Source organism: Streptosporangium sp. LJ11 (assembly GCF_051918945.1).
GTDB lineage: Bacteria > Actinomycetota > Actinomycetes > Streptosporangiales > Streptosporangiaceae > Streptosporangium.
Genome location: NZ_JBPXMB010000025.1, coordinates 115,343 through 171,261 on the forward strand (window position 1 = coordinate 115,343; position 55,919 = coordinate 171,261).

56 protein-coding genes and 1 pseudogene are annotated in these 55,919 nt (G+C 70.6%); 41 read left to right on the forward strand and 16 right to left on the reverse strand.

The features are described from left to right. Positions 1–82 precede the first annotated feature (82 nt). From rho to ACTOQ3_RS32420, 22 genes are all read left to right on the forward strand, one after another. The gene (gene rho, locus ACTOQ3_RS32315) at positions 83–2,161 is read left to right on the forward strand and encodes a transcription termination factor Rho (RefSeq protein WP_440087235.1); all 2,079 of its coding nucleotides are present in this window, start codon (positions 83–85) and stop codon (positions 2,159–2,161) included. A gap of 280 nt (positions 2,162–2,441) precedes the next feature. Then, the gene (locus ACTOQ3_RS32320) at positions 2,442–3,761 is read left to right on the forward strand and encodes a sensor histidine kinase (RefSeq protein ID WP_440087236.1); all 1,320 of its coding nucleotides are present in this window, start codon (positions 2,442–2,444) and stop codon (positions 3,759–3,761) included. A gap of 13 nt (positions 3,762–3,774) precedes the next feature. After that, positions 3,775–4,419 (forward strand): response regulator transcription factor, encoded by a 645-nt coding sequence (locus ACTOQ3_RS32325; RefSeq protein WP_440087285.1) that lies wholly within the window; start codon positions 3,775–3,777, stop codon positions 4,417–4,419. Positions 4,420–4,706: 287 nt separating this feature from the next. Further along, the gene (gene rpmE / locus ACTOQ3_RS32330) at positions 4,707–4,925 is read left to right on the forward strand and encodes a 50S ribosomal protein L31 (protein WP_362679879.1); all 219 of its coding nucleotides are present in this window, start codon (positions 4,707–4,709) and stop codon (positions 4,923–4,925) included. Between the two features lie 103 nt (positions 4,926–5,028). Further along, positions 5,029–6,081 (forward strand): peptide chain release factor 1, encoded by a 1,053-nt coding sequence (prfA, locus tag ACTOQ3_RS32335; RefSeq protein WP_344744662.1) that lies wholly within the window; start codon positions 5,029–5,031, stop codon positions 6,079–6,081. Positions 6,082–6,105: 24 nt separating this feature from the next. Then, entirely contained in the window at positions 6,106–6,960 is an 855-nt protein-coding gene (prmC, locus tag ACTOQ3_RS32340; RefSeq protein WP_440087237.1) for a peptide chain release factor N(5)-glutamine methyltransferase, read from the forward strand. A 10-nt stretch (positions 6,961–6,970) separates the two neighbouring features. After that, positions 6,971–7,636: an L-threonylcarbamoyladenylate synthase gene (locus tag ACTOQ3_RS32345; protein WP_440087238.1), complete on the forward strand. Its 666-nt coding sequence runs from the start codon at positions 6,971–6,973 to the stop codon at positions 7,634–7,636. Between the two features lie 109 nt (positions 7,637–7,745). After that, positions 7,746–10,241 (forward strand): hypothetical protein, encoded by a 2,496-nt coding sequence (locus ACTOQ3_RS32350; RefSeq protein WP_440087239.1) that lies wholly within the window; start codon positions 7,746–7,748, stop codon positions 10,239–10,241. A gap of 129 nt (positions 10,242–10,370) precedes the next feature. Next, the gene (locus tag ACTOQ3_RS32355; RefSeq protein WP_362679889.1) at positions 10,371–10,751 is read left to right on the forward strand and encodes a hypothetical protein; all 381 of its coding nucleotides are present in this window, start codon (positions 10,371–10,373) and stop codon (positions 10,749–10,751) included. A gap of 125 nt (positions 10,752–10,876) precedes the next feature. Next, on the forward strand, positions 10,877–12,142 hold the full coding sequence (gene glyA, locus ACTOQ3_RS32360; protein WP_440087240.1) for a serine hydroxymethyltransferase: 1,266 nt from the start codon (positions 10,877–10,879) through the stop codon (positions 12,140–12,142). 57 nt (positions 12,143–12,199) lie between these two features. Next, positions 12,200–13,603, forward strand: a complete 1,404-nt coding sequence (locus ACTOQ3_RS32365) for a glycosyltransferase family 4 protein (protein ID WP_440087241.1) — start codon at positions 12,200–12,202, stop codon at positions 13,601–13,603. A 152-nt stretch (positions 13,604–13,755) separates the two neighbouring features. Next, positions 13,756–14,181 carry a hypothetical protein gene (locus ACTOQ3_RS32370; RefSeq protein WP_440071837.1) on the forward strand — a complete coding sequence of 142 codons (426 nt, stop codon included), beginning with the start codon at positions 13,756–13,758 and terminating at the stop codon, positions 14,179–14,181. Between the two features lie 78 nt (positions 14,182–14,259). Further along, positions 14,260–14,475: an AtpZ/AtpI family protein gene (locus ACTOQ3_RS32375; protein ID WP_362679901.1), complete on the forward strand. Its 216-nt coding sequence runs from the start codon at positions 14,260–14,262 to the stop codon at positions 14,473–14,475. A 67-nt stretch (positions 14,476–14,542) separates the two neighbouring features. Further along, positions 14,543–15,334 (forward strand): F0F1 ATP synthase subunit A, encoded by a 792-nt coding sequence (gene atpB / locus ACTOQ3_RS32380; RefSeq protein WP_440087242.1) that lies wholly within the window; start codon positions 14,543–14,545, stop codon positions 15,332–15,334. Between the two features lie 78 nt (positions 15,335–15,412). Beyond that, positions 15,413–15,640, forward strand: a complete 228-nt coding sequence (atpE, locus tag ACTOQ3_RS32385; RefSeq protein ID WP_030906562.1) for an ATP synthase F0 subunit C — start codon at positions 15,413–15,415, stop codon at positions 15,638–15,640. A gap of 34 nt (positions 15,641–15,674) precedes the next feature. After that, positions 15,675–16,223 (forward strand): F0F1 ATP synthase subunit B, encoded by a 549-nt coding sequence (locus ACTOQ3_RS32390; protein ID WP_440087243.1) that lies wholly within the window; start codon positions 15,675–15,677, stop codon positions 16,221–16,223. A gap of 46 nt (positions 16,224–16,269) precedes the next feature. Next, positions 16,270–17,079 carry a F0F1 ATP synthase subunit delta gene (locus ACTOQ3_RS32395; RefSeq protein WP_440087244.1) on the forward strand — a complete coding sequence of 270 codons (810 nt, stop codon included), beginning with the start codon at positions 16,270–16,272 and terminating at the stop codon, positions 17,077–17,079. Positions 17,080–17,102: 23 nt separating this feature from the next. Beyond that, positions 17,103–18,752: a F0F1 ATP synthase subunit alpha gene (gene atpA, locus ACTOQ3_RS32400; RefSeq protein ID WP_440071834.1), complete on the forward strand. Its 1,650-nt coding sequence runs from the start codon at positions 17,103–17,105 to the stop codon at positions 18,750–18,752. Between the two features lie 3 nt (positions 18,753–18,755). After that, complete coding sequence (locus tag ACTOQ3_RS32405) at positions 18,756–19,658, forward strand: F0F1 ATP synthase subunit gamma (RefSeq protein WP_440087245.1); 903 nt, start codon at positions 18,756–18,758, stop codon at positions 19,656–19,658. A gap of 1 nt (position 19,659) precedes the next feature. Next, positions 19,660–21,087, forward strand: coding sequence for a F0F1 ATP synthase subunit beta (atpD, locus tag ACTOQ3_RS32410; protein WP_350973502.1), 1,428 nt, complete (start codon positions 19,660–19,662; stop codon positions 21,085–21,087). Positions 21,088–21,155: 68 nt separating this feature from the next. Continuing rightward, on the forward strand, positions 21,156–21,563 hold the full coding sequence (locus tag ACTOQ3_RS32415) for a F0F1 ATP synthase subunit epsilon (protein WP_440087246.1): 408 nt from the start codon (positions 21,156–21,158) through the stop codon (positions 21,561–21,563). Between the two features lie 44 nt (positions 21,564–21,607). After that, positions 21,608–22,018: a DUF2550 domain-containing protein gene (locus ACTOQ3_RS32420; RefSeq protein ID WP_344744681.1), complete on the forward strand. Its 411-nt coding sequence runs from the start codon at positions 21,608–21,610 to the stop codon at positions 22,016–22,018. Positions 22,019–22,067: 49 nt separating this feature from the next. On the opposite strand, the gene ACTOQ3_RS32425 is transcribed toward ACTOQ3_RS32420, so the two are convergent. Further along, positions 22,068–22,658 carry a cob(I)yrinic acid a,c-diamide adenosyltransferase gene (locus tag ACTOQ3_RS32425; RefSeq protein ID WP_440087247.1) on the reverse strand — a complete coding sequence of 197 codons (591 nt, stop codon included), beginning with the start codon at positions 22,656–22,658 and terminating at the stop codon, positions 22,068–22,070. A gap of 65 nt (positions 22,659–22,723) precedes the next feature. On the opposite strand from ACTOQ3_RS32425, the gene ACTOQ3_RS32430 reads away from it, so the two are divergent. The 6 genes from ACTOQ3_RS32430 to ACTOQ3_RS32455 all read left to right on the forward strand — a co-directional run bounded on the left by ACTOQ3_RS32430 (position 22,724) and on the right by ACTOQ3_RS32455 (position 30,360). After that, a complete protein-coding gene (locus ACTOQ3_RS32430; RefSeq protein WP_440087248.1) occupies positions 22,724–25,900 on the forward strand; it encodes a S41 family peptidase in 3,177 nt (1,058 codons plus the stop codon). Between the two features lie 95 nt (positions 25,901–25,995). Next, complete coding sequence (locus ACTOQ3_RS32435; protein ID WP_440087249.1) at positions 25,996–27,138, forward strand: ABC transporter ATP-binding protein; 1,143 nt, start codon at positions 25,996–25,998, stop codon at positions 27,136–27,138. Between the two features lie 2 nt (positions 27,139–27,140). After that, complete coding sequence (locus ACTOQ3_RS32440) at positions 27,141–27,938, forward strand: ABC transporter permease (RefSeq protein WP_440087250.1); 798 nt, start codon at positions 27,141–27,143, stop codon at positions 27,936–27,938. Between the two features lie 118 nt (positions 27,939–28,056). Then, positions 28,057–29,187: a sensor histidine kinase gene (locus ACTOQ3_RS32445; RefSeq protein ID WP_440087251.1), complete on the forward strand. Its 1,131-nt coding sequence runs from the start codon at positions 28,057–28,059 to the stop codon at positions 29,185–29,187. A gap of 67 nt (positions 29,188–29,254) precedes the next feature. Continuing rightward, positions 29,255–29,848 carry a response regulator gene (locus ACTOQ3_RS32450; RefSeq protein ID WP_440087253.1) on the forward strand — a complete coding sequence of 198 codons (594 nt, stop codon included), beginning with the start codon at positions 29,255–29,257 and terminating at the stop codon, positions 29,846–29,848. Positions 29,849–30,042: 194 nt separating this feature from the next. Then, positions 30,043–30,360, forward strand: a complete 318-nt coding sequence (locus tag ACTOQ3_RS32455; protein WP_362679943.1) for an STAS domain-containing protein — start codon at positions 30,043–30,045, stop codon at positions 30,358–30,360. A 91-nt stretch (positions 30,361–30,451) separates the two neighbouring features. Here ACTOQ3_RS32455 and ACTOQ3_RS32460 read toward each other — a convergent pair whose 3' ends face one another. Both ACTOQ3_RS32460 and ACTOQ3_RS32465 read right to left on the reverse strand, forming a co-directional pair. Next, a complete protein-coding gene (locus ACTOQ3_RS32460) occupies positions 30,452–31,033 on the reverse strand; it encodes a TetR/AcrR family transcriptional regulator (RefSeq protein ID WP_440087254.1) in 582 nt (193 codons plus the stop codon). A gap of 334 nt (positions 31,034–31,367) precedes the next feature. Continuing rightward, positions 31,368–32,174, reverse strand: a complete 807-nt coding sequence (locus tag ACTOQ3_RS32465) for a lysostaphin resistance A-like protein (protein WP_440087255.1) — start codon at positions 32,172–32,174, stop codon at positions 31,368–31,370. A gap of 124 nt (positions 32,175–32,298) precedes the next feature. Between ACTOQ3_RS32465 and ACTOQ3_RS32470 the strand changes: the two genes are divergently transcribed. Together ACTOQ3_RS32470 and ACTOQ3_RS32475 are read left to right on the forward strand one after the other, a co-directional pair. Further along, entirely contained in the window at positions 32,299–33,450 is a 1,152-nt protein-coding gene (locus ACTOQ3_RS32470) for a sensor histidine kinase (protein ID WP_440087257.1), read from the forward strand. Positions 33,451–33,488: 38 nt separating this feature from the next. Further along, the gene (locus ACTOQ3_RS32475; RefSeq protein WP_440087286.1) at positions 33,489–34,112 is read left to right on the forward strand and encodes a response regulator; all 624 of its coding nucleotides are present in this window, start codon (positions 33,489–33,491) and stop codon (positions 34,110–34,112) included. Between the two features lie 42 nt (positions 34,113–34,154). On the opposite strand, the gene ACTOQ3_RS32480 is transcribed toward ACTOQ3_RS32475, so the two are convergent. From ACTOQ3_RS32480 to ACTOQ3_RS32495, 4 genes are read right to left on the reverse strand one after another with little or no spacing between them, the layout of a single operon-like run. Then, on the reverse strand, positions 34,155–34,778 hold the full coding sequence (locus ACTOQ3_RS32480) for a response regulator (protein WP_440087258.1): 624 nt from the start codon (positions 34,776–34,778) through the stop codon (positions 34,155–34,157). 3 nt (positions 34,779–34,781) lie between these two features. Further along, positions 34,782–36,137, reverse strand: coding sequence for a sensor histidine kinase (locus tag ACTOQ3_RS32485; protein ID WP_440087259.1), 1,356 nt, complete (start codon positions 36,135–36,137; stop codon positions 34,782–34,784). Next, positions 36,095–36,937 carry an ABC transporter permease gene (locus ACTOQ3_RS32490; protein ID WP_440087260.1) on the reverse strand — a complete coding sequence of 281 codons (843 nt, stop codon included), beginning with the start codon at positions 36,935–36,937 and terminating at the stop codon, positions 36,095–36,097. The genes ACTOQ3_RS32485 and ACTOQ3_RS32490 overlap by 43 nt, the downstream gene beginning before the upstream one ends. A gap of 47 nt (positions 36,938–36,984) precedes the next feature. Further along, entirely contained in the window at positions 36,985–37,827 is an 843-nt protein-coding gene (locus ACTOQ3_RS32495; protein ID WP_440087261.1) for an ABC transporter ATP-binding protein, read from the reverse strand. 350 nt (positions 37,828–38,177) lie between these two features. Here ACTOQ3_RS32495 and ACTOQ3_RS32500 point away from each other — a divergent pair, with 350 nt between their 5' ends. Further along, positions 38,178–38,576, forward strand: a complete 399-nt coding sequence (locus tag ACTOQ3_RS32500) for a glutaredoxin domain-containing protein (protein ID WP_440087262.1) — start codon at positions 38,178–38,180, stop codon at positions 38,574–38,576. Positions 38,577–38,678: 102 nt separating this feature from the next. Here the strand turns inward: ACTOQ3_RS32500 and nucS are convergent, their stop codons facing one another. The 5 genes from nucS to ACTOQ3_RS32525 form a co-directional block, all read right to left on the reverse strand. After that, the gene (gene nucS, locus ACTOQ3_RS32505) at positions 38,679–39,338 is read right to left on the reverse strand and encodes an endonuclease NucS (protein WP_440087263.1); all 660 of its coding nucleotides are present in this window, start codon (positions 39,336–39,338) and stop codon (positions 38,679–38,681) included. A 144-nt stretch (positions 39,339–39,482) separates the two neighbouring features. Further along, positions 39,483–40,637 (reverse strand): ABC transporter permease, encoded by a 1,155-nt coding sequence (locus ACTOQ3_RS32510; protein ID WP_440087264.1) that lies wholly within the window; start codon positions 40,635–40,637, stop codon positions 39,483–39,485. Continuing rightward, complete coding sequence (locus ACTOQ3_RS32515) at positions 40,634–41,512, reverse strand: ABC transporter ATP-binding protein (protein WP_440087265.1); 879 nt, start codon at positions 41,510–41,512, stop codon at positions 40,634–40,636. Before ACTOQ3_RS32515 ends, ACTOQ3_RS32510 begins: the two co-directional genes overlap by 4 nt. Continuing rightward, positions 41,509–41,949, reverse strand: a complete 441-nt coding sequence (locus ACTOQ3_RS32520; protein WP_440087266.1) for a winged helix-turn-helix domain-containing protein — start codon at positions 41,947–41,949, stop codon at positions 41,509–41,511. The genes ACTOQ3_RS32515 and ACTOQ3_RS32520 overlap by 4 nt, the downstream gene beginning before the upstream one ends. 2 nt (positions 41,950–41,951) lie before the next feature. Continuing rightward, the gene (locus ACTOQ3_RS32525) at positions 41,952–42,392 is read right to left on the reverse strand and encodes a hypothetical protein (protein ID WP_440087267.1); all 441 of its coding nucleotides are present in this window, start codon (positions 42,390–42,392) and stop codon (positions 41,952–41,954) included. 287 nt (positions 42,393–42,679) lie between these two features. Here ACTOQ3_RS32525 and ACTOQ3_RS32530 point away from each other — a divergent pair, with 287 nt between their 5' ends. From ACTOQ3_RS32530 to ACTOQ3_RS32540, 3 genes are all read left to right on the forward strand, one after another. Beyond that, positions 42,680–43,000, forward strand: coding sequence for an ATP/GTP-binding protein (locus ACTOQ3_RS32530; RefSeq protein WP_440071814.1), 321 nt, complete (start codon positions 42,680–42,682; stop codon positions 42,998–43,000). A 76-nt stretch (positions 43,001–43,076) separates the two neighbouring features. Continuing rightward, positions 43,077–43,790, forward strand: a complete 714-nt coding sequence (locus ACTOQ3_RS32535; RefSeq protein ID WP_440087269.1) for an alpha/beta hydrolase — start codon at positions 43,077–43,079, stop codon at positions 43,788–43,790. Positions 43,791–43,938: 148 nt separating this feature from the next. Then, positions 43,939–44,730, forward strand: a complete 792-nt coding sequence (locus ACTOQ3_RS32540; RefSeq protein WP_440087270.1) for an alpha/beta fold hydrolase — start codon at positions 43,939–43,941, stop codon at positions 44,728–44,730. A gap of 164 nt (positions 44,731–44,894) precedes the next feature. Here ACTOQ3_RS32540 and ACTOQ3_RS32545 read toward each other — a convergent pair whose 3' ends face one another. Both ACTOQ3_RS32545 and mce read right to left on the reverse strand, forming a co-directional pair. Continuing rightward, positions 44,895–46,178, reverse strand: a complete 1,284-nt coding sequence (locus ACTOQ3_RS32545) for a DivIVA domain-containing protein (RefSeq protein WP_440087271.1) — start codon at positions 46,176–46,178, stop codon at positions 44,895–44,897. 157 nt (positions 46,179–46,335) lie between these two features. Further along, positions 46,336–46,797, reverse strand: coding sequence for a methylmalonyl-CoA epimerase (gene mce, locus ACTOQ3_RS32550; protein ID WP_440087272.1), 462 nt, complete (start codon positions 46,795–46,797; stop codon positions 46,336–46,338). A gap of 83 nt (positions 46,798–46,880) precedes the next feature. Between mce and ACTOQ3_RS32555 the strand changes: the two genes are divergently transcribed. Together ACTOQ3_RS32555 and meaB are read left to right on the forward strand one after the other, a co-directional pair. Next, on the forward strand, positions 46,881–48,068 hold the full coding sequence (locus ACTOQ3_RS32555) for an acetyl-CoA C-acetyltransferase (RefSeq protein ID WP_440087273.1): 1,188 nt from the start codon (positions 46,881–46,883) through the stop codon (positions 48,066–48,068). Continuing rightward, the gene (gene meaB / locus ACTOQ3_RS32560) at positions 48,065–49,009 is read left to right on the forward strand and encodes a methylmalonyl Co-A mutase-associated GTPase MeaB (RefSeq protein WP_440087274.1); all 945 of its coding nucleotides are present in this window, start codon (positions 48,065–48,067) and stop codon (positions 49,007–49,009) included. Before ACTOQ3_RS32555 ends, meaB begins: the two co-directional genes overlap by 4 nt. 55 nt (positions 49,010–49,064) lie before the next feature. Here the strand turns inward: meaB and ACTOQ3_RS32565 are convergent, their stop codons facing one another. Next, positions 49,065–49,742 carry a DUF4230 domain-containing protein gene (locus tag ACTOQ3_RS32565; RefSeq protein ID WP_440087275.1) on the reverse strand — a complete coding sequence of 226 codons (678 nt, stop codon included), beginning with the start codon at positions 49,740–49,742 and terminating at the stop codon, positions 49,065–49,067. Positions 49,743–49,797: 55 nt separating this feature from the next. After that, positions 49,798–51,213: a hypothetical protein gene (locus ACTOQ3_RS32570; protein ID WP_440087276.1), complete on the reverse strand. Its 1,416-nt coding sequence runs from the start codon at positions 51,211–51,213 to the stop codon at positions 49,798–49,800. 291 nt (positions 51,214–51,504) lie between these two features. Here ACTOQ3_RS32570 and ACTOQ3_RS32575 point away from each other — a divergent pair, with 291 nt between their 5' ends. The 5 genes and pseudogenes from ACTOQ3_RS32575 to ACTOQ3_RS32595 all read left to right on the forward strand — a co-directional run. After that, positions 51,505–52,038, forward strand: a complete 534-nt coding sequence (locus tag ACTOQ3_RS32575; protein WP_440087277.1) for a MarR family winged helix-turn-helix transcriptional regulator — start codon at positions 51,505–51,507, stop codon at positions 52,036–52,038. A 237-nt stretch (positions 52,039–52,275) separates the two neighbouring features. Beyond that, the gene (locus ACTOQ3_RS32580; protein WP_440087278.1) at positions 52,276–53,943 is read left to right on the forward strand and encodes an acyl-CoA mutase large subunit family protein; all 1,668 of its coding nucleotides are present in this window, start codon (positions 52,276–52,278) and stop codon (positions 53,941–53,943) included. A 46-nt stretch (positions 53,944–53,989) separates the two neighbouring features. Next, on the forward strand, positions 53,990–54,931 hold the full coding sequence (locus ACTOQ3_RS32585; protein WP_440087279.1) for a tetratricopeptide repeat protein: 942 nt from the start codon (positions 53,990–53,992) through the stop codon (positions 54,929–54,931). A gap of 135 nt (positions 54,932–55,066) precedes the next feature. Continuing rightward, positions 55,067–55,192 (forward strand): annotated as a pseudogene (locus tag ACTOQ3_RS32590) (IS607 family transposase); the annotation flags it as partial. Between the two features lie 290 nt (positions 55,193–55,482). Next, positions 55,483–55,919 (forward strand): helix-turn-helix domain-containing protein (locus ACTOQ3_RS32595; protein ID WP_440087280.1); only part of this gene is annotated, 437 nt, incomplete at its 3' end.

Here is a 55,919-nt window from a genome sequence, read left to right on the forward strand (position 1 = left end):
CGGTCTGTCCCACCGGGTCGATCGCACCACCGGGACGATTGGCTGATCATGGCCACGCCCGACCCCTGGGAAGGACCCATTAGTGAGCGACACCACCGAACTCCTCTCCGACGTCACCGGCACGGCGCCGGCGTCCGGCGACACCCCCACCCGCCCCGCGGCCAAGCCGCGCCGTCGCTCCGGCACAGGCCTTTCCGCCATGGTGCTGCCTGAGCTGCAGGCCATGGCTTCCGGCCTCGGCATCAGCGGGACCGGGCGGATGCGCAAGAGCCAGCTGATCGCGGCCATCCAGGAGAAGCAGGGCGTCTCCACCGAGAGCGCCCAGGCTCCCGCCGCCGTCAAGGAGACTCCTGCCGTGGCCGCCCCGGCCGTCGTGGCCGAGCCGGTCGCCGAGCGTCCGGCGCGCACCCGCAGGGAACGTTCCCGCCCCGTCGTGGCCGCCGAGCCCGTCGTGGAGCAGGCGCCCCCCGCCCCCGAGCCCGTGGCCGCCGTCGTCGCGCCCGAGCCCGTCGTGGAGCAGCAGACCATCGACACCGCCCCGGCCGAGGGCCGTGGCGAGCGCGGCGAGAGCCGTCGCGAGCGCGGCGAGCGCCGTGGCCGCAACAGCGAGCGCGGCGAGCGGGGCAACGATCGCCGTGAGCGCGGCGACAACCGCCCCGACAACCGCAACGACGGCCGCGCCGACCAGCGCGCCGCCGACGCCGGCCAGAACCGCGGGGAGCGGCTCAACGACCGCGGCGACCGGCTCAACGACCGCGGTGAGCGCGGCGAGCGGTCCAACGACCGCGGCGAGCGTCTCAACGACCGCGGCGACCGCACCAACGACCGCGGTGACAGGGGCGAGCGCGGTGACAGGGGCGAGCGCGGCGACCGCGGCCCGCAGAACCGGGGCCCGCAGGACCGCAACGACCAGCACGGCGTGGGCGACGACGACGACCGCCGTGGCCGTCGCGGCCGGTTCCGCGAGCGCAACCGCCGCGGCCGCGAGCGCTTCGACAGCAACGAGCCCGTGGTGGGCGACGACGACGTCCTGATCCCGATCGCCGGAATCCTGGACATCCTCGACAACTACGCGTTCGTCAGGACCAGCGGTTACCTGCCGGGCTCCAACGACGTCTACGTCTCGCTGGCCCAGATCCGCCGCAACGGCCTGCGCAAGGGTGACGTCGTCACCGGCGCCGTCCGCCAGCCCCGCGACGGTGAGCGCCGCGAGAAGTTCAACGCGCTCGTCCGCCTCGACACGGTCAACGGCATGGACCCGGAGCAGGCGCGGCAGCGGCCCGACTTCAACAAGCTCGTCCCCCTCTACCCGCAGGAGCGCCTGCGCCTGGAGACCGAGCCGAACATCCTGACCACCAGGATCATCGACATGGTGGCCCCGATCGGCAAGGGCCAGCGCGGTCTCATCGTCTCCCCGCCCAAGGCGGGCAAGACGATGGTCCTCCAGTCGATCGCCAACGCGATCACCCGCAACAACCCCGAGTGCCACCTGATGGTCGTCCTGGTGGACGAGCGTCCGGAAGAGGTCACCGACATGCAGCGGTCGGTGAAGGGCGAGGTCATCCACTCGACCTTCGACCGCCCGGCCGAGGACCACACCACGGTCGCCGAGCTCGCCATCGAGCGTGCCAAGCGCCTGGTGGAGCTCGGCCACGACGTGGTCGTGCTGCTCGACTCGATCACCCGGCTGGGCCGCGCCTACAACCTGGCGGCCCCGGCCTCCGGCCGCATCCTGTCCGGTGGTGTCGACTCCACCGCGCTCTACCCGCCGAAGCGTTTCTTCGGCGCCGCCCGCAACATCGAGAACGGCGGCTCGCTGACGATCCTCGCCACCGCGCTGGTCGAGACCGGCTCCAAGATGGACGAGGTCATCTTCGAGGAGTTCAAGGGCACGGGCAACCTGGAGCTCAAGCTCAACCGGCAGCTCGCCGACAAGCGGATCTTCCCCGCGGTGGACGTCGACGCGTCCGGCACCCGTAAGGAAGAGATCCTCATGGGCAAGGACGAGCTCCAGATCACCTGGAAGCTCCGCCGCGTGCTGCACGCCCTGGACATGCAGCAGGCCCTCGAGCTTCTCCTGGAGAAGATGAGGGAGACCAAGTCCAACGCGGAGTTCCTGCTCCAGGTGCAGAAGACGACGGTCAGCTCCGAGCGCGACTGATCACCCGCCGTACGTCGAACGCCCCGGCCCCTCCGGCCGGGGCGTTCGCGTTTCCAAAGCCCTTGTGCGACCCCGTACTTCGGGATATCCCTACTTCAGGACGCTTTTTCCCGCGCGGCTCCCGGGTCCGCGCCCGCGATGACCGCGGCGCGTGGACGGCACGCGAGGAGGGGGGCGGTCACGCGAAGGCGGGCGGCGCGAGGAGACGCCAGACGCGCGAGGGACGGCGGGACGCGACAAGGACGGCGTACGACGGGCTGACCGGGGACAGGGGAGGCGCATGACGGCCGAGACGCTGGCGAGCACGACCGCGGTCAGGACGCCGCTCAGGCGGCGCGTGCCGCTCGGTCCGAACGGCCCCCTGGGCATGCTCGTCGACCCGATGACCTGGCGGGCCGTTCCCTACCTGCTGGTCAGCATGTTCTACGGCCTCGCCTGCTTCGCGTTCCTCGCGTCCGTGATCCCGGCCTCCCTGGTGATGGTGCTCGTGTGGGTCGGACTGCCGCTGCTCGCCCTGACCATGCTGGCCTGGCGAGGCGCCGCGATACTGGAGCGCCGGTTCCTGCGGCTGGCCTTCGGCGTCGACATCCCCAGCCCGTACCGGCCCTCCGAGGGCGACAACCTGTTCCTGCGCTGGAAGGACATGTTCGTCGACCCCGCGACCTGGAAGGACCTGCTCTATCTCCTCCTGCTGCTGCCGATCGGGATCGCGGAGTTCACCGTCACGGCGGTCCTGTGGATCCTCGGACTGAGCCTGACGATCGCGCCACTGCCCCTGCTGCTGGCCGGGCAGCCGATGACGCCCATCGACGAGTTGCCGATCGACAGCGTGCCGAGGGCGCTGCTGTGCACGCTGATCGGGGTCGGCTTCCTGCTCGCGGCCCTCTACGCAACCCGTGGCATGGCCTGGCTGCACGGCCTGCTCGGCGTCGCCCTGCTGGGGACGAGCGAGAAGAACCGGCTGGCCGCCCGTGCCGCCCACCTGCGGGCCAGCCGGGCCCGCGGGGTGGACGCGGCCGAGGCCGAGCGGCGCCGGATCGAGCGGGACCTGCACGACGGCGCCCAGCAGCGGCTGCTGTCCGTGGCCATGGACCTGGGCCGGGCCCAGGCCAAACTGGACTCCGACCCCGACGCGGCCAGGGAGCTCCTGGCCCAGGCGCACCGGGGTACCAAGGCCGCCATCGCCGAGTTGCGCGACCTCGCCAGGGGCATCTACCCGGCGATCCTCACCGACAGGGGGCTGAGCGCGGCCCTGTCGTCGCTCGCCGCCCGCGCGCCCGTACGGGTGGACCTGTCGGTGGAGGTCTCCCACCGGCCCCCGCCCGCGGTGGAGAGCATCGCGTACTTCGTCGTGGCCGAGTGCCTGAGCAACCTCGCCAAGCACTCCGAGGCCACCGAGGCGTTCATCCGGGTGAGCCGCCAGGAGCAGCGGGTGATCGTCGAGGTCTACGACAACGGGGTCGGCGCCGCCGTGCCGCGGCCGGGCAGCGGCCTCGCCGGACTGGCCGACCGGGCCGCGACCATCGACGGCACCCTGACCGTCGACAGCCCGCTGGGCGGCCCCACGATGATCAGGGCGGAGTTGCCCTGCGAATGGTGAGAACGTGAGACCCATGCGGGTGGTGATCGCCGAGGACTCGGTGCTGTTGCGCGAGGGACTGGCCAGGCTGCTGGCCGACGGGGGCATCGAGACCGTCGGGGTGGCGGGCGACGGCCCCGGCCTGGTGACGGTGGTCGACGAGCACGATCCGGACCTGGCCGTCGTCGACGTGCGGATGCCGCCGACCCACACCGACGAGGGGCTGCGCGCCGCTCTGGAGGCCAGGTCCCGGCGGCCGGGGCTGCCGATCCTCGTCCTGTCGCAGTACGTCGAGGAGCAGTACGCCACGGAGCTCATCGGCGGCGGCGCCGCGGCGGTCGGCTACCTGCTCAAGGAGCGGATAGCGGACGTGGCCGAGTTCCTCGACGCCGTACGCCGGGTGGCGGCCGGGGGGACGGTCATCGACCCCGAGGTGATCGGGCAGCTCCTGAGCCGCCAGCGCAAGGGCGACCCCCTGGAGTCCCTGACCGTCAGGGAGAGCGAGGTCCTGGCCCTGATGGCGGAGGGGCGCTCCAACACCGCGGTCGCCGGGCGGATGCTCGTCACCGAGGGCGCCGTGGAGAAGCACATCTCCAGCATCTTCGGCAAACTCGGGCTGGAGCCCGCCGCCGACGATCATCGCCGGGTCCTCGCCGTGCTCGCGTACCTGGGAAGGTGAGGGCCTGGAGCCCCTGGTTTCCCCGCGGGGTCCGGGGTTCCGGTCCCCTCACGGATATCGCGCTCGCCAGGGGGCCGTGAGCACGCCGTGTCCGTTCTGGGACCGCGGGTCACCGGGGTGGGGAATGTCTTGTGGCCTGGGATGGTTGGAGGATCTGGCACACTGGTAGCCGAACCGTAGCGGTTCCGGTTCCCGCCCGCGCGCACCCCGGTGTGCTCAGCGCGCAAGCCTCACAGGCGAGAGACAGTGGCGACCCGGCGACCGCGTTTTGGAGAGGAAAAGGCGATATGAAGCCCGACATTCACCCGGAGTACAACGAGACCCAGGTGACCTGCACCTGTGGTAACTCCTTCACCACCCGCAGCACCGCCAAGAACGGCGTGATCCACGCCGACGTGTGCTCCGCCTGCCACCCCTTCTACACGGGCAAGCAGAAGATCCTGGACACCGGCGGCCGGGTGGCGCGCTTCGAGAAGCGCTTCGGCAAGAAGCCCGCGGGCCAGTAGCTCTCATCCCGGCGCCGGCTCGGAGAACCCCCCTTGTGGGGGCCCGGGTCGGCGTTCGTGGTGATGAGGCAGGCTGACAAGGGCTTTCAAGGAAGGACGCACGGTGAATCTCGACGAGCTGCTCAGTGAGTACGCCGAGCTGGAACTCAAGCTCGCCGACCCCTCCGTGCACGCCGACCAGAAGCAGGCGCGCACCTTCGGCAGGCGCTACGCCGAGCTGACCCCGATCGTCGCCACCTACCGCGAGCTCGAGGGCGTCCAGTCCGACCTCGGCACGGCGCGGGAGCTGGCCTCGGAGGACGAGGGGTTCGCCGAGGAGGCCAAGGAGCTGGAGGCCCGGATTCCCGAGCTGGAGGAGAAGCTCAGGCACCTGCTCGTCCCGCGCGATCCCAACGATGACAAGGACATCATCATGGAGATCAAGGCGGGCGAGGGGGGCGAGGAGTCCGCCCTGTTCGCCGGAGACCTCCTGCGGATGTATCTGCGCTACGCCGAGCGGATCGGCTGGAAGACCGAGCTGATCGACGCCACCCACTCCGACCTCGGCGGTTACAAGGACGTCACGATCGCCCTGAAGGCCAGGGGCGACGAGGGCGTCTGGTCGAGGCTCAAGTTCGAGGGCGGCGTGCACCGCGTCCAGCGGGTCCCGGTCACCGAGTCGCAGGGGCGCATCCACACCAGTGCCGCCGGGGTGCTCGTCTACCCGGAGGCCGAGGATGTCGACGTCCAGATCGACCCGAACGACCTGCGCATCGACGTCTACCGCTCCAGCGGCCCCGGTGGCCAGAGCGTCAACACCACCGACTCGGCCGTGCGGATCACGCACGTCCCGACGGGTGTCGTCGCCTCCTGCCAGAACGAGAAGAGCCAGCTCCAGAACAAGGAGTCGGCCATGCGCATCCTGCGGGCCCGCCTGCAGGCGATCGCCGAGGAGGAGGCCAACGCCGCCGCCATGGCCGAGCGCAAGTCCCAGATCCGCACGGTCGACCGCTCCGAGCGCATCCGCACCTACAACTTCCCCGAGAACCGCATCTCCGATCACCGCGTCGGTTTCAAGGCCTACAACCTCGACCAGGTGCTCGACGGAGACCTCTCGGCCGTCATCCAGTCCCTGCTCGACGCCGAGATGGCGGAGAAGCTCGCCGCCCATTCGTAGCTCGCCCATTCATAGAACGCGCCCATGACCTTTCTGCTGGACGAGATCGCCCTCGCCACCGCCCGGCTCGCCGAGGCAGGTGTGCCGTCGCCGCGCACCGACGCCGAGGAGATCGCCGCGTGTGTGCACGGCGTGCGCCGCAGCGAGCTGCACACGGTGAAGGACTCCGACTTCGACGCCCTGTTCTGGGAGGGCGTCGCCCGCAGGGAGTCCCGCGAGCCGCTCCAGCACATCACCGGGCGGGCCTACTTCCGCTACCTGTCCCTGGAGGTCGGGCCCGGCGTTTTCGTACCGCGCCCGGAGACCGAGGTCGTGGCGGGCTGGGCGATCGACCGGCTGCGGGAGATGGACGTCGCCTCGCCGGTGGTCGTGGATCTCGGGACGGGCTCGGCCGCCATCGCGCTGTCGATCGCCCAGGAGGTCGCGCTGGCCACCGTGCACGCGGTCGAGGTCGACCCGGGCGCCTACACCTGGGCCAAGCGCAACATCATCGAGTACGGCCAGGGCCGGGTCCACCTGCACCCGGAGGATCTGGCCGACGCCCTCTCCGAGCTGGACGGCCAGGTCGACCTGGTGATCTCCAACCCGCCCTACATCCCGCCGGGCGCGATCCCCCGCGACCCCGAGGTCCGCGACTACGACCCGCACCGCGCGCTGTACGGATCGGGCAGCGACGGCCTCGACGAGGTCAGGGCGGTCGAGCGGACCTCCAGGAGGCTGCTCCGTCCCGGCGGGTTCGTCGCCGTGGAGCACGCCGACCAGCAGGGCACTCCGGTATATCTGATCTTCTCCGAGGAGAACGGCTGGCGCGACGTGCGCAGCCGCCAGGATCTGACGCGCAGGGACCGCTTCGTCACCGCTCGATTCGGCCAGGAATAGGATGCACGCCGTGAGCCGACGTTATGACTGTATGGATGCCGAGCAGCGAGCCACCGGCCTGCTCGAGGCCGCCTCCGCCTTCCAGCGGGGGGAGCTCGTGGTGCTCCCGACCGACACCGTCTACGGTGTCGGCGCCGACGCCTTCACGCCCGCCGCGGTCACCGCCCTGCTGGCGGCCAAGGGGCGCGGCCGTGACATGCCGGTGCCCGTGCTGGTCGGGACCGTCCGGGCCGCCAACGCCCTGGTGGAGAACCTCGGCCCGTACGGCCAGGATCTCGTCGACGCCTTCTGGCCGGGCCCGCTCACGTTGATCTGCCGCGTGAACCGGTCGCTGTCGTGGGATCTCGGTGACGCCAAGGGCACCGTCGCCATCCGGATGCCGCTGCACGCGGTCGCCCTCGACCTGCTCAAGGAGACCGGCCCGCTGGCCGTCTCCAGCGCCAACCGCTCCGGCGCCCCGGCCGCCACCACCGCCGCCGACGCGGAGAAGCAGCTCGGCGACTCGGTGTCGGTCTATCTCGACGCGGGGCCGTGCGAGAGCGACATCCCCTCGACGATCCTCGACCTGACCACCGCGGTGCCCAGGCTGCTGCGGCGCGGGGCGATCAGCGTGGAGAAGCTGCGCGGTGTGATCGGCTACGTCGCGACGGACACGGGCTCGGAGCCCGACAACTGACCAGCGCGTCCACGGCATATGCCGTGTTCCATGCCATCTGATTATCACCGTGACGCCGGGCTGTCTCCCCGGTACCTTGAAGTGGGCCGACACTTCCTGGGAGACGTCCATGGGCAAGTTCGAAGGAATGGACCCCAAGCTGGTCCGCGACCTGTTGTCCGAGGTGCAGCGGGCCGCCGAGCAGATGCGGAACGTCGAGGGCAGGGTCTCGCAGATGATGAGCGGGGCCGGCCTGTCCTCGCAGTCGACCCACCGACCCGTCCAGATCGCCGACGCGTGCGATGTGATGGTCCGAGACGTCTCCGCCCGCGTGGCGTTACTGGAGAAGAAGGTCAGCCAGAACGCGACGGCGCCTCCCACCGAGCCGAAGGCCGGGGACCCGAAGCCCGAGACGGGCTCCCAGGGCGAGGGGGCGAAGCCGCAGACGGACTCCCAGAACGGCGCCAAGCCGGAGGCCGGTTCCCAGAACGGTGCGAAGCCCGAGAGCCCGAAGGCGGAGGATCTCAAGCCGGCGGTCGGGGCGGACGACAAACCCCGCGTCGGCGACCAGTCGGACGAGAGCACGCGGCGCGACGATCCCAAGGACTCCTCCAAGCCCGACACCAAGCCCGACACCCCGAAGGCCGACACCCCGAAGGCCGACACCCCGAAGGGCGACGAGGCCAAGCCCGAGGCGGGTTCGAAGGGTGACGAGGCCTCCCCGCGCGACGATCGGGACGATCGGAAGGAGACGCCGAAACCCGAGGCGTCCGGAGCGGACGACCGGAAGCCGGAAACGGGGTCGAAAGCCGACGAGACCTCCCCGCGGGAGGGGGAGACGCCCAAGGAGGGCGGCAAGCCGACGGACAGTGCGCCGCGCGAGGTTCCCAAGCCCGATCCCGCGCCGGAGCCTCCGAGGGCAGAGGAGCCGCGCCCCGAGCCTCCCAAACCCGACCCCAAGCCCGATCCCGCGCCGGAGCCCCCGAGGGCAGAGGAGCCGCGCCCCGAGCCTCCCAAGCCCGATCCCGCGCCGGAGCCTCCAAGAGCCGAGGAGCCACGCCCCGAGCCTCCTGCTCCGGATCCCGTACCGGAGGTCCCGGAAGGCGATTCCGCGCCCCCGCCGGAGGCCCGCACCCCGGATTCCCCGTCCCTGCCGGACGCGCCGAGGGCCGAGGACACCCGGCCCGAGGCGCCCGCGCCGGATCGCGTCCCGGAGGTGCCGAACGCCCAGGGCGCGCCCGCGCCGGGGACACCGAACGCCGAGGGCGCGCCCGCGCCGGAGGCTCCCAGGCAGGATTCCGCGCCCGCGCCGGACGCCCCGAGGGCCGACGACGCGCGGCCGGAGACGCCGAGGGTCGAGGACCTGAAGCCCGCGGTCCCCGGACCGGGGGAGAACCCGCAGGGTGGGGGACAGCCGGTCGACACCGCGCCGCGCGAGGCGCCCGGCGTCCCGCGTACGCCCGAGACCTCCACCCCGGACACCGGCCTCGTGCCGGGGACGCCGCAGGGGGAGTCCGCGCCCGCGCCGGAGCCGCCCAGGGCCGACGACACCCGGCCGGAGATCGTCAACGCGGACGACACGACGCCGCGCGGGCAGGATCCGACCGGCGACGCGCCCGTGAACGACTCCGACGCCAAGGGCGACACGGGCTCGAAGGGCGACGAGACGACCCCGCGCGGGGATTCCACCGGCGACGCGCCCGCGAACGATCCCGACGCCAAGGGCGACGCCGGTTCCAAGGGCGACGAGCGCTCGCCGAGGGAGGAGGGCGGCTCCTCCGGTGACACCGTCCTCGACACCCCCAGGAAGGACCACCCCGACGACATCGACCAGAGCGACTCCAAGGCGAAGATCGTGGAGGTCGACGGGGTGAAGGTGCTCCAGATCCCGCTCGACGCGCCCACGGCGGCCGAGGTCGACGAGCTGCTGAAGAACATCGAGGACATCCCGCCGCTGGAGATGCCCGCGATCGACAATGTCTCCGGCACCACCGGGCAGCCCGGCTGGGTCGAGCCGCACGGCCCGCTCGATTCCGCCAAGCCCGCGTACCCGCTCCTCGACACCGCGGGCCCGGCAACGGACCAGACCGTCCAGCCGCCGGGCACCGGTGGCGACACCACCCCCCAGTCCACCGGTACGACCTCCGGAGAGCCCGCCGCGCCCCGGCCCGCAGGGACGGCCTCCGGTGAGCCCGCGATCCAGACGGCGGGCACGGCCTCGGGCGAGGCGGCCACCCGGCCCGCCGGGGGGCCGGTGCCGTCCATCGGCGACGCGATCTCCGGTGACGCCCGCGGTGCCGAGGGCACGTCCGGGCAGGCGGCGGGGGCGGCGCCCGGCGGGGCGGCCGCGCAGCCGGGCGAGGGTTCGGCCGCCCGGTGGGCGAACGACGGCAGCGACGTCGTCACCGCCGAGGCGAGCCCGCTCGATCTCGACGCGCTCAGGACGCTCGCCGACAACGCCCGCGAGATCGAGCCGCTGGAGATGCCGGGCGTGAGCGTGCCCGACGGGGAGACCTGGGGTGAGGGGGCCTGGGCGCCCATGGACATCCGGCCCGACGGCCCGGCGGGCGACGTGGAACCGGGAGACCCGCTGCGGCCGATCCCGCCCCCGGGCGGCGGCCGGTGATCACCGGAACGCGGGCGCGAGACCGTGAGCGCCGTGAGCGCGAAGCGGCGGCCGGATGAGCACGAGGCACCGGGTAGCGGTGAGTGAGCAGGAGGCAGGGAGCGTGTCAGCGAGGGTGAGGAGCCTGTGATGTTCGTGGATCCACCCGCACCGCAGCCGCTGCAGCCGGGGGAGACCCCGCCGGCCTCGGCCAACAACGGGCTGCCGTCCCCGGACGCCGTCACGTCGTGGGAGTTCAACCCCGACTACCAGCGGCTGGTCATGATGTGGAGGCAGGTGCTCCCCGTGCTCGACACGCTGACCGCCAGCCTGGACAAGGCCTACCAGCTCGCCAGGAGCAGGGACGTCTGGGACGCCCCCGTCTCCGGCCGCTACGTCGAGGACATGACGGAGTGGCGCACCCGTCTGAGCCTCTACCGGCAGGCGATCCTGACGTCGATCAGCGACCAGGCGGCCGACACGCCGAGATGGGTGCCGGTCAAAGCCGGAGCCCCGCACGCGTTCTCGTGAGGCGGCCTCCCGGCGGCGGCGGTCCTCCGCGACACGCTGTCCCGGGGCGGCGCGTCCCTGACATGGGATAACCGGGGACGGCGGGCTTACAGTGGGGGTGAGTCGTCGTCTTCGGGGTGTGAGCCATGGGCGCAGAACCGTACTACGGGCCAGATTTCGGTCTCCTGCAGCGCGAGGACCCGGAGATCGCGAGCGTGCTGCTCGACGAGCTCGACCGGCTCCGCGGAGGCGTCCAACTGATCGCGAGTGAGAACTTCACCTCGCCCGCCGTGCTCGCCGCGCTCGGCTCGACGCTCACCAACAAGTACGCCGAGGGCTACCCCGGCAGGCGTTACTACGCCGGGTGCGAGGTCGTCGACCGGGCCGAGCGGCTCGCAATCGACCGGGCCAAGCGGCTGTTCGGCGCCGAGCACGTCAACGTGCAGCCTCATTCCGGCGCCTCGGCGAACCTGGCGGCCTACGCGGCCCTGCTCCAGCCGGGTGACACCATGCTGGCGATGGAGCTGTCGCACGGCGGCCACCTCACACACGGCTCCAAGGTCAACTTCTCGGGACGCTGGTTCGACGTCGTGGCGTACGGCGTGCGCAGGGACACCGAGCTGATCGACTACGACGAGGTCAGGGAGCTGGCGCTGCGGCACCAGCCCAAGATGATCATTTGTGGTGCCACCGCCTACCCCCGCGAGATCGACTTCGCCGCCTTCCGGGGGATCGCGGACGAGGTGGGCGCCTGGCTGCTCGCCGACGTCGCGCACACCGTCGGCCTGATGGCCGGGCGGGCGCTGCCCTCCGCCGTGCCGTACGCGGACGTGGTGACCTTCACCACGCACAAGGCGCTGCGCGGTCCGAGGGGCGGCGGGATCATGTGCACGCGGGAGCTGGGTCCCAGGATCGACCGGGCGGTCTTCCCGTTCGTGCAGGGCGGCCCGCTCATGCACGCGGTGGCGGCCAAGGCGGTGGCGTTCGGCGAGGCGCTGCGGCCGGAGTTCGCGGAGTACGCGCGGCGGGTGGTGGCCAACGCCCAGGTGCTGGCCGACGCGCTGGCCGCCGAGGGCATGCGGCCCGTCTCGGGGGGCACCGACAGCCACCTGGCGCTGATCGACCTGCGCGACGTCGGGATCTCCGGCGCGGTGGCCGAGCAGCGGTGTCAAGCGGCCGGGATCACGCTGAACCGCAACGCGATCCCCTATGATCCGGAGCCGCCCACGGTGACGTCCGGGATCCGGGTCGGCACCCCCTGCGTCACGACCCAGGGGATGGGGCCCGAGGAGATGAAGGAGGTGGCCTCGATGGTGGCGCAGGTCATCCGCAACCCCGACGCGACGGGTGAGATACGGGAGCGCGCCGCGGTGCTGACGAGGACCCACCGGATATATCCCAGCGAACTATGAGCTGTTCTGTGTCGTTTTCCGGTCACAGGTGGCCGGTCTATCCGCGAAACTGGTTCCGTGCGCGAATATCTACTCATGGCGCTCGTCGCGGCCGCGGTGACGTATCTGCTGGTTCCGCTGATCCGCGTTTTCGCCGTCCGTATCGGTGCCATGCCCGAGGTCCGCGATCGTGACGTGCACACCACGCCGACGCCCAGGCTGGGTGGTCTGGCGATGTACGGCGGCCTCGTCGCCGGTCTGCTGATCGCCGCCGAGCTGCCCTACGCCGGGGGCAAGCTGGCCGAGGGTCAGGGAAAGATCGTGATCGCGCTGATCGCCGCGGGCGGCCTGATCACGCTGACCGGCTTCCTGGACGACTGGCTGGGGATGGACGCCCTCGTCAAGCTCGCCGGGCAGATCGGCGCCGCGGGGGTGCTCGTCACCTTCGGCGTCAGCCTGCCGTGGCTCCCGCTGCCCACGGTGCTGGGCGGGCAGACCACCCTCGACTCGACGCTGAGCCCGCTGATCACGATCCTGATCGTGGTCGTCATGATCAACGCCGTCAACTTCGTCGACGGGCTCGACGGGCTGGCCGCGGGGATCGTCGGCATCGCCGCGATGGCCACGTGGACGTACTCGGTGGCCCTGTCGAAGGACTACGGCGACACCAGCATCAACGCGACGGCGGTCATCGCCTCGGTGCTGATCGGGGTCTGCCTGGGCTTCCTGCCGCACAACTTCCACCCGGCGAAGATCTTCATGGGCGACACGGGGGCGATGCTGATCGGCCTGGTCCTCGCCTCCACGATGATCCTGGTCACACCGCTCGACTCCAGCAACATCAACGGCTTCCCCGTCATCCTCCCCCTTCTCGTGCCGGTCGCGATCCTGGTGCTCCCGCTGCTGGACCTGATCATGGCGGTGATCCGGCGCACGTCCAACGGCCTGTCGCCGTTCTCGCCCGACCGGGGGCATCTGCACCACCGGCTGCTGGACATCGGCCACTCGCACCGCCGCAGCGTCATGATCATGTACGCGTGGACCTTCCTGTTCGCCTTCGCGGTCGTGGCGCTGTCCATCGAGGGCGTCCCGCTCATCCTGTTCCCGCTGACCGTGCTGCTCGCCATCGGCGTGCTGGTGATGATGGCGCTGCCCCGCTGGCGCGCCCGCCGTGACCTCGGCGGGGCCGAGGGCCAGGGCGACGGGCGCGGCGACGGACGCGGTGACGGGCGCGGTGACGGGCGCGGCCCGCTCGATCCCACGGGTCCCGCAGGTTCCGGCGGCCCCGCGGAGGGACCCGGGCGGCACGCGCACCCCGGCGAGCGGCAGCCGGGCCGGGTCAGGCCCCATCCGTATCCCGCGGAGGCGCCGGGGCACCGTCCGGCCGCCGCCGGCGACGACACGGCCACCCTGCCGGTGCGGCCCGACCTGTCACTCAGCGCGCCCCGGCACGGTTTCTCAAACCCTGAGACGCCGCTTTGAGCCGCTTTCCCCGGCTCCTTGATCGTTCACTTGAAACGGCAGGTAAAGGCGCTCTTCCATGAGCTTGTGATAGCTTTCACTAGCAGATGGTGAACCTGCCCAGACCTGCAAGGTAGCAATCGCTCGCTTGATAACAGTCACTTGGAGTGCCGATGCTGGCCAACGACGTGCGCCTTCTGAAGGGGGCTGCGATACCCACGGTGCTGGTGGGGCTGGTCGTGATCCTCGTCGCGGCGTTGCTGGCCGGAGCCAAGGGAGCGCTCGGCGCCGCGATCGGGACCGTGGTCGTCGGTGTCTTCTTTACCCTCGGCATCATGGCCGTCTCGTACGCGAGCCGCGTGTCGCCCATGATGATGATGACCGCCGCGGTGCTGAGCTACGCGGTGAAGATTCTCGTGATCATGGCTCTGCTCAAGACCTTCGAGGACGCCACCGCGTTCGAGCCCAAGGCCTTCGGCTGGGCGGCCATCGCGTGCACGATCGCCTGGACGGTCGGCGAGATGCGCGGCTTCATGAAACTCAAGATGCTCTACGTCGACCCCGATGGCCGGGTTCCAGGTCAGGGCGATCCGCGATGAGGCGTATCATCTCGCTGGCGGCCTGGACCCTGCCCGATATGACTAGTCCTCACCGCGACTGCTATCGTCATGCCCGCGATGAGCGAAAAGAAAATCCGGCCCGAAGACGACGGCCGCGACTTCGCCAACGCCGCCTGGTCGATCCCCAGTTATCTCCTCTCCGGGATGATCCTGTACGGCGGTGGGGGCTGGTTGCTGTCCAAGTGGACTGGCGTGGTCGCCTTCACCCCGATCGGATTGATTCTCGGGGTCGCTCTATCCGTCTACCTGGTCTACCGGAAGTACGGTCGCTAGCCTTCGGCGGCGGTCGCTTCGCTGACGAAGCCATTTCGATCACCTACCACGCTGAAGGGAACGCCGCGTGAGCACGCTGACGCTCCTCGCTCCCGGGGACGAGTTCACGCCTCCGGGACTCGAACTCTTCGACGCCGCCCCGATCGTCTCGGGCGTCGCCTGGCTCACGAAGCCGGTGCTGCTGGCCCTGCTGAGCTCGATCCTCGTCATCGGCTTCTGCTGGTCGGCCTTCGGCAACCCGAAGCTGGTGCCGCGGGGCGTGCAGAACATCGGCGAGATGGGCTACATGTTCGTCCGCGACCAGGTCGCCCGGCCGTTCCTCGGCAAGGACGCCGACCGGTGGATGGGCCTGCTGCTCAGCATGTTCTTCCTGGTCTGGGTCTGGAACCTGATGGGCGTCATCCCGTTCCTGCAGTTCCCGGTCGCCTCGCACATCGCCTTCCCGATCGTGCTCGCCCTCAGCGTCTACATCCTGAAGATCTACCTGGGTGTCAAGCACCAGGGCGCGATCGGCTACTTCAAGAACATGATGTTCCCCCCGGGGTTGCCCAAGCCGATCTACGTGCTGCTGGCCCCGATCGAGCTCCTGTCCAACATGATCATCGCGCCCTTCACGCACGCGGTGCGACTGTTCGCCAACATGTTCGCCGGCCACATCATCCTGGCCTTCTTCAGCCTCGTCGGCTTCTGGTTCCTCTTCGAGAAGCTCACCCCGCTGGGCGCACCGCTCGGCGTGGTCGGCGTGATCATGACGATCGCGATGACGGGCTTCGAGATGTTCATCCAGTTCCTGCAGGCGTTCCTCTTCGCGATGCTCGCCGCGATGTACATCGGCAACTCGCTCCACGCCGACCACTAGACGCACAGACCTCCCTCGAATATCCAGACCGGTGAGCCTTCACCGGCCGACCTGTAAAGGAAACACAACACCATGGCAATGGGAATCCTCGCTGAGGTCACCGGCTCCCTCGGTTCCATCGGCTACGGCCTCGCCGCCATCGGCCCCGGCATCGGCGTCGGCATCATCTTCGGTCAGGGTGTGCAGGCCATCGCCCGCCAGCCCGAGGCCTACGGCCTGATCCGCCAGAACATGCTGCTCGGCTTCGTCCTCACCGAGGCGCTGGCCCTCATCGGCCTTGTCGCGCCGTTCATGTTCGGTCAGTAAGACGCAGAAAAACCTCTGACGGAAGGCTGCACAAATGATTCAGGCAGCTTCGCTCCTGGCAGCGGAGGAGGGGGCTAACCCCCTCCTCCCGCACACCTACGAGCTTGTCGTCGGCGGCTTCGCCTTCTTCTTCGTCCTCTTCGTCGTCGGTAAGATCCTCACCCCGCGCATCCAGAAGACCCTGGTCGAGCGGACCGATGCGATCGAAGGCGGCATCAAGCGAGCCGAGGACGCGCAGGCCGAGGCCCAGGCGCTGCTCAAGCAGTACAAGGACCAGCTCTCCGAAGCCCGTCACGAAGCCTCGCGGCTGCGTGAGGAGGCCCGTGAGCAGGGTGCGCAGATCAAGGCCGAGCTCCGCGAGGAGGCCCAGGCCGAGGCTCGCCGCCTGGTCGAGGCCGCCCACCTGCAGATCGAGGCCGACCGCCAGCAGGCGTTCGCCCAGCTCCGCACGGAGCTCGGCCGCCTGTCGATCGAGCTGGCCGGTCGTATCGTCGGGGAGTCCCTGGAGGACGAGGCGCGCCAGCGCCGTACCGTCGACAGGTTCCTCGAGGAGCTCGAGTCGAGCAACGCGGCGGTCCGCTGATGACACGGCGAACCAGGCGTGACGCGCGAGTGTCGGTGAGCGGCTGATGAGGGGCCTGAGCAGGGCCTCGCTGGCCGAGGTCGAAGAGCGCTTCAACGCCGTCGCGGGAAGCGCGGACCTCGGCACGCTGGCCGACGAGCTTTTCTCGGTCGCCGCCCTGTTCGACCGCGAACACGGGCTCCGCCGCAACCTCTCCGACCCGGCCGGTCCCGCGGCCCAGAAGGCGCAGATCGTCCGGGTGCTGCTGGAGGGCAAGATCAGCGACGCCGCCCTGGAGACGGTCGCCGCGGCCGTGTCCGCCAGGTGGGCGCGTTCGCGTGACCTGGCCGACTCCCTGGAGCGGCTCGGCGTCATCGCGGCCTCGGCCGAGGCGGAGGCGCAGGGCAGGCTCGACGACGTCGAGGACGAGCTGTTCCGGTTCGGGCGCATCGCCGCCTCGAACCTGGAGCTTCACCGGACCCTGACGGCGCCGGCGGCCCCCGAGTCCGCCAAGCGGGAGCTTCTGGGCTCCCTCCTGGCCGCGAAGGTCGCCCCCACCACCCTGCGGCTGGTCACCCAGCTCGTGCTGCATCCGAGAGGACGTAGCCTGGACGGTGGGCTTGAGGAGTTCGGCAAGCTGGTCGCCGCCCAGCGGCAGCGCCTCGTCGCGGTGGTGCGCAGCGCCGTCGTGCTTTCAGAGGGGCAGAAGCAGCGTCTCGCCACGTGGCTGCGCACCTCGTACGGCCGCGACGTTCATCTGAACGTCGAGGTGGATCCGCGGGTGCTGGGAGGGTTCTCGGTTCGCATCGGGGACGATCTCATCGACACCACCATCGCGGGACGAATCGAAGAAGTCCGCCGCCGGTTGGCCGGCTAGGCGAATAGGGAGACTGAAGAGAGATGGCGGAGCTTACGATCCGGCCGGACGAGATCCGGGACGCACTTGAGCGCTTCGTCCAGGCGTACGAGCCGGAAGGTGCCGCGCGCGAGGAGATCGGGACCGTCGTCGACTGCGGCGACGGTATCGCCCATGTCTCCGGCCTTCCCTCGGCGATGGCGAACGAGCTGCTTGAGTTCGAGGACGGCACGCGTGGCCTGGCACTGAACCTGGACGTCCGGGAGATCGGTGTCGTTGTTCTGGGCGACTTCAGCAAGATCGAGGAGGGCCAGTCGGTCCGCCGGACGGGCGAGGTCCTGTCCGTGCCGGTCGGCGACGGCTTCCTCGGCCGAGTGGTCGACCCGCTGGGCGTTCCCCTGGACGGCAAGGGCCCCATCGAGTCCGAGAGCCTGCGCGCCCTCGAACTCCAGGCCCCCTCGGTGGTCCAGCGCCAGCCGGTGAAGGAGCCGCTGCAGACCGGTCTCAAGGCGGTCGACGCCATGACGCCGATCGGCCGCGGCCAGCGCCAGCTGATCATCGGTGACCGTGGCACGGGCAAGACCGCCGTCGCCGTGGACACCATCCTCAACCAGCGGGAGAACTGGCTCTCCGGCGACCCCGACAAGCAGGTTCTCTGCGTCTACGTCGCGGTCGGCCAGAAGGGCTCCACGATCGCCCAGGTCAAGGGCCGCCTCGAGGAGGCGGGCGCGATGGAGTACACCACCATCGTCGCCGCTCCGGCGTCCGACCCGGCCGGTTACAAGTACCTCGCGCCCTACACCGGTTCGGCCATCGGCCAGCACTGGATGTACCAGGGCAAGCACGTCCTCATCGTCTTCGACGACCTGACCAAGCAGGCCGACGCCTACCGCGCCGTCTCCCTGCTGCTGCGCCGCCCGCCGGGCCGCGAGGCGTTCCCCGGCGACGTCTTCTACTTGCACTCCCGCCTCCTTGAGCGTTGCGCGAAGCTGTCCAAGGACATGGGTTCCGGCTCGATGACCGGTCTGCCGATCATCGAGACGAAGGGCAACGACGTCTCGGCGTTCATCCCCACCAACGTCATCTCCATCACCGACGGCCAGTGCTTCCTCGAGACCGACCTGTTCAACGCGGGTGTGCGTCCGGCCATCAACGTCGGTGTCTCCGTCTCCCGAGTCGGCGGCTCCGCGCAGATCAAGGCGATGAAGAAGGTCGCCGGCACGCTGCGCCTGTCGCTGTCGCAGTTCCGTGACCTGGAGGCGTTCGCCTCCTTCGCCTCCGACCTGGACGCGGCCTCCCGCGCCCAGCTGGAGCGCGGCCAGCGCCTGGTCGAGCTGCTCAAGCAGGCCCAGTACAGCCCGTTCCCGGTCGAGAAGCAGGTCGTCTCGGTCTGGGCCGGCACGACCGGTGAGCTCGACGACGTCCCGGTCGAGGACATCCGCCGCTTCGAGACGGAGTTCCTCGACTACCTGGGCCGCGAGAACAAGGGCATCTTCGACGGCATCCGCGAGACCCGCGACCTGCCCGACGACACGATGACCGCTCTCAAGGACGCCATCACCGAGTTCAAGAAGAGCTTCGAGACCTCCTCCGGTGAGTACCTGGTCAACGACGAGCCGGTCGCCGCGCTCGGCGAGGGCGAGGTCGGCCAGGAGAAGATCACGAAGCGAGTCCGCACGGCAGAGAAGAAGTAGCCGATGGGTGCCCAGCTAAGACTGCTGCGGCGGCGGATCAAGTCGGTCAAGTCCACGGCGAAGATCACCCGCGCCCAGGAGCTCATCGCCTCGTCCCGCATCGTCAAGGCTCAGCAGCGGATGCAGGCCGCCGTGCCGTACGAGCGCGAGATCACCCGCGCCGTCACGGGCGTGGTCAGCAACACCTCCACCACCGACCATCCGCTGACGGTGGCCAAGGAGCAGCCCACCAGGGCCGCCGTCCTGATCGTCACCAGCGACAGCGGTTTCTGCGGCGGCTTCAACGCCAACATCCTGCGTGAGGCGGAGGCGCTCGGCAACCTGCTCAGGGACAGGGGCGTCGAGCCCGTGCCCTTCGTGACGGGCCGCAAGGGCGTCGGCTGGCATGCCTTCCGTAACCGTGAGATGGGCGGGCAGTGGACGGGGTTCTCCCGTAAGCCCGCCTACTCCGACGCCAAGGAGGTCGCCGGCACGCTGATCGAGGCCTTCTCGGCCGAGGACGGGGTGGACGAGATCCACATCGTCTCCACCGAGTTCGTCTCGATGCTGACGCAGGAGGTCGTGGTCAAGCGGATCCTTCCGCTCGAGGTCGAGGAGACCGCGGAGGACCCGTCCGACACGCCGCTGCCGTACTTCGAGTTCGAGCCCACCGCGGGCGAGGTCCTCGACACGCTGCTGCCGCGTTACGTGGAGTCGCGCATCTTCACCGCGCTGCTCCAGTCGGCGGCCTCGGAGGAAGCCGCGCGCCGCCGGGCCATGAAGTCGGCCACCGACAACGCCAACGAGCTCATCCGCGTGTTCACCCAGCAGATGAACCAGGTCCGCCAGGCCGAGATCACCCAGGAAATCAGCGAGATCGTCGGTGGCGCGAACGCGCTGGCCGACTCCGCAGCGGGGAAAGAGTGAAATGACTGCACAGACTGTTGAGACCGGCGTGGGCCGCGTCGCGCGGGTCACCGGTCCCGTCGTCGACGTGGAGTTCCCCGTCGAGGCGATGCCCGAGATCTACAACGCCCTCAAGGTGGACGTCGAGCTGCAGGGTGAGGCCAAGGTCCTCACCCTGGAGGTCGCCCAGCACCTGGGTGACAACCTCGTCCGCGCGATCTCCATGCAGCCCACCGACGGCCTCACCCGTGGCGCCCCGGTGACCGACACCGGCGCGGCCATCTCGGTCCCCGTCGGCGACGTCGTCAAGGGCCACGTGTGGAGCACCCTCGGCGAGTCGCTGGACGTCGAGACCTCCTCGCTCCAGATCAACGAGCGCTGGGGCATCCACCGCCCGTCGCCCGCCTTCGACACCCTCGAGTCGCGCACCGAGATGCTGACCACCGGCATCAAGGTCATCGACCTGCTCACCCCGTACGTGCAGGGCGGCAAGATCGGCCTGTTCGGCGGCGCGGGCGTGGGCAAGACCGTTCTGATCCAGGAGATGATCCGCCGGGTCGCCCGTAACTTCGGTGGCACCTCGGTGTTCGCCGGCGTCGGCGAGCGCACCCGTGAGGGCAACGACCTCTGGCTGGAGATGGAGGAGGCGAACGTCCTCAAGGACACCGCCCTCGTCTTCGGCCAGATGGACGAGCCCCCGGGTACCCGTCTGCGCGTCGCGCTCTCCGCCCTGACCATGGCGGAGTACTTCCGTGACGTCCAGAAGCAGGACGTGCTGCTGTTCATCGACAACATCTTCCGGTTCACCCAGGCCGGTTCCGAGGTGTCCACCCTGCTCGGCCGCATGCCGTCCGCGGTGGGTTACCAGCCGACCCTGGCCGACGAGATGGGTGTCCTCCAGGAGCGCATCACCTCGACCCGCGGTCACTCGATCACCTCCATGCAGGCGATCTACGTCCCCGCGGACGACATCACCGACCCGGCCCCGCACAACGCGTTCGCGCACCTCGACGCGCAGACCGTTCTCTCGCGGCCGATCTCGGAGAAGGGCATCTACCCCGCGGTGGACCCGCTCGACTCCACCTCGCGGATCCTCGACCCGCTGATCGTGGGCGAGGAGCACTACCGCGTGGCCCAGGAGACCAAGCGGATCCTGCAGAAGTACAAGGAGCTGCAGGACATCATCGCGATCCTCGGTATCGACGAGCTCTCGGAAGAGGACAAGGTCACCGTCAACCGGGCCCGTCGCATCGAGCGCTTCCTGTCCCACCCGATGTACGCCGCCGAGGCGTTCACCGGCCAGCCCGGTGAGAACGTCCCGCTGGACGAGACCATCGCCTCGTTCAAGGGCCTGTGCGCCGGCGACTACGACCACCTGCCCGAGCAGGCGTTCTTCATGGTCGGCGGCATCGACCAGGCCGTGGCCAAGGCCAAGGAACTCGCCCGCTAGTCGCCTTCGGCGCCGGTACGGTCACGCGGCCGTACCGGCGCCTGGTTCGATAAGGAACTGGAGAGAAAGTGGCGAAGCTGCGAGTAGGCGTCGTCTCCCCGGAGCGTGAGATCTGGTCCGGTGAGGCCGACATGGTGATTGCCAAGACCGTCGACGGCGAGATCGGTATCATGCCTAAGCACGCACCCGTGCTCGGCGTTCTCGTCGAGGGCGGTCTGCTGAAGATCAAGCGAGGCGACGGCGAAGCCGACCTCGTCGCCGCCGTCCACGGAGGATTCCTCTCGGTGGCCGACGACGAGGTGTCCATTCTGGCCGAGCTGGCCGAGCTGGGCTCCGAGGTCGACGTCGCCCGTGCGAAGAGCGCGCTGGAGCGGGCTCAGGCCTCGGTCGAGTCCGACCAGGAGAACGCGGACGCGGTCGCGGAGGCCAAGCGTGCCAGGGCCCGGTTGCGCGCGGCCGGGGAAGAAGTCGGATAAATTCTGCTTCTTAGGCTGTACGCGCTTTTGGGGGGCGAGCAGACATGGTGGTGGATGTTCTCATCGTGCTGGGGCTGCTCGTCGCCCTCCTGGGACTCCGGGTTCTGATACTGACCCGCTCCCGGGGATCGGTGCTCTGTTGCCTGCGCTCCCTGTCGAAGGAGCGAGGCTGGCGGGTGGGGGTGGCCCGCTACGCCGACGGCCACCTCAACTGGATCCCGCTCATAGGTCTGCTTCCAAGGCCGCGCCACGTCATCGTGAGGCGCGGCCTTGTCGTTTCCGGGCGTCGCAGGGTCGGGTCCGGTGAGTTCTTCGGGTTCATCGAGGGTGTGACGGCGATCGAGTGCCGCAACGGGCAGGACGCCTTCGAGCTCGCCATGGGATACCGCGCCCTGACCGGTTTCGTCGCCTGGCTGGAGTCCGCCCCGCCCAGCGCCTACCTCGACGTCGCCTGAGCCCTCCTCACCTTCTCGGCGGGTGCGCCGGGTATCCGGGGCCTTTTCCTCAGCGGGTGCCGCCGGGCTTCCAGAGGATCTCGTCGCCGTCCGCGGCCACCCGGCAGAGGATGAACATCAGGTCGCTCAGCCGGTTGAGATATCTCGCGGTCAGCGGGTTGACGTCGTCGTGGGCCTCCAGCGCCGACCAGACGGTCCGCTCGGCCCGCCGGACCACGGTCCTGGCGACGTGGAGCGCGGCCACGGCCGGGGTTCCGCCGGGCAGGATGAAGCTGCGCAGCGGCGTGAGGCGCTCGTTGAACTCGTCGCACCGGGCCTCCAGCCAGTCGACGTAGGAGGGCTCGACCCGCAGCGGCGGGAATTCGGGGTTCTCCACGAGCGGGGCGCACAGGTCGGCCCCGACGTCGAACAGCTCGTTCTGGATCCGGCCGAGGACGGCGGTGACGTCCGCCTCCAGGGCCCCCGTGGCGAGGGCCACGCCGATCGCCGCGTTGGCCTCCTCGACGTCCGCGTAGGCGGCCAGGCGCGGATCGGTCTTGCGGGTGCGGCTCATGTCGCCGAGCGCGGTCGTGCCGTCGTCCCCGGTACGGGTGTAGATCTTCGAGAGCACCACCGGTTTGTCTCTGTCAGCTCGCGTCATGTGGCTCAGCGTATCGGCCAAAAAACTCTCCCGATCAACCCGATAGTGGACAATATGATTTGTTGATGGTTTCTGGTTTCTACCTGCGATTCCCCCACATCTCCCGCGAGACGTTGACCTTCGTCGCCGACGACGACGTCTGGGCGGCCCCGGCGGACGGCGGCCGGGCGTGGCGCCTCTCCTCGGACCGGGCCCCCGCGGGTCATCCCCGCCTCTCACCCGACGGCACCAAGGTCGCCTGGACCAGCGTCCGCGACGGCGCTCCCGAGGTCCACCTGGCGGATCTGGAATCCGGTTCGGCGGAACGGCTGACCTACTGGGGAGACGCGCGGACCCGTACCCGCGGCTGGACGCCGGACGGCGAGATTCTCGCGATCAGCGCGACCGGCCGGCCGTTCGTCTCGCAGACCTGGGCCTACGTGCTCGGGGAGGGACGCGTCGAGCGGTTGCCGTACGGCCCGGTCAACGACCTGTCGATCACGGGGGACCCGGAAGACACAGTGGCGCTGCTCACCGGGGGACTTCCCCGCGATCCGGCGACCTGGAAGCGCTACCGGGGCGGCACGGCGGGCCGGCTGTGGGTGCGGCGCGGTGAGGGTGACTTCACCCGGATCCTGGCCGACCTCAACGGCCACCTCGCCAACCCGATGCTCGTCGGGGGGCGGCTCGTCTTCGTCTCCGACCACGAGGGCGTCGGCAACCTCTACTCCTGCGAGCCGGACGGCACCGGCCTGCGCCGCCACACCGATCACGACGTCTTCTACGCCCGGCACGCCACCACCGACGGGACCCGGATCGTCTACCAGAACGCCGGAGACCTCTATCTCCTGGACGGTCTCGACGCCGAGGCCCGCAAGCTCGACGTCACCCTGGGCTCCCCGCTGCGCGGGCGGCAGCCGTACCAGGTCAACGCGAGCAGGCGGCTGCACGACCTGGCCGTGGACGCGACCGGGCGGGCCAGCGCGGTGGAGGTCCAGGGATCGGTGCACTGGGTGACCCACCGGGACGGCCCGGCGCGGCAGCTCAGCGACGGTCTGTCGGCGGGACGGCCCCGCATCCTCGGTGACGACCGCGTGGTGTGGGTCTTCGACGACGGCGAGACGCAGGGACTGGAGATCGCCCCGTCGGGGGGCGGGGAGAGCCGCAGGATCGCCGTGGGCGCGCTGGGCGAGGTCGGGGACCTCGCCGTCGCGCCCGACGGGAACACGATCGCGGTGACCAGCAGGAACGGGCGGCTGCTCCTGGTCGACGTGGCCTCGGGCGAGGCCGTGGAGCTGTCCAGGGCCGACGGGGAGATCAACGGTCTCACCTGGTCGTCCGACTCGGCCTGGCTGGCCTGGTCGCACCCGGACGGCCCGCAGCTGCGCAGGATCAGGCTGGCCAGGGTGGCGGACCGGAGCGTGACCGACGTCACCGACGGCCGGTTCGTGGACATCTCACCCGCGTTCGCGGGGGACTATCTGGCGTTCCTGTCGCGACGCGGCTTCGACCCGGTCTACGACGCGCACTCCTTCGACATGTCCTTCCCCTTCGGCTACCGGCCCTACCTGGTGCCGCTGTCCGCGTCCACGCCGTCCCCGTTCGCGCCCAGCTCCGCGGGGCGGGCCGCCGACTCGGGCCCGGGATCCGGCGACGACGACGGCAAGAAGGACGACGGCGCGATCGCCGTGGACCTGGACGGCATCGCCACCAGGGTCGTGCAGGTGCCGGTGCCCGAGGGCCGCTACTCGGACCTGCGGGCGGTCAAGGGCGGGTTCGTCTGGCTGCGGGAGCCGCTGGCCGGGGAGCTCGGCGAGGACAGGGACGAGGTGGGGGGCGAGGCGCCCCGTCCGGCGCTGGACCGCTACGACCTGGTCAAGCGCAAGTGGGAGGAAGTGGTCGAAAAACTCGACTGGTACCGGGTGAGCGGTGACGGCACGCAGCTCGTCGTCAGCGACAAGAACACGCTCACGGTCCGCCCGGCCGGGGGCAAACAGGGGGGCAAGAACGGCGACGACACGACCGTCGACCTGTCCAGGATCCGGATCACCGCCGACCCCCGGGCGCTGCGGCGGCACGCCTACGCCCAGCTGGGCCGCCGGATGCGCGCCGACTTCTGGGTCGAGGACATGGCCGACGTCGAGTGGGAGGCCGTGCTGGAGGAGTACCGGCCGCTGGTGGACCGGGTCGCCACCGCCGACGACTTCGCCGACCTGCTCTGGGAGGTCGCGGGCGAGCTGGGCAGCTCGCACGCCTACGTCGACGCCGCTCCCTGGGGCCACCCGGCCTCCGAGCCGATCGGGCTGCTCGGCGCCGACCTCTCCAGGGGCGACGACGGCCGCTGGCGGGTGGACCGGGTGCTGCCCGCCGAGTCCTCCGACGTGCACGCCCGCTCGCCGCTGGCCGGGCCGGGGGCGAGCGTGCAGCCGGGGGAGGCGCTGCTCGCGGTCGACGGCCGTCCGGTGCCGCCCGAGGGGCCCGCGCGGTTGCTGGTCGGCGCCGCCGACAAGCCGGTCGAGCTCACCCTGGACGGTGGCCGGCGGGTGGTCGTCACGCCGCTCCGCGACGACCGGCGCCTGCGCTACCAGCACTGGGTGGCCGGAAACCGGGCGCGCGTCAGGGAGTTCGGCGGCGGACGTCTCGGCTACCTGCACATCCCGGACATGGTGGCCGAGGGCTGGGCACAGTTCCACCGTGACCTGCGCAGGGAGATGACCTTCGAGGGGCTGGTGGTGGACGTGCGGGGGAACCGGGGCGGCCACACCTCCGAGCTGGTCATCGAGAAGCTGATCCGCCGGGTCATCGCCTGGGACCTGCCCCGGGGCATGACGCCGATCACCTACCCCGAGGACGCGCCGCGGGGCCCGCTGGTCGCGATCACCGACCAGAACGCCGGATCCGACGGCGACATCGTCACCGCGGCCTTCAAGATCCACAAGCTCGGTCCCGTGGTGGGCACCCGGACCTGGGGAGGCGTCATCGGCATCGAGGACGCCCACCGCCTGGTCGACGGCTCGCGCATCACCGTGCCCAAGTACTCCTTCTGGTTCGAGGAGCTGGGCTGGGGCGTGGAGAACTACGGCGTCGATCCGGACGTCGAGGTCGACATCGCCCCCGGTGACTGGGCGGAGGACAGGGACCCGCAGATCGAGGAGGCGGTACGGCTCGCGCTGGCCGCGCTGGCCGAGCGCCCGGCGGCGACTCCGCCCGACCCCGCCACCCGGCCCTCCCGCCGGCGCCCCGCGCTGCCGCCCCGCCCGTAGTTGACATTTGTCATCCGGAACACATTAAAGATCACTACCTTTCCGGTGATATCGGCGACTACCTGGTCAAACGCGGGGCGACGACGATTGTCCCCATGAGAACACCACAGGTGACGGATCCGGCCGGCGCCGCGGCCGCCGGCCTCGACAACGTGATCGAGGTCGGCGGGCTCCGGCAGGCGTACGGCGACTTCGAGGCGGTGCGCGGCGTCTCCTTCACGGTCCCGAGAGGCGAGCTGTTCGCCCTGCTCGGCACGAACGGCGCCGGCAAGACCACCACCGTGGAGGTCCTGGAGGGCTTCCGGGCCCCCACCGGCGGCAGCGTCCGCGTGCTCGGACTCGACCCGGTCGGGCAGCGGCGACGGCTGCGGCCCCGCGTGGGGATCATGCTGCAGGAAGGGGGTTTCCTCGGTGACCTCACGGTCGCCGAGACCGTCGGCCTGTGGGAGGGGCTGAGCCGGGACGCGGGCCGCGGGGACACCCCCGCCCGTCCCTCCGGGGCGTCCTCCTTCCTCGGCCGGCGCAGGGGCACGGATCCGCGGACCATGGACGCCCTGGAGACGGCGGGGCTGGGCAGGAAGGCCAGGACCAGGGTGCGGCAGCTCTCCGGTGGCCAGCGGCGCAGGCTCGACCTCACGCTGGCGGTGATCTCCCGGCCGGAGGTGCTCTTCCTGGACGAGCCGACCACCGGCATGGACCCCGAGGCGCGCCGCGCCACCTGGAAGGTGATCGAGGACCTGCGGGCGGGCGGCACCACGGTGCTGCTCACCACCCACTACCTGGAAGAGGCCGAGCGCCTCGCCAACCGGCTGGCCATCATGCACGAGGGCCGGATCCACCTTCAGGGCACCGTCGAGGAGGTGGTGGCCGGGTCGGGCGACCGGATCTCCTTCCGCCTCCCCGGCATCTCCTGGGCCTTCGGCGATCTTCCCGCGCTGGACGGCGTGGCCCCCGTGCTGACCTACGGCGGCGACACGGGCGACACGGGGGTCACCTACACCCTGACCGGAGCACGGGTCGAGGCCCGCGCGCACACGGCGGTGCGGCAGCTTCTGGCCTGGGCCGACACGCGCGGCGAGACCCTGGAGCGGCTGGCCGTCCGCCGGGGGACCCTGGAGGACGCCTTCATGCGCGTGGCCGGGGAGACGTCGGAGGGGGAAGGGGCCGGAGCGGCCGGGGCGATCCGGGGGGCCCGCGACGGAGCGGTGGCGGCAGGACCGGCGAGAAGGGGCGAATGATCATGGGAACCGACGTACTGCACGCGATGAGGCTCGCGAAAATCGACCTGACCCTGGTGGGCAGGAACACCACGGTCCTGTTCAACGTGCTCCTGCTGCCGCTCCTGATGGCCTGGCTGTACACCCAGGCCGTCGGAGCCGAGAAGATCGACGGCGTGGCCGGGAAGCTTTTCGTGCTGGCCGGGTTGCCGGGGTTGTTGCTGGTGTTCGCGGTCTTCGTCAACCTGGTGAACTCCTTCACCGCCCGGCGCGAGGAACTGGTGCTCAAGCGGCTGCGGGCGGGCCAGCCGTCGGGCCCGGCGATTCTCGCCGGCAGTGCCCTCGGGGCGCTCGCGCTCTATCTCGCCCAGGTGGCGCTCCTGGCCGTCTGGATGTGGCGGTCCGAGGGGGTCACGGTGGCCAACGTGCCGATGCTCGTGACCGTCGCCGTCCTGGGAGTCGCGCTGTTCGGCCTGCTCGCCGCCGCCTTCTCCGGCCTCACGCCCAACGCCGAGCTCGCCCAGATCACGGTGCTCCCGGTGCTCCTGTTCGTGCTGGTCGGCGCCCCGATCGCGTTCCCCAGCGACACGCTGCCGGGCGGGCTGAGCGAGATCTCGGCCCTGCTCCCCGCGACTCCGGTCGTGGAGATCGCGCGCACCGCCTTCCTGGGCGGGGATCACATCCACGGGGGCGGGGCGGCGCTGAGCATGGGCGGACAGTGGGCGGCCGCGCTGCCCTCCTTCGCGATCCTGCTGGTCTGGATCGCGGCGGCCGGACTGCTGGCCCGATGGCTGTTCCGCTGGGAACCCCGGCACGGTTAGCCTTCATCACGAAATGTCAGTCGACAGTGCTGAAAAAGGGATGAGACGCCTCGTGCGCCTCATCCCCTCCGTGCTTTCCCGGAGGAGGCAGCGGTCCCCCATCCAGGGGCTCCGCCGGATGACCGTGCTCTCCCTGACCCTGGGCCTCGTTCTGGCCTGGGTCGGCCCTCTCAGCACGCTGGGGGACCCGGACGGGCAGTCCCGGCTCTCGCTGCTGGCAGTCGGGGTGCCGGGCCTGCTGGTCTTCAGCGTTCTGTACGTGCGAATCCTCCAGGCGGCCGTGGCCGGGACCGGCGCGAGAGGCGAGATCGCCGCCTCGGCCATGGTCGCGGTGATCCTCCTGCTGACCCAGGACGGCCACCCCTGGTCCTGGGGACTGCTCGGCCCGGCCTGGGCGTCGGGTGCCGTACTGCTGCTGGGCAGGTCCGCCGCGATCGCCGCCACCGCCGCGGCGATCGCCGTCGGCCTGCTTCTCGCGGCTCCGAGCGTCGATCCCGGTCCCGGGCTCACCGACATGTTCCTGTCGCCGCACCGGGAGGGAGTCTTTCCCGCCCTCGGCGCCTACCTCGGGGTGGCCGCGACGGCACCGTGGGCCAACCGGCTCCAGCTCCGGTTCTGGCAGGTGGTGAGAGCCGCGGAGGAGGGCAAGGAGGCGCAGGCCCGGCTGGCCGTCACCGAGGAGCGGCTGCGCTTCTCCCGCGACCTGCACGACCTGGTCGGCCACAGCCTCTCCGCGATCGCCGTCAAGAGCGAGGTGGCCGCCAAGTTGTCGGGGGTGGACGCCGCGCGGGCGGCGGGGGAGATGGACGAGGTACGGATCCTGGCGCGGCAGACACTCAAGGAGATCCGCACGGCGGTGCGCGGCTACCGCACGGTCGACCTCGCCGCAGAGCTGCGCGCGATGACCGCGGTGCTGGAGGCGGGCGGCATCCGCTGCACGCTGCGGATGCCGCGCGACCAGGTACCCGAGGGGGTGGCCACCCTGCTGGCCTGGGTGGTCAGGGAGGGCACCACCAACGTGCTGCGGCACAGCTCCGCGACCGAGTGTCGCACCGTGATGACCGTCCGCGACGGAAGCGTCGTGCTGACGATGACGAACGACGGGGTGGAAGGGGTGGAGGGCCGAGGCGGTACCGGCCTCGTCGGGCTGTCGGAGCGGGTCGCCGCCATCGGCGGAACCGTCACGGCGGGTCCCGGAGGCCCCGGGGAGTTCAGGCTGCGGGCGACGGTTCCGCTTGGGGGAGGATGATGGTCCAGACGATGACCGCGCTGCCGGGCCCTCCGGCCGGGGCGAGCGGTCCGGCGGGGGTGGCACGGTGATCCGGGTACTGCTGGCCGACGACGAGCACCTGGTCAGGAAGGCGATCGCCACCCTGCTCGACCTGGAGCCGGACGTCGAGGTGGTGGCCGAGGTGGCCAGGGGGGACCTGGTGGCGGCGGCCGTGCTGGAGCACCGGCCCGACGTGGTCGTGCTGGACATCGAGATGCCGGGGATGGACGGGCTGAGCGTCGCCGAGAAGCTGCCGGGCCGCGCGGTGCTGATACTGACCAGCTTCGGGCGGCCGGGACACCTGAGGCGGGCACTCGCGGCCGGGGTGCGCGGCTTCATCCCCAAGGACGCCTCCGCCGACGAGCTGGCGACGGCGATCCGCAAGGTCCACGCGGGCGGGCGCTACCTCGACCCGGAGATGGCCGCCTCGGCGATGATGGCGGGGGAGAGCCCCCTCACCGAACGCGAGCGCGGTGCCCTGGAACTGGCCGCTCAGGGGGCCTCGGTCGCCGAGATCGCCGCCGCGCTCCACCTCACCCAGGGCACCGTCCGCAACTACCTGTCCAGCGCCATCACCAAACTGGGCGCGACCAACCGGATCACCGCGATCCGGTCGGCTCAACAAAAAGGTTGGCTTTAAACAGCGTTTTCTCACTTGATTCGGGCAAGGAACCCACATGTTCGTCAGATGGCCGGCATCGGGAGCAAGGGAGGTTCGCACCTTCTTGTACGCTGCGACATCGTATGGACGCGGTGCGTGATCGGATGACCATGGCGACGCACCGCCGTTGTGCCGGGCCGCCGCTCCTTGGCGGCCAGGCGTGAGGAGGAGGCATGCGCGTCCCTGGTAACCCCCGGGCTCAAGTGGTCGGCGTCGGGAATCGTCTCGACGTGGGAACCGTCGCCCGAGTGCGCCCGCGGCTGCACGAGGCGGTCGACTCCGGGCACGGCGACCTGATCGTAGATCTTTCCAGGCTGGAAATGATCGATGCCACCGGTCTCGGGGTGCTGGTGGGCACGCATCGCCGCGCTGTGGGCGCGGAACGCCGTCTCATTCTGAGGGGGGTGCCGCCGAGGGTCATGCGGGTGCTGGCGGTGACCCGGCTCAACCGGGTCCTCACCGTCGAACTCCCCGTGGCCGCGGTGGCCTGATCCGGACGGCCGCCGAAGCTCGGGGGCGACGGCGGCGCCGGAACATGTCGGAGGACGGGCCCGGCGGACCCGTTCTCGTCTCCCGCGGGCGTCAGGTCACGAAGGACCTGTGGAAGATGTGCGTGGCGGTGTCGATCAGCTTGCCGACCGGAGGCGGGTCGTCGGCCAGGACCCACTCGATGAGCAGCTCCTGGACCGCTCCGATCATGCCCAGCGCGAGGAGGCGCTGGTTGGCCTTCGTGGCCTCCGGCAGGTCGGCGACGTTCGACTCGATCGTCTTGATGAAGGCCGCGACGGCCGACTGCCTGGAGGTGGTGAGGCAGTCGCCCGCCCGGCGCACCTCCAGATGCATGATCCGCGCGCGGCGCCTGTCGCCGGTGACGAAGTTGATGTAACTGGTGACCCCTGTCTTGACCCGGGAGGCCAGGGTGTCGGGGGCCTGGTCGATGGCTTTCGACATTTCCTCCAGCGTCTCGCGCACGCATCGGTCGTACACGGTCTGCATCAGCTCGTCGCGACCCGAGAAACACTCATAGAAGGCGCGGTTGGAGATGCGTGCCGCGGCGCACAATCTCTCGATCGTCGTTTCCGGGAATCCGGGGTCGGCGTAAAGGGTGTACGCCGCGGAGACGAGGCGCTCCCGGCGTTCCGCCAGCCGCTCCTCCGCAGACATTCCCCGGTAGGACCGTCCATTCATGTCAAGCTCCCGCAGGTCAGCGCGGGGTTGACAGATACTCGCTTTATCACTTCCACCTCATGGTTCTGGCCCCCGGAATCAACCATTATGGGTGCAAGATCCTTTTTGTGGAAGGGTTGTTGTGTTATTACTTACATCCCCGGTGCAAGAAGGTGACAAGTCTGAGTAGTCGGTCAAGGTCCTGCCGTTCGCGCGAACGAGGTGCGCTCCATTCCGGCCGGAGCGGGAAAAACACGGTCGCCGGTCACCGGCCCCCGCTCATTCTCGGCTCCGCTCGTCCCCGGCGGGCGGCGCAGAGGCCGGACGGTCGTCACCGGCGGGAGTGGAGCTCCGCGTCGGCGGGGCGCGGGCTCCTGCCCGACCGGGGCAGGACGGCCAGCCCGGCCAGGAAGAGAGCGCAGGTCAGCAGGATGAGCTGCACGTCGTAGCGGAGATCCTTGGTGGGCGTCAGCAGGTTGCCGACGTGGAAGCCGGTGTGCACGCCGACCGCCATCCAGACCGCGCCGCTGCGCACCCGCGCCGCCGTGCAGGCGAAGCCCAGGGCGGTCGCGAGCACGACGTAGAGCAGTTTCTCGGCGAGGTCGTCGGCCGGGCTCTGGGAGACGATGTGCATGACGCCGAAGACCGCCGACACGACGAACAGGACCATGCGCGGTGACAGGCGGTCCGAGAGTGTGTCGAACAGGTGCCCCCGCCAGAGCAACTCCTCGGGGAACGCCTGGCCGAGCACGATGATCGCGATCGCGAGCGCCAGGTAGGGCAGTGCGGGCGCCGCCCCCTGCTCCCACGAGGTCCAGGTGGCCACGCCCAGGGCCACCGAGAGCGCGTTCCCGGCGACCACCGGCACAGCGCCGACGAGCAGGCCGACCGGCACATGCCACACGGCGGACCAGGACCACGTCAGCCGCACCCCCGACCAGCTCTGGCGGCCCAGGCAACGGCGGATCGCGTACACCAGGGCGATCGACGCGACCGTGGTGCCGAGCACGCCCAACGGTCTGTAGAGCGGATTCCCCTGGTCCATCAGCAACACGACGGGCAACGTTCCGACCAGGATCTGGACGAACATGGCGGCCATGGTTATCAGCACGGCCCAGACGGGGCGAGTGGCTTTCATGGACGGCAAGATTAGAAACGGGCGCCGCGCGGCACATCGAGCGGCGGATAGAAACGACCATGACCATCGTCATGGTGACTGTGGGGGGATCACCATCGGGAGTCCGGCGGCCTAAGGTCGTGGCATGCTGCGTTTGGACTGGTTACGCGACGCCGACCGGCCGTTCCTGTTCAGCGTTCTGTTCTGGGGCGTGCTCGTCGCCACCGCCGTCGTCCACGTCCTCTCTCCCAGCGGCCCGCTCGCCCGCGTGCTGACCGGGCTGAACCTCGCGCTGGTCGCGGGCCTGTGGCTGGTGTTGCCGTGGGACCTGTCGCGAGGCCGCCGCTTCGTGGCCCCGATGTTCCTGGTGGCCACCCTGCTGCTGGGGGCCACCGGTTCCAGGGGCACCCACACGCTGCTCCCCCTCATCGCCGTCGCCAACCTCGCCTTCCTGTACGGCATGCGCGCCGCGTCGGTCATCCTGACGTCTCTGGCGGTGTTCCTGTTCGCGGCCGTCCCGCTGCTCTTCGGCAAGTCCGTCCTCGACGGGCTGGCCCAGGTCGGGGAGATGGCGATGTTCTCCGCGTTCGTGCTGGGGATGGCCTCGTCCACCCTGGAGGCGCGCCGCAGCCGTGAGGAGACGCGGCGCCTGCTGGGGCGGATCAGGGAGCTCGCGGTCGCGGAGGAACGGGCGAGGATGGCCGCGGAGATGCACGACTCGATCGGGCACCACCTGACCGTGATCAAGATGGATCTGGAGAACGCCGAACGTTTCCGCGAGCGCCGCCCGGACGCCGCCTGGGACGAGGTGCGCCAGGCCAAGGAGCTGACCGTCGAGGCGCTGGCCGACGCCCGGCGATGGGTGCGCGCGCTGCGCCCGCTCGGGCTGGACGGCCGGGTGGGCAGCGCGGCGCTGGAACGGCTGGCCGCCTCGTTCGACGGCACGGGCATCACGGTCACCTTCGAGGTGGAGGGCACCGAGCACCGGCTGGACGCCGACGCCGAGCTGGTGCTGTACCGGGTGCTGCAGGAGGGGCTGACCAACGCGCTCAGGCACGCCGAGGCGCTGCACGTGAGCGTCAGGCTCGTCTTCGGTGAGGCGCGGACCGTGCTCGTGGTCGCCGACGACGGCAAGGGCACCGGCGAGCGCTCCCGGCGGGGTTTCGGGCTGACGGCGCTGACCGAGCGGGCCCGGGCCCTCGGAGGTACGCTGACCGGCGGCAACGCCCCGGAGGGCGGGTTCGCGTTACGGGCCGAGCTACCGGTCGCTCCGGCCGGAGTGGGGAGGCGATCGTGAGCTCGATCAGGATCATCCTGGTCGACGACCAGGCGCTGATGCGCCGGGGGCTGCGCAAGCTGCTGGAGGTCGAGCCCGGGATCGAGGTGGTGGGGGAGGCGGCCGACGGCCAGGAGGCGCTGCGGGTGGTGGCGGAGACCGACCCGGACGTGGCTCTCGTGGACGCGCGGATGCCCGGGATGGACGGGGTCGAGCTGATCGTCCGGCTCGCCGCGGAGCACCCGAGGGTGGCCGCGATCGTGCTCAGCACCTTCGACGAGGACGACTACATCTTCGGCGCGCTGCGCGGCGGCGCCCTGGGCTACCTGCTCAAGGACTGCTCACCCGAGGAGCTGGTCTCGGCAGTCCACCGGGTGGGCCGGGGGGAGACGGTGCTCGGCGCCCCGGTGGCCGCCAGGCTGGTCGCCGAGCTCCGGCACGCGCCCGCGGCGGGCGGCGGATCGCGGGCGGAGGACCTGCTCTCCACCCGCTTCCGCGGGCAGGACCTGCTCTCCGCCCGCGAGGTCGAGGTGGCCAGGATGGTCGCACAGGGGGCCGCCAACCGGGAGATCGCGGCCCGGCTGTTCATCACCGAGGGCACGGTCAAGAACCACGTCTCCAGCGTGCTGCGCAAGCTGGGCCTCCGCGACCGGATCCAGCTCGCCCTGCACCTCAAGGAGTGACCTCGCGCCGGCGCATCCGATGAAACGTACGCGGTCACCGCGCTAGCGGGTGAGCAGGCCCCGGTCCAGGGCCGTGGTCACGGCGGCGGTGCGGTCGGAGACGCCGAGCTTTCCGAAGACGCGCAGCAGATGGGTCTTCACCGTGGTCTCGCTGATGAAGAGGGCCCTGCCGATCTCCGCGTTGGTCAGCCCCCCGGCGACCAGGGAGAGCACCTCCGTCTCGCGTGGCGACAGCGACTCGGCCACCGGAGCCCGCATCCGGGTGACCAGCCTGGTCGCCACCGACGGCGACAGCACGGTCTCCCCGCGCGCCGCCGAGCGGATCGCGGCCAGCAGGTCGGCCCTGGAGGTGTCCTTCAGCAGATACCCCGCCGCACCGGCCTCGACCGCCCGCACGATGTCGGCGTCGGTCTCGTAGGTGGTCAGCACGACCACCCGGCTCTCCGGCCGCCCGGTGAGGATGCGCGAGGTGGCGCTCACCCCGTCCCCGTCCGGCATGCGCAGGTCCATCAGGATCACGTCCGGTGCGAGCTCCCCGGCCCGTACGACGGCCTCGTCCCCGGACGCCGCCTCACCCACCACCGTGATCCCGGGGTCGGCCTCCAGCATGCCCCGAAGGCCCTCGCGGACCACCGGGTGATCGTCGACGATCATCACGCGAAGCATGTGTCACACCCTCTGGGCGGGCTGGCCGGCCCGGCCGCCGGCGGCGCCGGGCAGGTCCGGAGGATCGTCGGCGGGGAGGGCGGGCGGATCGGTGGGGGCGCCGGTCGGCTCCGGGAGGTCGCCGTCGGCGGGGAGGGCGGGCCGGCCGGTGGGGACGACCACTTCGAGTGCCGTCCCCCCGCCGGGGAGTCCCGTCACCGTGAGGGTCCCGCCGACCTGCTCCACGCGGGCGCGCATGCCCCGCAGGCCGTACCCCTGGCCGCCGAGCGGCTCGAAACCGCGTCCGTCGTCGCGTACCTCCAGCCGCACGGAGCCGTCGCGGTAGGCGATCGAGACCGCGACGGACTCCGCGGCCGCGTGCCTGCGCACGTTGGCCAGGCCCTCCTGGGCGGCGCGGACGAGCACCACCTCGACGGGCGCGCTCAGCGGCCGGGGCTCCCCGTGCACCTCGAACCCGCCGGACAGGTCCGTCTCCTCGCCGAGCCGGTTCGTCAGCCGCCGCAGCGCCTCGTCCAGGGTCGAGTCGTTCAAAGGGGCCGGGCTCAGCGTGGTGACCAGCAGACGGGCCTCGGTCAGGTTCTCCCGTGCCGTCTGGACGGCCAGCGCCAGGTGACGGGACGGGTCCGGCTGCGCCTCGGCCGCCTGGATCAGCATGATGATGCTGGTGAAGCCCTGCGCCAGGGTGTCGTGGATCTCCCCGGCGAGCCGCTCGCGCTCGGCCTGTGCCCCGCGCTCGGCCGAGAGCCTGGCTATCTCGGCCCGGCTGCTCTCCAGCTCCTCGATGAGCGCGGCCCGCTCCCCGCTCTGCGTGGTGATCCGCTCGATCCAGATGCCGAACGTGGAGGAGAAGAAGATGGTGGTCATGGCGACCACCAGGAAGTTGAACGGCTCCGGATTCTCCTCCAGGAACAGGTAGCGGATCATCGGGGAGAGGTTCAGCGCGATCATGGCGATGATCGCCCACCTGACGCGGAAGACGATGAAGCACTGCGGGCACAGGCCGAACAGGGCGAACGTCACGTAGGACGCGGTGAGCCCCGGGGGAACGAACAGCGTGATCAGCAGGACGATGTAGATCGCCCCTCGCACCCGGTCACCGCCGACGATCGCCGGGCGGCCCAGCAGGACGTAGAGCGGCAGGATCGCGGCCAGGCAGCCCGCCACGATCACCTTCTCCGACACGGGCACGTCGGCGGCGAGCGCGCCCCAGATGGGCGGGAGGAGCCCGAGGACCAGAAGTATCTCCCAGCCCCACAGCGACTCCCAGGCGTGGGCACCGGCCCCCCGGACGGGGGGCTCGGTGTGGCCGTCGCGGCTCATCCGTCTCGGCGGCTCTTCCAGCGGAACGTCATCAGGCACAGCAGCAGTCCTCCGATCGCCCAGGCTCCCAGAACCAGGGCGACCCGGTCGAGTTCGTACGAGTTCGCGACCTCGAGCGTGGCACCGGCGTCACCCAGGAAGACCGACCGGAAACCCTGGCACATCCACTTGAGCGGGAAGATCGAGGCGACGTTCACCAGCCAGGCCGGCAACTGCCCGATGGGGATGAACACCCCGGAGATGAACTGCAGCACCACGAACGGCATCGCGATCACCGCGCCGGCGCTCTTGGCCGACCTGGGCAGGCTGCTGATCGCGACCCCGAGCAGGGACGAGCCGGCCACACCGAGCACGAACACCCAGGTGAAGGTCACCCACCTGGACGCCTCCGACGGCAGGTCCAGGTCGAACAGCGCGACCCCGATGGCCAGCAGGATGACGACCTGCAGGAAGGAGACGAACAGGGTGTTGAGGGCCTTGCCGATGAAGTAGGAGGTACGGGGCAGCGGGGTGCTCGCCAGCCGTTTGAGGGTGCCGTCGTCACGGTCCATCGCGACGTTGATGCCGAGGTTCTGGAACCCCGTCATCGCGGCGGTCCCGATGAGTCCGGCCACGTAGAGCTGGGAGACGGTCAGGCCGGTTCCCTCCATCTCGCTGGAGAAGATCGAGCCGAAGAGCACCAGCATGACGATCGGGAGGGCGAAGGTGAAGATCACCGCGTCCCGCTCGCGGAAGAACATCCTGTTCTCGAGGACCATCCGTGACAGCCCCAGTCGCATCACGGAGGGTTGCCCGGCCTGGACGGCCGGGGCGGAAGGGCGGGCAAGGGTCTGGCTCATATGGCTGATCACCTCGGGGGATCGGTCGGCGCTCGTACGGGAGACGATCAGGCTGGGGTCTCGATGAGGCGGAGGTAGACGTCCTCCAGGGTGGGACGGGTCACGGCCAGTTCGGGGACCTCGCCGTCGAAGCGGCCGGTCAGCTCCAGGACCGTCCTGGTCGGCGTGTCCGTCTCCAGGGAGCGGCGTTCACCCGCGTCGGACCAGCTCACCAGGGCCTTGGCGGTGGCCCTGCCGCCCAGGGTCTTGGGCTCGCCCTCGGCCACGATCCGCCCCCCGGCGACCACGGCCACCCGGTCGGCCAGTGCCTCGGCCTCGTCCAGGTAGTGGGTGGTCAGCACGATCGTGGTGCCGTCGCGGGCCAGGCCCTCGATCAGCTCCCAGAACCGCCTGCGGGCCTCCGGGTCGAACCCGGTGGTCGGCTCGTCCAGGAAGAGCAGCTCCGGGTCGCCGATCACCCCCAGCGCGACGTCCACCCGGCGCCGCTGGCCGCCCGAGAGCTTCCGGATGCGCTGGTCCGCCTTCTCCGTGAGCCCGACCTGCTCGATCACCTCGTCCGGGTCCTTGCCCCTCGGGTAGTAGCCGGCAAAATGCCGCACGGTCTCCCGTACGGTCGCCTCGGCCGCGTCGTCGGCCGTCTGCAGCACGACGCCGATCCGCGAACGCCACGCGCGGGTGGGCCTGCCGGGGTCCACCCCCAGGACGCTGACCTCCCCGGCGTCCCTGGTGCGGTGTCCCTCCATGATCTCCACCGTGGTGGACTTCCCGGCCCCGTTCGGGCCCAGGATCGCGAACACCTCGCCCGCGTGGATGTCGAGATCGATCCCCCCGACGGCCTGGACGTCGCCGTAGCGCTTGGTCAGGCCTCTCACTCTCACCGCTGTGTGCATGTCCCAAGCGTCGCGTTCGCACGGTCCGTGCGGCACCGACGTTCGATGGAACCCCGTGTCCACCGAACGGAGGACACGGGGCCGCGTCATCCGGTTCGGTTGTCAGGGGAACCGGTGTAACGGGGACCGTCGTCAGGGGGACCACAGAACGACCGGGGAGCGCGAGGGGCCGAAAAGGCCCTTCGCCCGGGGTTCGGGGCGGTGCCCTGAGGAGACCCTGAGGAGACCCTGAGGAGACCCTGAGGAGACACGGCCTGAGCCTGGTTCGCGCGAAGCGCCGGGGCGGTGAGACCGGCGAGGTCGGTGAGGTCCATGCCGTCAGGTCACGAGCGGCTTGAGATACTTCCCCCATGTCCCCGGTGTCCTTCGCGCTCCTTGTTCTCGCCGTTCTCGCCATCGTGTTGCTCGTCGTCACGAACCTGCCTCGCCGAGGCCGGACGGCGTCGTACGAGAACGCGGACCACGGGGGCGTGGTCGTCTACTGGCGCCCCGGTTGCACGTACTGCATGAAGTTGCGCACGCGCCTGCGCTTCACGCGGCTGCGCTACAGCGAGGTCAACATCTGGAGAGATCCCGAGGCGGCGGCGTTCGTCCGCTCGGTCGCGGACGGGAACGAGACCGTACCGACCGTGACCGTGGCCGGAAAGGCGATGGTGAACCCGTCGAAGGCCCGGCTGCTCGAAGCGGTCAGGACGCACACCCCGCACCTGGCACCCGGCGACGGGAGGCCGGCCGGGGAGCGTGACTGACGGAGCAGGCGTGACGCCCGGCCCCGGGGCGGGAATCCCCACGGGATCGCATCGCGGAGATCCCCGCCGAAGACCGGCCGTCGGTGCGTCGGGCGTCGGAACTCAGAACAGGGTGTCGTTGCGCTCGATGCCGCGCAGCTCGTCGTAGTCGAGGGTGACGCAGCGGATGCCGCGGTCCTCGGCGAGGGTCTTGGCCTGGGGCGCGATGCTCTGGGCGGCCAGGACGCCGCCGACCGGGGCGAGCAGGGGATCGCGGTTCATCAGCTCCAGGTAGCGGGTGAGCTGTTCCACGGCGTCGATGCCCGCGCGGCGCTTGAGCTCCACGGCGACGGACGCGCCCGTGTGGTCGCGGCAGAGGATGTCGACGGGGCCGATGGCCGTCATGTACTCGCGGCGGACGAGCGTCCAGCCCGCGCCCAGGGTGGTGATGTGCTCGGCGAGCAGCTCCTGCAGGTGGGCCTCGACGCCATCCTTGATCAGGCCCGGGTCCACGCCCAGCTCGTGGCTGGTGTCGTGGATGATCTCCTCCATGGTGAGGACGAGCTTCTCGCCGGTCTTGCCGTGGGTCACCGTCCAGGTGCCCTCCTCCTCGCGGAGCTTGCACGGCGGGTTCATCCAGTTGAGCGGCTTGAAGGCCCGGTCGTCGGCGTGGATGGAGACGCTGCTGTCGGCCTTGATGAGGATGAGCCGGGGCGCCATCGGGAGATGGGCGGTGAGCTTCCCGACGTAATCCACGCTGCACCGCGCTATGACCAGACGCATGACCGAACCCTATCGGCCGGACGAGGCCCGGATCCCCGTGATCCGGCCGGGCGGCCTGATGACCTGGCGGCCCGGTGAACGAAGACGGACTCCCCGGCCGTACGGCTCGGGGAGTCACGCCCGTCGAGAGGAAGGGCCGCAGGGTCAGCGCATCGCCTCGGAGAGCTTCACGCGGGCGCCGGTACGCAGGACCGCGCGGCTGTAGATGCGGGCGCCGAGCATCAGGGTGCCCACCGTCGCCAGCAGCATCAGGACCGCCGCCACGAGGATCTCCCAGGTGTACACCTCGCCCCCGGCCATCCTGACCGGCATGACCATCGAGGAGAACGGCGGCACCAGCGACAGGATCCTGGCCACCGGGCTGCCCGGCTGGACCGCCGCGAAGTAGGCGACCAGGTAGGTGATCATCATGAGCATCGTCATCGGGGTCAGGACGCTGTTCGCGTCCTCCTGCCTGGACACCAGCGACCCGAGCGCCGCCGCCATCGCGGCGAAGAAGGCGTACCCGAGGATGAACCAGAACAGCGCGCTGACCACGATGCCCGTCATGCCCGGGGGCAGGTCGGCCGCGAGGCCGGTCGCCGCCGCCGCGCCGAGACCGGCCACGATGATCACGACCATGTTGGCCAGCGCGAGCGCGCCCAGCCCCACGATCTTGCCGCCGAGCAGCTGCCAGGGGCGGACCGAGGTGAGCAGGATCTCCACGATCCGGCTGCCCTTCTCCTCGACCACGCCCATCGCGACGTACATGGAGGAGTAGATGAGCAGGAAGAACAGCACCATGACCAGCAGGGACGCGATGCCCACCCGCACCCCCGCGTAGCGGGCGTCGGCGCCGATGGAGACCTGCTCCAGGGGGGCGACCCGCATGGCGGCGGCCACCTTGGCCGGATCGAGGCCCGCCTCGGACAGCTGCCGCTGGGTCTGGGTGGTCTGGTTCGCGGTCTCCAGCAGCAGGCCGAGCTCGCCGTCCACCTCGCCGTCGGCGAGCACCCTGCGGCGGTCCACCACGGCGGCGTCCACCTCGTCGAGGCTGATCGCGCTGACCGCGGCCCCCTCGTCGGGGAACTTCCTGATGGTGATCTTCACGTCCTTCGCCGCGCCGGTCAGGGCCGGTTCCAGCGCCTGCGCCTGCGCTCCGGCGAGTCCCACGGTGTAGGAGTCGGGCCCGGAGAAGAGCTTGGGCAGGAACGCCAGCGCCGCGACCAGGAGGGCGCTGACCACGAGCCCGATGACGAACGCCTTCGTACGGCCGCGCGTGACGATCTCCCGCCGCGCGACCAGCCACAACCCGTTCACGCGACGGCCTCCCTGAAGATCTCGGTGAGCGTGGGGCGCTGCCAGCCGAAGTGCTCGACCCTTCCGGCCTTGACCGCGAGGCGCAGGATCTCCTGGCCGTCGCCGTCGACGCCCGCGACGAGGACCTCGTCGCCCTTCTCGGTGACCTCTCCCGGCAGGGAGGCGGCCCATCCGGGGGAGGCGTCCCTGACGACCACCCTGAGCCGGCCGCGCCCCTCCCGGTCGCGCAGCTCCTCGACCGTGCCGCTGGCCACCACGCGGCCCGCGGAGATGATGCCGACCGAGTCGCAGAGCCGCTCGACGAGGTCCAGCTGGTGGCTGGAGAAGAGCACCGGCACGCCCGCGGCGCGGCGCTCGGCGAGCACCTCGGCCAGCGCGTCGACGGCGAGCGGGTCCAGCCCGGAGAAGGGCTCGTCCAGGATGAGCGCCTCGGGATCGTGCACCAGCGCCACCGCGAGCTGCACGCGCTGCTGGTTGCCCAGGGAGAGCGCGTCCACCGCGTCGTTGGCGCGCTCGGTGAGCGAGAGCCGTTCGAGCAGGTCGGCGGTGGCCTTCCTGGCCCCGCTCGGGGTCAGTCCACTGAGCCTGCCGAAGTACTCGACCTGCTCGGCGACCCTCATCTTCTGGTAGAGGCCGCGCTCCTCCGGCATGTAGCCGAACCGGCGCCGGTCGTCGAACGTCAGGGCCTTGCCGTCGCGGCGCACCGAGCCGGAGTCGGCGGTCAGCACGCCCATCAGGATGCGCATCGTGGTGGTCTTGCCCGCGCCGTTCGCTCCGACGAAGCCGAACATCTCGCCCGGTTTCACGGAGAACGTCACACCGTCCAGGGCGACCTTGTCGCCGTACCGTTTGTGCAGGTCGTCTAACTCGATCATTGGGGGGATCCCTCGGTGAGGCGCCTCAACACGGAGACGTAGTCATGGAACGCCCGGCGGCCCTCGTCGGTCATGGCCAGCCAGGTGCGTGGACGCTTACCCACGAAGGCCTTCTCCACGTGCACGTAGCCGGCCTCCTCCAGGGTGATGACGTGCTTGGAGAGCAGCGAGTCGCTGACCTCGATCGTGTCGCGCAGGAAACGGAACTCGGCCTTGTCGGTGGCCGAGAGGGCGGCCATGATCGACAGCCGGACGGGTGCGTGGATGACGTCGTCGAGGTCGTGCCGGGGGTGCGAGCCCGTGCCACCCCCGGTGCTTCCCGTGCCACCCCCCGTGCTCCCCGCGTCGCGCGTCGCCCGGCCCGCGCCGCCGCCCGTACGACGCGTACGGCCCGCCCCCTCCGTGCCGTTCGCGTCGCCGTTCGTGCCGTTCGCCACGCTCACCGCCCCGCCGGCAGCACGCGCCACGCCGCGTAGAGGGGCGGGACGCTCGCGCAGAGCGACAGCGCGATCAGCGCCGCGCTCCAGCCGACGCCCGGGTCGTCGGGACGGAGGAACGCGCCGAACACGAACACGATCACGACCAGGACGACGTACGAGATCGTCACGGGGCCGTTCGACCTGTTGGCCCAGGTGACCTCCGGGTCCTGGACCCTCATGCCGCCGAGGTATCCGACGAACAGGACGGTCAGCACGATCCACGCCACCCCGGCCGTGACCCGCGACCAGGCGGGGCCGAGGAACATGACGGGCCAGTAGACGATCGTGCCCAGACCGACGACCGCGTAGAGCAGGCCGACGACGCGCGCCGGCCGCCTGGTCCGCCGGTCGACCTCGGCGATCCGCCGCAGGGCCTCCTCCGGTGTCATCTCGTCCTTCACGTCTCCTCCTCCGCTCACATCCTCAAATGGTAATTACTACTCAACTCTGATTCAAGTACTTTCTGTCTGCTCCTCGGTCACCCGACCGGCTTTTGGGGTAGTCGGTACCTCTCTGGGAGACTGTTGCGATGCCGGAAAGGGCGGTCCGCCATGTGGGGCGGACCTGGCGGGCAGGGTGGGAGAGCGATGACGAGCACTTTTGAGGCGGTCGAGGTGACCGGGACACCCGATGGGACCGGGACGGACGACCTCGGCGCCGCGTGGGTCCGGAGCATCCGAGACCTGCCGTGAGCCCCCGCAAGGCCCGCCGCGCCGACCCCTTCGACCGAGGCGGCAACCGGGGACACTCCCGTCCCGTCGGCGGCTTCGTGCCCGGCCTCGACCGTACCGAGGAGTGGCCCGACGGCGACTGGCAGGTGCGCCGGGTCACCGGCGGCGCGGCGGACAAGGTCTACCGCTGCCCCGGCTGCGACCAGGAGATCAGGCCAGGCCTGCCGCACCTGGTCAGCTGGCCCGCCTGGCAGGGCGGGGAGGACGAGCGCAGGCACTGGCACACCGCGTGCTGGCGCAACCGGGTCAGGCGCGGTCCCGGCCGAAGCAGATACTGACCGGCCGGCCACGACCGGCACGACTGGCCACGACCGGCGCTGACGTCGGCCGGCCGAAGCGGATTCGAGGAGAGACATGGAGATTCGGGCCTCTACGGTGCTGCCCGCGCGCAGGGAGCCGATCGAGCTGCACACCGGCGACGGCCTGACGCTCGTCGGCGAGCTGGCCCTTCCCGCCGACCGGCCCCCGGTGGCCACGCTGGTCTGCCTGCACCCGCTGCCCACCCACGGCGGCATGATGGACAGCCACGTCTACAAGAAGGCGGCCAACCGGCTGCCCGCCCTCGCCGACCTGGCCGTGCTGCGCTTCAACACGCGCGGCACCACCTCGGAGCGGGGCACCTCCCAGGGCGCCTTCGGCGGGGGCGAGGACGAGCACCTCGACGTCGCCGCCGCCCTGGAGTACGCCGACTTCCACGACCTGCCCCGGGTCTGGCTGCTCGGCTGGTCCTTCGGCACCGAGCTGGCGCTCAAGTGGGGCCGCGACCCGCTGGTGGAGGGCGCGATCCTGCTCTCCCCGCCGCTGCACCGGGCCACCGACGCCGACCTCGACGCGTGGGCGGAGTTCGGCCGGCCGCTGACCGCGATGATCCCGGAGTTCGACGACTACCTGCGTCCCGAGCAGGCCCGCGAGCGCTTCGCCAGGGTGCCCCAGGCCGAGGTCGTCGGTGTCGACGACGCCAAGCACCTGTGGGTCGGCGAGCCGTACGTGCGCATCGTCCTCGACCGGATCGTCCTGCGGGTGAATCCGGCCGCCCACCCCCTGCCCACCGAGGTCCCGGACGCCTAGGAGCCTGTCCGGTTCGGACCTCTCACGGGATCTTCGTCGCCGTATCGCCGGGCGGGTCCCGTTCGTTGACGGCGGAGTTACCACAACGTCATAAACGGTTGTGGAACCGGGGGTGCCAGGAGGGGACCCCGGGAATACGGTGGACGGCGTGCAGCTGTACACACGGTCGGCGGGAGAGGGGCTTCCGGTCGTCCTCCTTCACGCGTTCCCCCTCTCGTCGGCCATGTGGCTGGCCCAGCGGGAGGGGCTGTCCACGGTCTGCAAGGTCATCACCCCCGACCTGCGCGGTTTCGGCGGCTCGGTGCTGGGCGAGGACGAGCCCTCCCTCGACGTGATGGCCGACGACGTCGTACGCCTGCTGGACCGCGAGGGCGTGGACCGCGCGGTCGTCGGCGGGCTGTCCATGGGCGGCTACGTGACGATGGCCCTGTGCCGCCGCCACCCCGACCGGCTGCTGGGGGTGATCCTCGCCGGCACCAAGGCGGGGGCCGACCCGGAGGCCGCCAGGTCCAACCGCGAGCGGATCGCCGCCGCGGTGCTGGAGGAGGGCACGTCCGTCCTGCTGCGGGAGGTGCTTCCCGGGCTGGTCGGGCAGACCACCGTGCGGCGCAGGGCGATGGTGTTCGGCCGGGTGCGCGGGCTGGTCCAGTCGGCCCCGCCGACGGCCGTCGCCTGGGCGCAGCGGGCCATGGCGGGCCGCCCCGACTCCTTCGACACGCTGCGGGCGCTCAAGACGCCCGTTCTGGTGATCGTGGGTGAGGAGGACGAGATCGCCCCGCTCGCCGAGGCGGAGGCGATGGTCGAGGCCGTGCCCGACGGGCGGCTCGCCGTGATCGAGAAGGCCGGTCACCTCAGCGCGGTCGAGCAGCCCGAGGCGTTCAACCGGGCGGTGTCCGGCTTCGTCGCCGGGCTCGCCGGGGGGTCGTCACCTCGCGGATGAGGGGATCGCCACCTCGCGGATGAGCGGCGCGATCGCCGCGCCGTGGCGGCGTCACAGGCATGGACGGCCTGGCGGGGCGGCGGTGAGACAGGAAGAGCCCGGCGACCGTGAAGGTCGCCAGGCTCTCTGGTAGCCGTCGCCAACGCCCCGGAGTCAGCGGCCGCCTATTCCTGCCACCACTCCGCGTCGTCGTCCTTCGTCTCGGCCCTGGCGGGCGCGGGAACCGGCTTCTCGGCGCCGTTGGCGGCGGCGGGGATGGCCGGCTTCGGCGGTGCCGCGGCGATCGCGGGCTCCGGCTCGGCGGCCGGGAGCGGCGCGCCACCGAGCAGCTGGCGCAGCTGCGCGAGGTGGCTGGTGATGCTGTCGCGCTGACGGGTCAGCTCGTCGACCTGGCGCTGGGCGACCGAGCGGCTGCGCTCGGACTCGGCCTTCGCCTCGGAGACGATGGACTCGGCGCTCGCCTTGGCCTCGGAGACGACCTGGTCGGCGTTCTTGCGCGCGTTGGCCAGCAGCTGCTTGGCGTGCGTGTCGGCCTCGCGGCGGGTCTGCTCGGCCTGCTGCGTGGCCTTGGTGGCCCGCTGCTCGGCGGTGGCCGCCCGCTGCTCGGCGGTGGCCGTCAGCTGCTGGGCCGCGGCCTGCGCGTTGGCGTGGCGCTCGGCCTCCTGGCGCTCGGCCTCCTCGCGCCTGGCGGCGAGCTGGATCTCGAACTCCGCCTCGTCCTGGGCCCGCTTGGCCTCGGACTCCTCGAGCACCCGCTGGGCCTGGGCGCGCATCTCGTCGGCCTGGCGCTTGGCGGTGGTGAGGACCTCGTCGCGCTCGCGCTTGGTCGAGGCGCGCAGCTGGGCCACCTCGCGCTCGGTGGTGGTGCGCAGCTTGGCGATCTCACGCTCGGAGTCGGCGCGCTTCTCGGCCACCTCGTGGTCGGCGGTGGCGCGCAGCTTGGAGACCTCGCGCTCGGTGGTGGCGGTCAGCTCGTCGGCCTCGCGGCGGGCCGTCGAGCGGATCTCCTCGGCCTCGCGCTCCGCGCTGGTGCGCATCTCGTCGACCTCGCGGGTGGCGAGGGCGCGCTTCTCGGCCGCCTCGTTCTCGGCGGCGGCGCGCAGGTCGGCGGCCTCGACCTTGGACGCCGCCTTGATCTCGTTCGCCTCGGACCTGGCCGCCTGGACCAGCTCGGTCGCCTGCTCCTCCGCCAGGCGGAGCAGTTGCTCGATGCGGGCGCCGAGCCCCGAGTAGGTCGGGCGCTCCTGCTCCTGAAGCTGGCGCTGGGAGTCGGACAGATCCCGCTGCAGGCCCTGAACCTGCTCCCGGGACTGCCGGAGCTCGCTGTCGAGCTGCTTCAGGTGGTCGTGGACCTGGTGCCGGTCATAGCCACGGAGCACCACGTCGAATTCCCGAGCGGGGGCGTCTTCAAAGAAGTTGTTGAGCTGGGCGTCGATGTCGGACTGCATGGAGGCTCGATCCTGGGTTGTCGAGACGGCTACACGGGCCGGACGGGGGTTTCAGGCATCCGAAGCGGGAGCCGGGGCGGGATCCACGTCCGGTGGTACGCCAGCGTACTCCGCCGGTGCCGAGTTGGCGGTCTCGTCCGGCTTTATGCGTGACTTGTTACGTATCAGCGTTTCTTGCATTCGGCGTGACCTCGGCTTGCCTTTCCGCGGCCTGCACGAGTTCGGTGAGCATTCCCCCGACGTCTTTGGGGTGAAGAAAAGCGATCGAGGAGCCCAGGGATCCGTGGCGCGGCTGCTTGTCGAGGAGGCGGACACCCCTGTCGCCGATCTTCTCCAGGGCCTGCACGACGTCCGGGACGCCGAAGGCGACATGATGAACACCTTCCCCGCGCTTCGCGAGAAATTTGCCGACCGGCGTGTCGGGGCCGAGCGGTTCGAGGAGCTGGATATAAGATCCACCGCCCTCGCCGTCGGCGATGTGCAGCATGGCCTCCTTCACTCCCTGCTCGGTGTTCACCTCGCGGGCCACCACCGTGAGCTCGAAGATCCGCTCGAACAAAGCGATCTTCTCCTCAAGGTCGTGGCAGGCGATTCCCACATGATCGATGCGCATGAACATAGGGACATCCTCCATGGCGATCGCTGATGTACTCATGGGTATGGTGGCAAAGTCGCCCCAAGCCCGCCAGGGAGGCTCCACTTATGTCTGGTTCCGTCATCGTCGCCGGAGCTCGTACGCCCATCGGAAGACTGCTCGGCTCGCTGTCCGGCCTGTCGGCCGCCGAACTCGGCGGCATCGCCATCAAGGCCGCGCTGGAGCGTTCCGGCGTCGCCCCCGAGGCGGTGCAGTACGTGATCATGGGGCAGGTGCTCCAGGCGGGCGCCGGTCAGATCCCCTCCCGCCAGGCCGCCGTCAAGGCGGGCGTCCCGATGACCGTGCCGTCCCTGACGATCAACAAGGTCTGCCTCTCCGGCCTGGACGCCATCGCCCTGGCCGACCAGCTCATCCGCGCCGGCGAGTTCGACATCGTGGTCGCGGGCGGCATGGAGTCCATGTCGAACGCCCCGCACCTGCTGCCCGGCCTGCGCAGGGGCGTGAAGTACGGCTCCGCCGGCATCGTCGACTCGATGGCCTTCGACGGCCTCACCGACGCCTACGACCAGGTGGCCATGGGCGAGTCCACCGAGCGGCACAACGCGCGCCTCGGCCTCACCCGCGAGGAGCAGGACGCGTACTCCGCCCGCTCCCACGAGCTCGCCGCGGCCGCGATCAAGAACGGGACGCTCGACGACGAGATCGTGCCGGTGGCCATCCCGCAGCGCAAGGGCGAGCCGGTGGTCTTCTCCGCCGACGAGGGTGTGCGCGGGGACACCACCGTCGAGATCCTGTCGCGGCTGCGGCCCGCGTTCGCCAAGGACGGCACGATCACCGCCGGGTCGGCCTCGCAGATCTCCGACGGCGCCTGCGCGGTGGTCGTGATGTCCAGGGCCAAGGCCGAGGAGCTCGGCCTCGACTGGCTGGCCGAGATCGGCGCCCACGGCAACGTCGCCGGGCCCGACAACTCGCTCCAGTCGCAGCCCGCCAACGCGATCAAGCACGCCCTCGGCAAGCAGGGACTCTCGGTCGGCGACCTCGACCTGCTGGAGATCAACGAGGCCTTCGCGCAGGTCGTCCTCCAGTCGGCCAAGGAGCTCGGCGTCTCCCTCGACAGGATCAACGTCAACGGCGGCGGCATCGCCGTCGGCCACCCGATCGGCGCCTCAGGCGCCCGCATCGTGCTCACCCTCGCCCACGAGCTCAGGCGCAGGGGCGGCGGTCTCGGCGCGGCCGGTCTCTGCGGTGGTGGCGGGCAGGGCGACGCCCTGATCATCCGCGTCCCCTCGGCATGACCGCGGAGGTCTCCGACCTGGTCGCGATGGCCAGGGAGGGAAGGCCGCGGGCCGTGGCCCGGCTGATCTCCATGGTCGAGAACGGCTCCCCGCGACTGCGGGAGATCACCGGGCTGCTCTGCGCGGACCGGCCGCACCGGGCCCGGATCATCGGGCTCACCGGCTCTCCCGGCGTCGGCAAGTCCACCTCGACCGGCATGCTGGTCCACGCGTTCCGCAAGCGGGACTTGAGGGTCGGCGTGCTCGCCGTCGACCCGTCCTCGCCGTTCACCGGCGGCGCGCTGCTGGGCGACCGGGTCCGGATGCAGGACCACGCCACCGACCCGGACGTGTTCATCAGGTCGATGGCGAGCCGGGGGCACCTGGGAGGGCTGTCGTGGGCCACGCCCCAGGCGTTGCGCGTCCTGGAGGCGGCCGGCTGCGAGGTCATCCTCGTCGAGACCGTCGGGGTCGGCCAGGCGGAGGTGGACATCGCCTCGATGGCCGACACCACCGTCGTGCTGCTCGCCCCCGGGATGGGCGACGGCATCCAGGCGGCCAAGGCGGGCATCCTGGAGATCGCCGACGTGTTCGTGGTGAACAAGGCCGATCGCGAGGGCGCCCAGGCAACCGTCCGCGAGCTCCGCAACATGATCGCCCTGGTCGAGCGGCCCTGGAGGCCGCCGATCGTGCAGACCGTGGCCTACCGGGGCGAGGGGGGCGAGGAGGTGGTCGGCGCCCTTGACGACCACCTGGCCTATCTGGAGGCGTCGGGCGAGCTCGTCCGCCGCCGCCACGCCAGGGCGAGGGACGAGATCGAGGCGATCGCCCTCACCACCCTGCGCTCCCGCTTCGCCCACCTGCACGGCGACCGGCGCCTCGACGCCCTCGCCACCCGCGTCCTGGACGCGGGACTCGACCCCTACACCGCGGCGGACGAGCTCCTGGCCGCCGCGGGCTGAGCGAGGTCCGCGTTCCGGTGTCCGAACCCGTGTGCCGGGGCTCGGACACCGGGGCTCAGGTCTCGTCGGCGAACTTGACGGTGACCTTCTCGAAGCCGAGACCCTTCAGCAGGCCCTCAAGCATGATCTTGGTGTTCTGGTCGGCCCGGTTGCGCAGGTCGCTGGCCTGGGCGGCCTCGGCGATCTTCCTCTCGGCCAGCATGTAGAGCTCCCGCTGGTCGGCGGGGGAGGAGGACAGCAGGTCCTCGACCCGGTCGAAGAGACCGCGTTGCTGGGCGTAGACGTACGAGCGCTTGTTGTCGAGATTCGGCTTCTCCAGCTGGGCGCGGGGCAGCTTCACCGTGACCTCGGTACGGTCGGGGGAGACCGTCAGGGCGTTGCCGGCGATGCCGCCGAAGTCGACGTAGGCGTCGACGCCGCCGGCTCCGACGAAGAGCGTCCGGCTGCCCTTGACCGCGTCGGGCAGGAAGGCCGCGTCCTTCTCCAGGTCGACCACGACCTGGAAGTTGCCGGTGGCGGCCTCGAAGCGGCTGAGGTTGTGGATGGACTCCAGCAGCACCGGCTGGCTGCGATCGACCGTCTCCTCGCCGAACGGGTTCAGCCACGACCAGGTGAGGCGGGCGCCCACGACGAGAAGGACGACGACGACGAGCAGCCCGGCGAGGAAACGCCAGCCGCGCCCGCGTCGGGCCGCCTGGGGCGCCGCGGGCGGAGCTTCTTGGGAGGCTTTCACAGCGCTCTCCTTCCCCGGACGATGACCTTCTCACGCGGAGCCTATGCCGATCTTCCTATCCCCGTGGCGACGGGAGCGCGCCGCCTTCGGCGAAGGGGACGCGCCAGGGGCCGTCCAGGGTGCTCGCTCCCGGGGACGGGGGTCCGCCGGGTGCCTGGTGGCCGGTGCCGGGCCGGGGTTCGGGGCCGGTCGAGGCGCCCCCCGCCCCCTGCCCGGTCTGCCCTGTCTGAGAGGTCTGCCCTGCCTGGCCCCCGAAGTGAGTGCTTTGTAGCCGGCAGCCGGTGAAGTCGGCGTAGTAGAGCCGGAGCCAGTCGCGCCGCTGGACGTCCGTGAGGCCGGAGAACCACGCCGCGGCGTAGCGGTGTTCCGGGAGCGGTCCGCCGGGCAGAGGCTCGCCGCGCAGCCACGCGGCCACGATGTCGCGGTAGCCCGCCGCGGGGGTGGCGTCGCACCGGGCGGCCAGGCCGTCGACGAACTCGTCGGCCGCCTTCTCGGCGAACCCGGCCGCCAGGTCGTCGACGTGGATCGCGATCACGCCCGCGGCGACCGGGGTGGTGTCGCGCCGTGGGTGCTGCTCCACCCGGGAGAACTCCCCGGGCGTCCCCGCCAGCCGGGACGCGATCTTGATGAACTCCGCGCTCAGCTCGGGCAGGCCGGCGCGCATCCCCGGGTGCACGCAGACCATGATCGGCCATTCCTGGCAGCTGTAGACGACCTGCTGGGCCGAGACCGGCTGTTGCTCGGTGAACAGCCGGGCCATGCCGGTCCCCGCGGCCAGCACCGCGATCAGCGCGGCGGCCAGCACCAGGGCCTGGCGCGTCACGACCGCCGCCCAGCCGAGCAGCAGCGCCGAGCTGATCCCCACCAGCCAGAGCGTCTGGTCGGTGAACGCCGCCGCGTTCAGCCCCTGGAACGGGTCGTACGGCTCCCGCGTCGCGGGGGCGAGCCGGTCGCCCCAGGCCGGCCCCTGGCACAGCCAGGTGAACAGGCTGTAGCAGCCGAGCCCGGCCAGGACCGGGGTGATCGTCCACGGCAGCAGCCAGCCGACCACCCAGCCGATGACGACGTACAGCGCCAGTCCGGCCGCGCCCATCACCAGGCCGCTGGGCAGCAGCCGCCCGGCCTGCTCCGTGATCATGGTTCTGACCGCCAGGACCACGACGGTGGCGGTGAACGCGCCCCCCGACACCACCAGGATCGCGAGTGGCGCCCGCACCGCCTGCCACGGCGTCATCGACCGCCCGCGTGTCCCGCGCCGCCTGCGCACCGCCACCCAGGCGGCGAACGCGGCCGCCACCGGGCCGGTCAGCCGGAGCGAGCCGATCACCGCGACGACGATGTTCTCCCACGCGCTGACACCGGGAACCAGGACGCTCCACGCCGCGACCACCCCGAGCACGAGCAGGATGGCGACGGCCATCAGCCCGCTCTGCTGGAGTTCCTCGCGTGAAACGCCCCTGTGCTCACGCACCGGCCGGCGTGGTGAGAACCCACGCCGTGTCGGTGTAGCCGAAGTCCGTCCGGCGTTCGAACGCCGTCAAGTTGTCGTTCATCAAGCACCCCCCGTGCCGTGAATGTGCGGACGCCGGTCCCCTCGGCACCGGTCCGGCTCGCGTCCCCCGCAGGCCGGACTGAGTCATCGTGGCCACTTGGCCACGGCCTCACCATTCGATGTGGGAACCATAACGGAGCGTGACGTTTGGCGTCCGGGTTCTTGGTGAAGCCATCAGTCCGGTGACTCTACGTATATGGGCGAACCGGGATGAGGCCGCGCTACCGTAGCCCTGTGGTTACAGGTCAGCTGAATCTCCCGTTTGACCCCATCGAACGTGCCGCGGAGACATGGCGCGTTCACTTCGGGCCCTCCTCGGCCATGGCCGCCGTCACATCGATCATGAGAGCGCACCAGATCCTGCTGTCGCAACTGGACACGCTGCTCAAACCGCATGACTTGACCTTCGCCCGGTACGAGGCGCTGGTGCTGCTGACCTTCAGCAGGACGGGGGCGCTGCCGCTCTCCAAGATCGGCGAGCGCCTGATGGTCCACCCCACGAGCGTGACCAACACCGTGAGCCGCCTGGAACGTGCCGGTCTGGTGCGGCGCATGCCCAACCCCCGCGACGGCCGGGGCGTGCTCGCCGAGATCACCGACCGGGGCCGCGAGACCGTCCGCCGGGCGACCGCCGACCTGATGGACGCCGACTTCGCCCTGCCCATGTACGACGAGACGAAGCTGGACCAGATGTTCGACCTGTTCAGAACCCTCCGCGTGGCCGCCGGCGACTTCCAGTACTGAAGGCGACGCGTCGCGGTGAGGCCGCTCTTACCCGGCTCCTTCCCTCGTCGAACGAGGCCGCTCGTTCCTCGCGACCCCGCTCTCCTCGGTCCAGTCCCCGGCGCCGCCTCACGTCTCCGGCAGCGGTCCCCCGCAGCGCGCGGCCGTACGCCTGGCCAAGAATTAATAGGACGTCCTAGTATCTGCATGAGGCCACAAGCCGGATAAGAAGCCACATGCCGTACAAGGGAGTTGGCCATGGACGCTGAGCGGATCGAGGCGGGACGGGCTCGCTGGCAGGCGCGGTTCGACGGGGCGCGCAAGCGCGAGGCGGAGTTCCGCACCCTCTCCGGGATCGACGTGGAGCCGGTCTACGGGCCCGAGGGCGGCGATCCGCGCATGGAGCGCATCGGCTGGCCCGGCGAGTACCCGTTCACGCGCGGTCTGCACCCCACCGGCTACCGGGGCAAGGCGTGGACCATCAGGCAGTTCGCCGGGTTCGGCAACGCCAGGCAGACCAACGAGCGCTACAAGATGATCCTCGGCGCGGGCGGCGGCGGGCTGAGCGTGGCCTTCGACATGCCGACGCTGATGGGCCGCGACTCCGACGACCCGCGCTCGCTCGGCGAGGTCGGCCACTGCGGCGTGGCGATCGACTCCGCGCTGGACATGGACCTGCTCTTCGACGGCATCCCGCTCGGCGACACCACCACCTCGATGACGATCAGCGGCCCGGCCGTCCCGATCTTCTGCATGTACGTCGTCGCCGCCGAACGGCAGGGGGTGCCCCTCGGGAAGCTCAACGGGACCCTGCAGACCGACATCTTCAAGGAGTACATCGCGCAGAAGGAGTGGCTGTTCGCCCCCGAACCGCACCTGCGGCTGATCGGCGACCTGATGGAGTTCTGCGCCACCGAGATCCCCGCGTACAAGCCGCTCAGCGTGTCCGGCTACCACATCCGCGAGGCCGGGTCCACGGCCGCCCAGGAGCTGGCCTTCACCCTGGCCGACGGGTTCGGCTACGTGGAACTGGGCCTGTCGCGCGGCCTGGACGTCGACGTCTTCGCCCCGGGCCTGTCCTTCTTCTTCGACGCGCACATCGACTTCTTCGAGGAGATCGCGAAGTTCAGGGCCGCCCGGCGGATCTGGGCGCGGTGGCTGCGCGACGTCTACGGCGCGAAGACCGACAAGGCCCAGTGGCTGCGCTTCCACACCCAGACGGCCGGTGTGTCGCTGACCGCGCAGCAGCCGTACAACAACGTGGTGCGCACCGCGGTCGAGGCGCTCGCGGCGGTGCTCGGCGGCACCAACTCGCTGCACACCAACGCGCTCGACGAGGTCCTCGCGCTGCCCTCCGAGAAGGCGGCGGAGATCGCGCTGCGCACCCAGCAGGTGCTCATGGAGGAGACCGAGATCGTCAACGTCGCCGACCCGCTCGGCGGCTCCTGGTACGTGGAGGCGCTGACCGACCGGCTGGAGGCCGAGGCCGAGGCGATCTTCACGAGGATCAGGGAGATGGGCTCGGACGGCACGATGACCTCGGGCATCCTGCGCGGCATCGAGGACGGCTGGTTCATGTCCGAGATCGCCGAGGCGGCCTTCGACTACCAGCGAAAGCTGGAGAAGGGCGAGAAGAGGATCGTCGGGGTGAACTGCCACACGGCCTCCATCGACGAGCCGCTGGAGATCCTCCGGGTCAGTCATGAGGTCGAGCGCGAGCAGAACCGCGTCCTGGCCGAGCGCCGCGCCACCCGCGACCAGGCGGCCGCGGACGCAGCCCTGGCCACGATGGTGCAGGTCGCCAAGGGTGAGGGCAACATGATCCCCGCCATGCTCGACGCGGCCAGGGCCGAGGCCACGCTGGGCGAGATCTGCGACGCGCTGCGCGACGAATGGGGCGTCTACACCGAACCGGCCCGCTTCTAGCGGTGGCGCGTCGGGGCATCGACCGGGATACGGCAGGATTGGAGTCATGAGCCCAGCGGACTTCACTCGACCCGGATCGCTCTACGGCGCCGTCGATCTCGGCGCCCGCAAGCAGGCACTCGAGGCACAGGCGCGGCGGGAGACCACCGCGCAGGAAACCGGCGGTGTTCCGGCGCCGGTCATCGACATCGACGACGCCAACTTCGCGACCGAGGTCGTCGAACGCTCCATGAACGGCCTCGTGCTGCTGGAGCTCACCGTCACCCGTGCCGAGCAGGCCAAGCAGTACAGCCAGCTTCTGGAGAAACTGGCCGCGGAGAACACCGGCCGGTGGGTCCTGGCCAGGGTCGACGTCGAGCTCAGCCCGCAGATCGCGCAGGCGCTCCGGGTGCAGAACGTGCCCGCCCTGTACGCGATCTTCCAGGGGCAGCCGGTGGCCGTCGTCCCGGGCATCGCCACCGAGCCGCAGCTGCGCGACTGGCTGTCGCAGCTGATGGAGGCACTGGCCCAGTACCTCCCGCCCCCCGGTGAGGAGGCCGCGAACGGGGCGGAGGAGCAGCAGCCGCAGGAACCCCCGGTCGACCCGGACGTGCTCGCCGCCGAGCAGGCCATCGACGCCGGTGACCTCGACGGCGCGGTGGCCGCGTACGAGCGGCTGCTGGCCCGCTCGCCGAACGACCAGGACGCCAAGCTGGGCCTGGCCGGCCTCGGCCTGATCCGCCGTACCCAGGACGTCGACCCGGCCGGCCTGCAGAGCCGCCTGGCCGACCCCGCCGACATCGAGGCCCAGCTCCTGGCCGCCGACTTCGAGATGCTCTCCGGCGAGGTGGACAAGGCCTTCGACCGGCTCGTCGACGTGGTGCGCCGCACCTCGGGCGCCGACCGCGACACGGCCAGGGTGCACCTGCTCGGACTGTTCGACACGCTCCCCGGTGACGACCCCTCCATCGGCAGGGCCCGCAGGAACCTGGCCAGCGCCCTGTTCTGAGCCCTGTTCCGAGCGGCGTTCCGGGCGATCGGCGGTCCGGGCACCCGGCTCACGGTCCGGATCGAGGGCCGGGTGACAGCCAGGCGACATGGGGTTGGAAGCAGTTGGTGGTGGAGCAGGTATCAGTACACGTGAGTGATCTTGAAAGAGTGGGTTAAGGCACAGGGTGTCCACCCGATCACCGCTTACCGGTGGTATCGGGAAGGCGCCTGGCCCGTGCCCGCCTGTAAGGTCGGACGGCTGATCCTGGCCCAGACGTCGATCCCGTCGCCTCGCACGACGCAACCACCATGGGGTAGGCCTGCGTCTCTTCGGCGGAGGCGTCTTCGTCGACCTGCCCGCCTCCACCGACCCCACCTCGGCGGTCGCGGGCGGCTACGAGATCCAGATCGACGCCACCGACACCGCCACGGCTGACAAGACCACCGGCTCCCTCTACGGCTTCATGCGCTACCGAGGCGGGCGTCTGTCTCTTCGCCGATCGGGTAGTCATTGATCATGACTCCTACGTTACGTTAACGGTCAACGACGTACCGTGACGGGGAGGGTTAATGCGGGTCCACCAGGCCTACCGCTACGCCCTGGACCCCACCCCCGAGCAGGCGCGCCTGCTCGCCTCCCACTGCGGCGCGTCCCGGTTCGCCTTCAACTGGGGCCTGGCCCGCATCAAGGCCGCGATGGATCAGCGTGCGGCCGAGCAGTCCTACGACATCGCCGATGAGATGCTGACCGAGGTGCCGTGGTCGCTGTATGGCCTGCGCCGCGCCTGGAACGCCTCCAAAGAGGTCATCGCCCCGTGGTGGGCCGACAACTCCAAAGAGGCGTACAACAGCGGCTTGGACGGGGTGGTACGGGCGTTGAGGAACTGGTCGGCCTCCCGCAACAGCACCCGTAAGGGGCCGAAGATCGGGTTTCCCCGGTTCAAGTCCAAGCACCGCGCCGTTTCCTCGTGCCGGTTCACCACCGGAGCGATCCGGGTGGAGGCCGA

Bases quoted from the DNA above. Each gene is read 5' to 3' on its own strand.
- ACTOQ3_RS32320 (WP_440087236.1), top strand. From the start codon at position 2,442: ATGACGGCCGAGACGCTGGCGAGCACGACCGCGGTCAGGACGCCGCTC.
- ACTOQ3_RS32325 (WP_440087285.1), top strand. From the start codon at position 3,775: ATGCGGGTGGTGATCGCCGAGGACTCGGTGCTGTTGCGCGAGGGACTG.
- rpmE (WP_362679879.1), top strand. From the start codon at position 4,707: ATGAAGCCCGACATTCACCCGGAGTACAACGAGACCCAGGTGACCTGC.
- prmC (WP_440087237.1), top strand. From the start codon at position 6,106: ATGACCTTTCTGCTGGACGAGATCGCCCTCGCCACCGCCCGGCTCGCC.
- ACTOQ3_RS32350 (WP_440087239.1), top strand. From the start codon at position 7,746: ATGGGCAAGTTCGAAGGAATGGACCCCAAGCTGGTCCGCGACCTGTTG.
- ACTOQ3_RS32355 (WP_362679889.1), top strand. From the start codon at position 10,371: ATGTTCGTGGATCCACCCGCACCGCAGCCGCTGCAGCCGGGGGAGACC.
- glyA (WP_440087240.1), top strand. From the start codon at position 10,877: ATGGGCGCAGAACCGTACTACGGGCCAGATTTCGGTCTCCTGCAGCGC.
- ACTOQ3_RS32370 (WP_440071837.1), top strand. From the start codon at position 13,756: ATGCTGGCCAACGACGTGCGCCTTCTGAAGGGGGCTGCGATACCCACG.
- ACTOQ3_RS32375 (WP_362679901.1), top strand. From the start codon at position 14,260: ATGAGCGAAAAGAAAATCCGGCCCGAAGACGACGGCCGCGACTTCGCC.
- atpE (WP_030906562.1), top strand. From the start codon at position 15,413: ATGGGAATCCTCGCTGAGGTCACCGGCTCCCTCGGTTCCATCGGCTAC.
- ACTOQ3_RS32390 (WP_440087243.1), top strand. From the start codon at position 15,675: ATGATTCAGGCAGCTTCGCTCCTGGCAGCGGAGGAGGGGGCTAACCCC.
- ACTOQ3_RS32395 (WP_440087244.1), top strand. From the start codon at position 16,270: ATGAGGGGCCTGAGCAGGGCCTCGCTGGCCGAGGTCGAAGAGCGCTTC.
- atpA (WP_440071834.1), top strand. From the start codon at position 17,103: ATGGCGGAGCTTACGATCCGGCCGGACGAGATCCGGGACGCACTTGAG.
- ACTOQ3_RS32405 (WP_440087245.1), top strand. From the start codon at position 18,756: ATGGGTGCCCAGCTAAGACTGCTGCGGCGGCGGATCAAGTCGGTCAAG.
- atpD (WP_350973502.1), top strand. From the start codon at position 19,660: ATGACTGCACAGACTGTTGAGACCGGCGTGGGCCGCGTCGCGCGGGTC.
- ACTOQ3_RS32420 (WP_344744681.1), top strand. From the start codon at position 21,608: ATGGTGGTGGATGTTCTCATCGTGCTGGGGCTGCTCGTCGCCCTCCTG.
- ACTOQ3_RS32425 (WP_440087247.1), bottom strand. From the start codon at position 22,658: ATGACGCGAGCTGACAGAGACAAACCGGTGGTGCTCTCGAAGATCTAC.
- ACTOQ3_RS32430 (WP_440087248.1), top strand. From the start codon at position 22,724: ATGGTTTCTGGTTTCTACCTGCGATTCCCCCACATCTCCCGCGAGACG.
- ACTOQ3_RS32435 (WP_440087249.1), top strand. From the start codon at position 25,996: ATGAGAACACCACAGGTGACGGATCCGGCCGGCGCCGCGGCCGCCGGC.
- ACTOQ3_RS32440 (WP_440087250.1), top strand. From the start codon at position 27,141: ATGGGAACCGACGTACTGCACGCGATGAGGCTCGCGAAAATCGACCTG.
- ACTOQ3_RS32445 (WP_440087251.1), top strand. From the start codon at position 28,057: ATGACCGTGCTCTCCCTGACCCTGGGCCTCGTTCTGGCCTGGGTCGGC.
- ACTOQ3_RS32455 (WP_362679943.1), top strand. From the start codon at position 30,043: ATGCGCGTCCCTGGTAACCCCCGGGCTCAAGTGGTCGGCGTCGGGAAT.
- ACTOQ3_RS32460 (WP_440087254.1), bottom strand. From the start codon at position 31,033: ATGTCTGCGGAGGAGCGGCTGGCGGAACGCCGGGAGCGCCTCGTCTCC.
- ACTOQ3_RS32465 (WP_440087255.1), bottom strand. From the start codon at position 32,174: ATGAAAGCCACTCGCCCCGTCTGGGCCGTGCTGATAACCATGGCCGCC.
- ACTOQ3_RS32470 (WP_440087257.1), top strand. From the start codon at position 32,299: ATGCTGCGTTTGGACTGGTTACGCGACGCCGACCGGCCGTTCCTGTTC.
- ACTOQ3_RS32475 (WP_440087286.1), top strand. From the start codon at position 33,489: ATGCGCCGGGGGCTGCGCAAGCTGCTGGAGGTCGAGCCCGGGATCGAG.
- ACTOQ3_RS32480 (WP_440087258.1), bottom strand. From the start codon at position 34,778: ATGCTTCGCGTGATGATCGTCGACGATCACCCGGTGGTCCGCGAGGGC.
- ACTOQ3_RS32490 (WP_440087260.1), bottom strand. From the start codon at position 36,937: ATGAGCCAGACCCTTGCCCGCCCTTCCGCCCCGGCCGTCCAGGCCGGG.
- ACTOQ3_RS32495 (WP_440087261.1), bottom strand. From the start codon at position 37,827: ATGCACACAGCGGTGAGAGTGAGAGGCCTGACCAAGCGCTACGGCGAC.
- ACTOQ3_RS32500 (WP_440087262.1), top strand. From the start codon at position 38,178: ATGTCCCCGGTGTCCTTCGCGCTCCTTGTTCTCGCCGTTCTCGCCATC.
- nucS (WP_440087263.1), bottom strand. From the start codon at position 39,338: ATGCGTCTGGTCATAGCGCGGTGCAGCGTGGATTACGTCGGGAAGCTC.
- ACTOQ3_RS32515 (WP_440087265.1), bottom strand. From the start codon at position 41,512: ATGATCGAGTTAGACGACCTGCACAAACGGTACGGCGACAAGGTCGCC.
- ACTOQ3_RS32535 (WP_440087269.1), top strand. From the start codon at position 43,077: ATGGAGATTCGGGCCTCTACGGTGCTGCCCGCGCGCAGGGAGCCGATC.
- ACTOQ3_RS32545 (WP_440087271.1), bottom strand. From the start codon at position 46,178: ATGCAGTCCGACATCGACGCCCAGCTCAACAACTTCTTTGAAGACGCC.
- mce (WP_440087272.1), bottom strand. From the start codon at position 46,797: ATGTTCATGCGCATCGATCATGTGGGAATCGCCTGCCACGACCTTGAG.
- ACTOQ3_RS32555 (WP_440087273.1), top strand. From the start codon at position 46,881: ATGTCTGGTTCCGTCATCGTCGCCGGAGCTCGTACGCCCATCGGAAGA.
- meaB (WP_440087274.1), top strand. From the start codon at position 48,065: ATGACCGCGGAGGTCTCCGACCTGGTCGCGATGGCCAGGGAGGGAAGG.
- ACTOQ3_RS32575 (WP_440087277.1), top strand. From the start codon at position 51,505: ATGAGGCCGCGCTACCGTAGCCCTGTGGTTACAGGTCAGCTGAATCTC.
- ACTOQ3_RS32580 (WP_440087278.1), top strand. From the start codon at position 52,276: ATGGACGCTGAGCGGATCGAGGCGGGACGGGCTCGCTGGCAGGCGCGG.
- ACTOQ3_RS32585 (WP_440087279.1), top strand. From the start codon at position 53,990: ATGAGCCCAGCGGACTTCACTCGACCCGGATCGCTCTACGGCGCCGTC.